Source organism: Leucobacter massiliensis, assembly GCF_002982315.1.
Taxonomy (GTDB): domain Bacteria; phylum Actinomycetota; class Actinomycetes; order Actinomycetales; family Microbacteriaceae; genus Leucobacter; species Leucobacter massiliensis.
Map to the genome: position 1 here is coordinate 1 of NZ_MWZD01000022.1, position 57671 is coordinate 57671.

45 protein-coding genes (1 of these 45 running past the window's edge) are annotated in these 57671 nt (G+C 71.0%); 34 read left to right on the plus strand and 11 right to left on the minus strand.

Annotated elements, in window-relative coordinates; genetic code table 11:
- Nucleotides 1-133 precede the first annotated feature (133 nt).
- The 9 genes from B4915_RS12285 (at nt 134) to B4915_RS12325 (ending at nt 9607) form a co-directional block, all read left to right on the plus strand.
- Nucleotides 134-1132, plus strand: a complete 999-nt coding sequence (locus B4915_RS12285) for an AAA family ATPase (protein ID WP_105806115.1) — start codon at nt 134-136, stop codon at nt 1130-1132.
- On the plus strand, nt 1129-2574 hold the full coding sequence (locus B4915_RS12290; protein WP_105806116.1) for a DUF58 domain-containing protein: 1446 nt from the start codon (nt 1129-1131) through the stop codon (nt 2572-2574). Before B4915_RS12285 ends, B4915_RS12290 begins: the two co-directional genes overlap by 4 nt.
- A complete protein-coding gene (locus B4915_RS12295) occupies nt 2571-5054 on the plus strand; it encodes a transglutaminase domain-containing protein (protein WP_245907494.1) in 2484 nt (827 codons plus the stop codon). The genes B4915_RS12290 and B4915_RS12295 overlap by 4 nt, the downstream gene beginning before the upstream one ends.
- Nucleotides 5051-5899, plus strand: coding sequence for a PP2C family protein-serine/threonine phosphatase (locus B4915_RS12300; RefSeq protein WP_105806117.1), 849 nt, complete (start codon nt 5051-5053; stop codon nt 5897-5899). The genes B4915_RS12295 and B4915_RS12300 overlap by 4 nt, the downstream gene beginning before the upstream one ends.
- A complete protein-coding gene (locus B4915_RS12305; protein ID WP_105806118.1) occupies nt 5896-6600 on the plus strand; it encodes a hypothetical protein in 705 nt (234 codons plus the stop codon). Before B4915_RS12300 ends, B4915_RS12305 begins: the two co-directional genes overlap by 4 nt.
- A 125-nt stretch (nt 6601-6725) precedes the next feature.
- Nucleotides 6726-7352 (plus strand): DUF5684 domain-containing protein, encoded by a 627-nt coding sequence (locus tag B4915_RS12310; RefSeq protein ID WP_105806119.1) that lies wholly within the window; start codon nt 6726-6728, stop codon nt 7350-7352.
- Nucleotides 7353-7415: 63 nt separating this feature from the next.
- Nucleotides 7416-7754, plus strand: a complete 339-nt coding sequence (locus tag B4915_RS12315) for an FHA domain-containing protein (RefSeq protein WP_105806120.1) — start codon at nt 7416-7418, stop codon at nt 7752-7754.
- Nucleotides 7755-7902: 148 nt separating this feature from the next.
- Nucleotides 7903-8700 carry an endonuclease/exonuclease/phosphatase family protein gene (locus B4915_RS12320; protein ID WP_181158584.1) on the plus strand — a complete coding sequence of 266 codons (798 nt, stop codon included), beginning with the start codon at nt 7903-7905 and terminating at the stop codon, nt 8698-8700.
- Between the two features lie 13 nt (nt 8701-8713).
- Nucleotides 8714-9607, plus strand: coding sequence for a dihydrodipicolinate synthase family protein (locus tag B4915_RS12325; protein WP_105806260.1), 894 nt, complete (start codon nt 8714-8716; stop codon nt 9605-9607).
- A 71-nt stretch (nt 9608-9678) separates the two neighbouring features.
- On the opposite strand, the gene B4915_RS12330 is transcribed toward B4915_RS12325, so the two are convergent.
- Nucleotides 9679-10323, minus strand: coding sequence for a MarR family winged helix-turn-helix transcriptional regulator (locus B4915_RS12330; RefSeq protein ID WP_105806121.1), 645 nt, complete (start codon nt 10321-10323; stop codon nt 9679-9681).
- A 10-nt stretch (nt 10324-10333) separates the two neighbouring features.
- The gene (locus B4915_RS12335; RefSeq protein ID WP_105806122.1) at nt 10334-12007 is read right to left on the minus strand and encodes a DHA2 family efflux MFS transporter permease subunit; all 1674 of its coding nucleotides are present in this window, start codon (nt 12005-12007) and stop codon (nt 10334-10336) included.
- A 249-nt stretch (nt 12008-12256) separates the two neighbouring features.
- Between B4915_RS12335 and B4915_RS12340 the strand changes: the two genes are divergently transcribed.
- Both B4915_RS12340 and purE read left to right on the plus strand, forming a co-directional pair.
- Complete coding sequence (locus B4915_RS12340; protein ID WP_181158585.1) at nt 12257-13405, plus strand: 5-(carboxyamino)imidazole ribonucleotide synthase; 1149 nt, start codon at nt 12257-12259, stop codon at nt 13403-13405.
- A gap of 58 nt (nt 13406-13463) precedes the next feature.
- Nucleotides 13464-13976 carry a 5-(carboxyamino)imidazole ribonucleotide mutase gene (gene purE / locus B4915_RS12345; RefSeq protein WP_105806123.1) on the plus strand — a complete coding sequence of 171 codons (513 nt, stop codon included), beginning with the start codon at nt 13464-13466 and terminating at the stop codon, nt 13974-13976.
- Between the two features lie 61 nt (nt 13977-14037).
- On the opposite strand, the gene B4915_RS12350 is transcribed toward purE, so the two are convergent.
- On the minus strand, nt 14038-15162 hold the full coding sequence (locus B4915_RS12350) for a glycosyltransferase (protein ID WP_105806124.1): 1125 nt from the start codon (nt 15160-15162) through the stop codon (nt 14038-14040).
- 211 nt (nt 15163-15373) lie between these two features.
- Between B4915_RS12350 and galE the strand changes: the two genes are divergently transcribed.
- From galE to B4915_RS12385, 7 genes are all read left to right on the plus strand, one after another.
- Nucleotides 15374-16387, plus strand: coding sequence for a UDP-glucose 4-epimerase GalE (galE, locus tag B4915_RS12355; RefSeq protein WP_105806125.1), 1014 nt, complete (start codon nt 15374-15376; stop codon nt 16385-16387).
- Nucleotides 16384-17817: an LCP family protein gene (locus tag B4915_RS12360; RefSeq protein ID WP_181158586.1), complete on the plus strand. Its 1434-nt coding sequence runs from the start codon at nt 16384-16386 to the stop codon at nt 17815-17817. The genes galE and B4915_RS12360 overlap by 4 nt, the downstream gene beginning before the upstream one ends.
- 104 nt (nt 17818-17921) lie before the next feature.
- Entirely contained in the window at nt 17922-19745 is a 1824-nt protein-coding gene (locus B4915_RS12365) for an LTA synthase family protein (protein ID WP_105806126.1), read from the plus strand.
- 19 nt (nt 19746-19764) lie between these two features.
- Nucleotides 19765-20745 (plus strand): glycosyltransferase, encoded by a 981-nt coding sequence (locus B4915_RS12370; protein WP_105806127.1) that lies wholly within the window; start codon nt 19765-19767, stop codon nt 20743-20745.
- Between the two features lie 69 nt (nt 20746-20814).
- Nucleotides 20815-21708, plus strand: coding sequence for a glycosyltransferase (locus B4915_RS12375; RefSeq protein ID WP_105806128.1), 894 nt, complete (start codon nt 20815-20817; stop codon nt 21706-21708).
- Between the two features lie 65 nt (nt 21709-21773).
- On the plus strand, nt 21774-25232 hold the full coding sequence (locus B4915_RS12380) for an FG-GAP-like repeat-containing protein (RefSeq protein ID WP_105806129.1): 3459 nt from the start codon (nt 21774-21776) through the stop codon (nt 25230-25232).
- Nucleotides 25233-25392: 160 nt separating this feature from the next.
- Entirely contained in the window at nt 25393-27147 is a 1755-nt protein-coding gene (locus B4915_RS12385; RefSeq protein WP_146120107.1) for an S-layer homology domain-containing protein, read from the plus strand.
- Between the two features lie 34 nt (nt 27148-27181).
- Here the strand turns inward: B4915_RS12385 and B4915_RS12390 are convergent, their stop codons facing one another.
- Together B4915_RS12390 and B4915_RS12395 are read right to left on the minus strand one after the other, a co-directional pair.
- Nucleotides 27182-27439: a hypothetical protein gene (locus B4915_RS12390; protein ID WP_146120108.1), complete on the minus strand. Its 258-nt coding sequence runs from the start codon at nt 27437-27439 to the stop codon at nt 27182-27184.
- Nucleotides 27432-28976 carry a hypothetical protein gene (locus B4915_RS12395; protein WP_146120109.1) on the minus strand — a complete coding sequence of 515 codons (1545 nt, stop codon included), beginning with the start codon at nt 28974-28976 and terminating at the stop codon, nt 27432-27434. The genes B4915_RS12390 and B4915_RS12395 overlap by 8 nt, the downstream gene beginning before the upstream one ends.
- 129 nt (nt 28977-29105) lie before the next feature.
- On the opposite strand from B4915_RS12395, the gene B4915_RS12400 reads away from it, so the two are divergent.
- The 9 genes from B4915_RS12400 (at nt 29106) to B4915_RS12435 (ending at nt 42597) form a co-directional block, all read left to right on the plus strand.
- A complete protein-coding gene (locus tag B4915_RS12400; RefSeq protein WP_105806133.1) occupies nt 29106-29360 on the plus strand; it encodes an acyltransferase family protein in 255 nt (84 codons plus the stop codon).
- 123 nt (nt 29361-29483) lie between these two features.
- Complete coding sequence (locus tag B4915_RS14560) at nt 29484-29852, plus strand: hypothetical protein (RefSeq protein WP_146120110.1); 369 nt, start codon at nt 29484-29486, stop codon at nt 29850-29852.
- A complete protein-coding gene (locus tag B4915_RS12405) occupies nt 29785-30225 on the plus strand; it encodes an acyltransferase family protein (RefSeq protein WP_146120111.1) in 441 nt (146 codons plus the stop codon). The genes B4915_RS14560 and B4915_RS12405 overlap by 68 nt, the downstream gene beginning before the upstream one ends.
- 88 nt (nt 30226-30313) lie before the next feature.
- Nucleotides 30314-31675: a bifunctional cytidylyltransferase/SDR family oxidoreductase gene (locus B4915_RS12410; protein WP_105806263.1), complete on the plus strand. Its 1362-nt coding sequence runs from the start codon at nt 30314-30316 to the stop codon at nt 31673-31675.
- A 23-nt stretch (nt 31676-31698) separates the two neighbouring features.
- Nucleotides 31699-35373, plus strand: a complete 3675-nt coding sequence (locus tag B4915_RS12415; protein WP_181158587.1) for a bifunctional glycosyltransferase/CDP-glycerol:glycerophosphate glycerophosphotransferase — start codon at nt 31699-31701, stop codon at nt 35371-35373.
- On the plus strand, nt 35370-38912 hold the full coding sequence (locus B4915_RS12420) for a bifunctional glycosyltransferase/CDP-glycerol:glycerophosphate glycerophosphotransferase (RefSeq protein WP_105806136.1): 3543 nt from the start codon (nt 35370-35372) through the stop codon (nt 38910-38912). Before B4915_RS12415 ends, B4915_RS12420 begins: the two co-directional genes overlap by 4 nt.
- A 67-nt stretch (nt 38913-38979) precedes the next feature.
- Nucleotides 38980-40539: a polysaccharide pyruvyl transferase family protein gene (locus B4915_RS12425; RefSeq protein WP_181158588.1), complete on the plus strand. Its 1560-nt coding sequence runs from the start codon at nt 38980-38982 to the stop codon at nt 40537-40539.
- A gap of 83 nt (nt 40540-40622) precedes the next feature.
- Entirely contained in the window at nt 40623-41489 is an 867-nt protein-coding gene (locus B4915_RS12430; protein ID WP_245907495.1) for an ABC transporter permease, read from the plus strand.
- 34 nt (nt 41490-41523) lie between these two features.
- On the plus strand, nt 41524-42597 hold the full coding sequence (locus tag B4915_RS12435) for an ATP-binding cassette domain-containing protein (protein WP_342747308.1): 1074 nt from the start codon (nt 41524-41526) through the stop codon (nt 42595-42597).
- Between the two features lie 57 nt (nt 42598-42654).
- Here B4915_RS12435 and B4915_RS12440 read toward each other — a convergent pair whose 3' ends face one another.
- The 4 genes from B4915_RS12440 to B4915_RS12455 form a co-directional block, all read right to left on the minus strand.
- On the minus strand, nt 42655-44979 hold the full coding sequence (locus B4915_RS12440; protein ID WP_105806139.1) for an S-layer homology domain-containing protein: 2325 nt from the start codon (nt 44977-44979) through the stop codon (nt 42655-42657).
- A gap of 78 nt (nt 44980-45057) precedes the next feature.
- Nucleotides 45058-45498 carry a DUF2304 domain-containing protein gene (locus B4915_RS12445; protein WP_105806140.1) on the minus strand — a complete coding sequence of 147 codons (441 nt, stop codon included), beginning with the start codon at nt 45496-45498 and terminating at the stop codon, nt 45058-45060.
- Between the two features lie 8 nt (nt 45499-45506).
- Nucleotides 45507-46190 (minus strand): glycosyltransferase family 2 protein, encoded by a 684-nt coding sequence (locus tag B4915_RS12450; protein WP_105806141.1) that lies wholly within the window; start codon nt 46188-46190, stop codon nt 45507-45509.
- Nucleotides 46191-46300: 110 nt separating this feature from the next.
- Entirely contained in the window at nt 46301-47440 is a 1140-nt protein-coding gene (locus B4915_RS12455; protein ID WP_105806142.1) for a glycosyltransferase family 4 protein, read from the minus strand.
- A gap of 183 nt (nt 47441-47623) precedes the next feature.
- Here B4915_RS12455 and B4915_RS12460 point away from each other — a divergent pair, with 183 nt between their 5' ends.
- The 4 genes from B4915_RS12460 to B4915_RS12475 all read left to right on the plus strand — a co-directional run bounded on the left by B4915_RS12460 (nt 47624) and on the right by B4915_RS12475 (nt 53249).
- Nucleotides 47624-48733 carry a glycosyltransferase gene (locus tag B4915_RS12460; RefSeq protein ID WP_105806143.1) on the plus strand — a complete coding sequence of 370 codons (1110 nt, stop codon included), beginning with the start codon at nt 47624-47626 and terminating at the stop codon, nt 48731-48733.
- Nucleotides 48730-49974 (plus strand): lipopolysaccharide biosynthesis protein, encoded by a 1245-nt coding sequence (locus B4915_RS12465; RefSeq protein WP_105806144.1) that lies wholly within the window; start codon nt 48730-48732, stop codon nt 49972-49974. Before B4915_RS12460 ends, B4915_RS12465 begins: the two co-directional genes overlap by 4 nt.
- 132 nt (nt 49975-50106) lie before the next feature.
- A complete protein-coding gene (locus B4915_RS12470) occupies nt 50107-51648 on the plus strand; it encodes a DUF2142 domain-containing protein (RefSeq protein WP_105806145.1) in 1542 nt (513 codons plus the stop codon).
- Entirely contained in the window at nt 51645-53249 is a 1605-nt protein-coding gene (locus tag B4915_RS12475) for a DUF2142 domain-containing protein (RefSeq protein ID WP_105806146.1), read from the plus strand. Before B4915_RS12470 ends, B4915_RS12475 begins: the two co-directional genes overlap by 4 nt.
- An 86-nt stretch (nt 53250-53335) precedes the next feature.
- Here B4915_RS12475 and B4915_RS12480 read toward each other — a convergent pair whose 3' ends face one another.
- On the minus strand, nt 53336-54571 hold the full coding sequence (locus B4915_RS12480; protein ID WP_105806147.1) for a polysaccharide biosynthesis protein: 1236 nt from the start codon (nt 54569-54571) through the stop codon (nt 53336-53338).
- Nucleotides 54572-54695: 124 nt separating this feature from the next.
- Between B4915_RS12480 and B4915_RS12485 the strand changes: the two genes are divergently transcribed.
- The 3 genes from B4915_RS12485 to B4915_RS12495 are packed head-to-tail and all read left to right on the plus strand — an operon-like array spanning nt 54696 to nt 56794.
- Nucleotides 54696-55583 (plus strand): glycosyltransferase family 2 protein, encoded by an 888-nt coding sequence (locus tag B4915_RS12485; protein ID WP_105806148.1) that lies wholly within the window; start codon nt 54696-54698, stop codon nt 55581-55583.
- Between the two features lie 21 nt (nt 55584-55604).
- Nucleotides 55605-56366 carry a glycosyltransferase family 2 protein gene (locus B4915_RS12490; RefSeq protein WP_105806149.1) on the plus strand — a complete coding sequence of 254 codons (762 nt, stop codon included), beginning with the start codon at nt 55605-55607 and terminating at the stop codon, nt 56364-56366.
- Nucleotides 56363-56794: a DUF2304 domain-containing protein gene (locus B4915_RS12495; RefSeq protein ID WP_105806150.1), complete on the plus strand. Its 432-nt coding sequence runs from the start codon at nt 56363-56365 to the stop codon at nt 56792-56794. The genes B4915_RS12490 and B4915_RS12495 overlap by 4 nt, the downstream gene beginning before the upstream one ends.
- Before the next feature lie 94 nt (nt 56795-56888).
- On the opposite strand, the gene rfbD is transcribed toward B4915_RS12495, so the two are convergent.
- Nucleotides 56889-57671: the 3' portion of a dTDP-4-dehydrorhamnose reductase gene (gene rfbD, locus B4915_RS12500; protein ID WP_105806151.1), read on the minus strand. Its footprint extends 618 nt past the window's final position; the window shows 783 of its 1401 coding nt (coding positions 619-1401); the start codon falls outside the window, past its right edge; it ends in the stop codon at nt 56889-56891.

The window sequence follows — 57671 nt, forward strand, 5'->3', positions numbered from 1 at the left end:
AAAAAAAAAAAAAAAAAAAAAAAATTTTTTTTTTTTTTTTTTTAAATGACCCGGCGAGTATGTCTGCGTTGTACTTAACTTTCTTGTCAGAGGGGTATAGGAGCCAGGTCCCCACCCGAACGAAGGACCCCAGATGACACCCGAGCCGCAGCTGACCGTCGGGCCGACCGGCCCCCTCACCGAGGAGCAGGCGCGCTGGGCGAGCGACGCGATCCGCACGGCCGCCGACGCGATCGAGCACGCGATCCAGGGGAAGCGCCGCGTGATCGAGCTGGTGCTCGCCACCGCCGTCGCCGGCGGGCACGTCCTGCTCGAAGACGTCCCGGGAACGGGCAAGACCGCGCTCGCCCGCGCGCTCGCGAAGGCGATGCAGGGCACCTCCTCCCGCATCCAGTTCACGCCCGACCTGCTGCCGGGCGACGTCACCGGCATCACGGTGTACGACCAGAAGCAGGGCATCTTCGAGTTCCACGCCGGACCGGTCTTCGCGAACGTGGTGCTCGCCGACGAGATCAACCGCGCGAGCCCCAAGACGCAGTCCGCGCTGCTCGAGGTGATGGAGGAGCGGCAGGTGACGGTCGACGGCACCACGCACGCCGTCGGCGAGCCGTTCCTCGTGATCGCCACCCAGAACCCGGTCGAGCAGGCGGGCACCTACCGCCTGCCCGAGGCGCAGCTCGACCGCTTCGCCGTGAAGACCTCGATCGGCTACCCCGATGACGCGGCGATGATGCGGATCCTGCAGCAGCGCTCGCGAGTGCCCGAGGTGCCGACGGTGATGAACGTCGGGACCCTCATCCAGTTGCAGGCCTTCGGCCGCGGAGTCCACCTCAGCCCGCTGCTCGCCGAATACGTGTCGCGGCTCGTCGAGGCCAGCCGTCGCGCCGGCGAGGTGCGGCTGGGTGCGAGCGTGCGCGGCGCCCTCGCCCTCGTGCGCATGGCCTCGGCCTGGGCGCTCGTGGCCGGCCGCCCCTACGTCACCCCCGACGATGTGCGCGAGCTCGCGATCCCCGTCCTGGCGCACCGGCTCGTGCTGGAACCCGAGGCCGAGTTCGACGGGGTCACGGCCGAGGCGGTCATCGGGCAGATCCTCGTCGACACCCCGATTCCGCAGGAGAACGGCGCGGCGTGAGCGGCGAAGACACGCGCAGCCGGCTGTTCCGCACGGGAACGCGCGGAACGCGCGGCACGCGCGGCACGGCGGGCAGCCGGGGGAGCCGCACCCGGGGCACCACGCGCACCAGCACCCGGCTGGGCGAGACGCGCACCGGCACCCGGCTGGGCGAGACGCGCACCGGCACCCGGCTGGGCGAGACGCGCCGCCGTCGCGTGCAGGCCCTGCGGTGGTGGCGGCTCACCCGCCGCCGGATCGCGCGCGGCTGGCGCGGGGTGACGCAGGCGGTCACGCCGCTGGGCTGGTTCGTGCTGGCGCTGAGCCTCGGCTGCGCGGCGCTCGGCGCGAGCCTCTCGTGGGTCGAGGCCTGGTACGTGGCCGCGGTCGGAGCGCTGCTGCTCGTCACCGCCCTGCCCTTCCTTCTCGGCAACCGGGCCTACCGGGTGCAGATCGAGATCGACCGGGCGCGCGTCGTCGCCGGCGGGCAGGTGCAGCTGCGCCTGCGCGTCGAGAACGCGGGGGGACGCCCCGCACTGCCGGCCGTCGCAGAGCTCCCCGTGGGGGAGGCGCTGCGCGAGCTCACCATCCCGGCCATCGGCGCGCACTCGGGCGCCGAACTGCCTCTCGCGATTCCGGCGCCGCACCGCGGCGTGATCCGCGTCGGGCCGCTCACGGTCGCGCGCCGCGACCCGCTCGGGCTGCTGCGCCGCGAGGTGACCTGGCCCGACCGCCACCTCGTCCACGTGCACCCCGCCACGGCGCAGCTGCCGCCGAACTCGGCCGGCCTCGTGCGCGACCTCGAGGGGACCGCGAGCCGCCGCCTCACCGACTCCGATCTCTCCTTCTACGCCGTGCGCGAGTACGCGCCGGGGGACGCGATGCGGCACGTCCACTGGAAGTCGACGGCGAAGACGGGCACGCTCATGGTGCGGCAGTACGAGGAGTCGCAGACGGCGCGCGTCGCCGTGCTCTTCGACGCCCGGCCAGAGGAGTACCAGAACGCGGAGGAGTTCGAGCTCGCCGTCAGCGTCGCGGCCTCGGTGTCGGTGCAGGCGGTGCGGGAGGGCCGCGAGCGCTTCATCGCCTCCGCCTGGGCGCCGGGCCGCGTGCGGCCCAGCATCGACGGACTGGAGGAGCTGCCGGCCCGGGATCCCGTCCAGCTGCTCGACTCCTGGTCCGAGCTCGAAGCCGCGCCCGAGGGGTTCCCCTTCGAGGAGCTCGCCTCGGGACTCGCCCACTCCCGTCGCCCGCTGTCGATCGTCGTGATCGTGACGGGTTCGCTGCCCGGGCCCGCGCGGCTCCGGCGCGCCGCCGCCGCCTTCAGCCCGGATGTGCACGTGCTCGCCGCGCGCTGCGAGCTGTTCGCGGAACCGCGGGCGCAGCGCGCCGAGGCCCTGACGATGTTCACGGTGGGGGCACTCGGGGATCTGCCGCAGCTGATGTTCCGGAGTGCGCGGTGAGCGGCGCGGCCGAGCCGGCGGCCTTCGGGGTCGCGGCCACGACGGGCCCCGTCGGCGTGGCGCGGCGGAGCGCCGGGCCGGTTCGGCTCCTCGCGGGCCTCCTCGCGGCAGCGCTCGCCGTGACGCTCGGCGTCGCCGCGGCCTGGCCCATCTACCAGACGCCCCGGGTGTGGGCGGTGGCGGGGGTCGCGCTCGTGCTCGGCTCCGTCGTGGCGTGGGTGCGCGAGCGCTGGCGCCTGCGGCCGCTCGTCGTCGTCGCCGTGCTGCTCGCGCTGTTCGCGCTGAGCGTGGTGCCGGTGGCGGTGCCGCAGTCGTTTCCGGCCGGCTTCGCCCGCGGGCTCCTCGACGGACTCGCCGCTGTCGCCCTCGGCTGGAAGCAGCTGCTCACCCTCAGCCTGCCCGTCGGCGGCTACCGCACCGTGCTGGTGCCGCTCTACGTGGTGATGCTCGTGGCCGTGCTGCTCATCGTGGTCCTCGCGCAGCGCCCCGGCAGGCGTGCCGCGTTCGCGGCGATCCCGATGCTCGCCCCCGTCGCCTTCGGCACGGTGTTCGGCGCCTCGCAGCTCAGCGAGCCGCTGCGCCTCGGCCCGCTCACGGTCGTGGCACCCCGCGAGCTCGGCGTCTGGCTCGCGGCCGCGGGGCTCGCGGCGGTGTGGGTCGCGTGGGTCTCCGGGGCGGATCGCCGGGCCGCGCTGCGCCTCGGCCGCGCCGGGGGCGGCCGCAGGGGAAGCCGGTGGCTGCGCGGCTTCGCGGGTGCGGCGATCCTCGCGATCTCACTGCTCGCGGGCCTCGTCATCGCCCCGGCACTGGACGCCGGTGCGCGGACCGTGCCCCGCGACAGCGTGGACCCGGAGCTCGTGATCCTGGACCGTCCGAGCCCGCTCGCAGCGTATCGCGGCGCGAAGCGGGACGACACGCTCGACCGCCCCCTCTTCGCCGTCTCGGGGGATCGCGGCCTGCCGCCCCGACTCCGGATCGCCGTACTCGACGAGTACGACGGGGTCGACTTCCACGTGAGCGGCGCCGAGGCGGGCCGCTTCACCCGCTTCCCGAGCGGTGAGGCGCTCGCGCGGCCGAGCCGCGTCACCGTCGAGGTGGATGCGGGCTACGCGGGCATCTGGGCGCCCACGGCCCGGCTCGGTTCGCCGCCGGACTTCTCGGGACCGCGGGCGGAGGCGCTCTCCGACGGCTTCTACGTGAATCGCGAGACGGGAGCGGCGATCGCGGTGCCGCGCGGCGACGCGGACGGCGGGCTGCGGGACGGAGACGTCTACGCGGCCGAGATGGAGACGGCCGAGGCGGAGGCCGAGATCGGCGAACCGCGCAGCGCGGCGCCCCTGATCGACCTCGAGGCCGCGCCGGAACTCGCCCGGTGGATCGAACGCCAGCAGCAGGGCGACGACGCGTCGGGCCTGCTCACGCTCGTCGAGCGGCTGCGCGAGCGCGGATACCTCAGTCATTCCCTGAGCGAGGCAGATGGGGGACGCGCCTGGCTCGACCGGCTCTCGGCCGAGTACGGCACCCGCTTCGAACCGAGCGCGGGCGGGCACTCGCTCGTGCGCGTCGAGGAGCTGTTCGAGCAGCTCAACACGCAGCAGGCGGCCGCCGGGGAACGACCCAGGCCGGGGATGCTCGTGGCGGCCGTCGGCGACGACGAGCAGTTCGCGACGGCCGCGGCCCTCGTGGCGCGGGCGCTCGGCTACGACTCCCGGGTGGTGCTCGGCGTTCGCACCGATGGCGCGGGAGTGCCCGGGGTCCCCGCCTGCTCGGAGGTCTGCACCGGGGAACACTTGGCGGCCTGGGTCGAGGTGCGCGGGGATCTGGGCGCGTGGGTGCCGCTGGACGTCACCCCGCAGGTGGAGCAGCCGCCTCAGCGGCTGGAAGAGGGTGAGCAGCTGCCCGAGTTCCCGACGACCCCGGAAGAGCGCGACGCGCAGGAGGTGGATCCGCCCGCCGGGCTCGGTGAGCAGGGCGGCTCGGAGAGCGGCGACGCCGAAGACCTGGCGCTGTCCTGGCTGTGGCCGCTGCTGCGTGCGGCAGGCCTGGTCGCGGCGACGGTCGCTCTGCTGCTGATCCCCGCGCTCTTCCTGCCGCTCGCGAAGCGGCGGCGCGCACGGAGGCGGCACGCCCTGCCGGATCCCGAGCTGCGCGCGCTCGGCGCGTGGGAGGAGATGCTGGATCGGGCCCGCGACGCCGGCGTGCGGCTTCCCGCCGGGACGACCCGTCGGGAGACGGCCGAGGTGCTGGGCACGCCGCCGGCGGTGTGGGCCGCGCACGCGGTGGATCGGGCGGTGTTCTCGCCGGACTCGATCGGCGAGGAGGACGCCGAGATGGTGTGGCGCGCGGCGCGCGAGGACGCGGCGCAGCGGCGTGCGGCGCTGGGCCGCTGGGCACGGCTGCGTGCGGCCTACTCGCTGCGGTCCTATGGAATCGGAAGGGGCCGGCGGGAGGCGCCGCGCCCGGAGAGCGAGACGATATGAGAACGGGACACGCGGGCGAGCCGGGCCGGTACCCGGGGCCGGTCGCCGCGCCGGTGGTGGAGGCCGCCTCGCGCAGCGACGTCGGGGTGCGACGCGCCGTCAATGAGGACGCGGTGATCGCGCAGTGGCCGGTCTACCTCGTGGCCGACGGGATGGGAGGCCACGAGGCGGGTGAGCTGGCGAGCGCCGCCGCGGTGCGGGCGTTCGCGGAGCTGGCGGGGGCGTCGCGCCTCCCCACGATCGCGGAGGTGTCCTCGGCGATCGAGCGTGCGCGCGCGGCGGTCGACGACGTCGCCTATGGTACGCAGCGCGGCGCGGGATGCACGCTCACGGGAGCGGTGCTCGTCGCGCACGAGGGGCGGGCGCAGTGGTACGTGCTCAACATCGGCGACTCCCGCGTGTACCAGCACCGTGGCTCGACGCTGCAGCAGATCACGCTCGACCACTCCCTGCAGGCGGAGCTCGCGGCCGCGGGCGATGCGGCCGCGGAGCGCACTCCCCGCAACGTCATCACCCGTGCCCTGGGCTCCGACGACGCGCGTCACGACGCGTGGCTGCTGCCGGTGAGCGCCGGGACCCGCCTGCTGATCTGCTCGGACGGCCTCACGACCGAGCTCAGCGATGAGGAGCTCCGCGCGGTGCTCGCCGTCGGCGGACGGCCCGAAGCGGTCGCGGAGGAGCTCGTGCGGCGGGCGTGCGAGGCGGGCGGCCGCGACAATGTGACGGTGATCGTCGTCGACACGGTGTCCGGTCCGGCCGCCTGGGCGGTCCCCGCGGTACAGGGTGCCGCGGCGGCCGAGGAGACCGGTGACGAGACGCTCGAGGTGACGAGGCCGGTGCGATGAGCGGGGAGCGGGAGCGCGAGACGGGTGGCAGCGCCGCGGAGCCGGGGGCCGGGACCCCGCAGCGCGACGGGACCCCGGCGCGCGACGACGAGGATCGCACGCGCGCGGTCGCAGCGTCCGGGGAAGCGGATCGCACGGAAGCGGACCGCACCGAACAGGATGTCACGGTGCTCCGCTCTCCGGCCCCCGCCCCGGAGGGCGAGGACACGGTCGTGCGTCCGCGCCGGCAGCTCCACCGCTCCGACGACGACGCCGAGGCGACGGTGATCCGCTCCGCCCCCGCGGCCCGTGATCGCGCAGCGCGGCGGGCGGGATGGGCGGCACCGGCCGGTCCGGCCCGGCCGGAGGCCTCGGGTGCGGCTGCCCGGGTGGCCGGGCGACCGCCAGCCGACCCCGCTCCGCCGCTCAGCGATCACGGGCAGGGCGCCGCCTCCCGCGTCGATCCCCGCCTGCGCGGCGGGCCCGCGCGGGTGTACGGACCTCGCGCCCGCTCGGTGGCGGCGAGCGGCGCCGACGAGGTGCTGCGACGGGTCGGCCCCCCGCCCTCCGCCGGTGGGCGGACGGCACGGGAGCGGCCGCCGCTGCCCGCGCTGCGACGCCGATTCCGTCGCGAGCGCGTCGTGACGCTCACGTGCTACGCCGTGGCGCTCGCGATCTCCGCTGCCGGTCTCGTCGTCGTTGCGCGGATCGCCTTCGGCTGAGCTGGCGGCCCGCTGTCTCCACGCGAAATGGTGCACCGGCGGCGAGATTCATGGCAGAGTAATACCGGTGCGCGGGCAGGACGCGCCGCGGCGTGTCGCCGCCGAGTGAACGGAACAGAGGAACCATGGACTACAGCTCGAGCGTGGACCCGACCGCGATCCTCATGGTCGCGGGCCTGTGGTCGGTGGTGGGGCTCGCGTTCTACCTGTGGTACCTGTGGGCGCTGTCGCGGCTCTTCCCGCTGCTCGGGCTGCCCTCCTGGGCCGGCTGGGTGCCCCTGTGGAACCAGTGGCAGCTCGTCCAGCGCGGCGGGCTTCCCGGCTGGCTGGTACTGCTCTTCCTGATCCCCGGTGTGGGGATCGTCGCGCTCGTCGTGACCATCATCGCGATCAACCGGCTGAACGCCGAGCACGGCAAGGGGCCCGGCTTCACGGTGCTGGGCGTCTTCATCCCGCCGCTGTGGGCGATGCTGCTCGCCGCGCACATCAGGGACGCACGCTTCGCGGGCGGATCCGGCGCCACGGGGTACGGCGTCGCCGGTGGCAGCCGCGACGCCTTCGGCGCCGTGCCGCCTGCGCCGCGGCCCGCGAACGACGGCTGGCAGGGCGTCCCGGCCGTCCCGCAGCCCGGAACCCCCGCCCCGCAGCCGATGCCGCCGGCCCCGCAGCCGCCGTTCCACCCCGGGGGGCAGCCCCCCTTCCCCTCTCCTCTACACACCTGCCGCAGGCGACGACATGCCGATGGAACGTAAGAGGCGGGCGGGGCCCCCGCCCCGGCGCCGCTCGCCGCCGCAGACGACGCCGAGGACCGCACCGTGGTGGTGCCGCGTCGCGGCACGTGGGGGCTGGAGCTGCCCGACGGCGAGGTACTCGAGCTCCTGGGCGACGACGTGGTCCTCGGCAGGAAGCCCGAACCGCAGGAGGGGGCGACGACGTTGCAGATCGTGGACCCGACGCGCACGATGTCGAAGACGCACGCGCGCCTGCGTCGCCGGGGTGAGGACTGGACGATCGAGGATCTGCGCTCCACCAACGGGGTCGCGCTCGTCGACGAGGGCGGCGAGACGATCCCGCTCGAAGCGGGACGCGAGTACGAGGCGGTCGAGCAGCTCATCATCGGCACCCTCCCGGTGCGCCTGCGCCGCATCTCCTGATCCGCGACCGCCCGGCGCCGGGTCGGCAGGTGCCCGGGCGGCGTTCCTGTGGGCTTCGGCAGAGTGCACTGAGCGTCGGCTGACCCCCAGGGGTGCGAGGGTAGAGTGGTGCCGTCGGCAGCCCGGCGGAACCCGAGGAGGATGTTCGATGAAGGTCGTCAGCTACAATCTGCGCAAGAACCGTGCGGTCACCGAGATCGGCGCCCTCGCCGAGGATCACGGGGCCGACGTGCTCTGCCTGCAGGAGGCTGAGGCCGTCGCGCTTCCCGCGCGGCTCGGGCACATGGCGCTCGTCCACGCGACCGCGCGCAACCGGCTGGGTCTCGCCATGTACGTGCGCGAGGAGCGTTTCCGCACCCGGACCGCCAGCACCTTCCAGCTCAAGAAGTCGCTGCACGACCGCCTGCTCGCCCCCGCGCACGAGCGCCTGCTCGGTGCCCGCCTGCACGACCTCGAGACCGAGCGCGACTTCGTGGTCGCTTCCTTCCACGCGGCCCCGCTGACGGCCCTCAACTCCCTGCGGCGGCACCAGATCCACGCCGCGCTCGGCGAGCTGCGCCTGCTCGGGCCGGGGCTTCCGGCGCTCATGGTGGGGGACTACAACTACCCCGTGTTCAAGGGGCGCCTCGACACCGAGATGCGGGATCACGGCTACGAGCTGAGCCTCAGCGACAAGCGCACCTACACCCGCTACAAGATGTTCCGCGGGCACTTCGACTTCGCGACCTCGGTCGGGCTGGACATCGGCGGCGTGCAGACCCTGGGGCGTGGCCTGTCGGATCACCTGCCGATCCTGGTCTCCGCCTCGCTGCGCCCGGAAGCGCTCGAAGTGGCCCCGGCGAGCGGGGTCCCGGTCCTGGCGGGCGAAGCGCCCGGCGTCCCGCTCGGGGTGAACGCCGCCGCCGAGGGCGTGTCCGGCCCCGGTCGTGCGATCGTCGCGGCATGATGGTTGCGTGTCGATCTTCGCGGGCCTGAGCGCCTTCCCTCTGACGCCCCTCGTGGATGATCAGCTCGATGAGCGTGCGTTCTCCGCGTTGGTGAAGCGCCTGGCCGACGCCGGTGTGGACTCTGTCACTGCGCTCGGCTCGACGGGGTCGTATGCGTATCTGTCACGGAGCGAGCGTGCCCGTGTCGCGCAACGGGCTGTGCAGGCGGCCGGAGACGTTCCGGTGTTCGTGGGCGTCGGGGCATTGCGCACCAGTCACGTACTCCACCACGCCGACGATGCACAGGCTGCTGGAGCGCAGGGCCTGCTCCTTGCGCCGGTCAGCTACCAGACGCTGACGCGTGACGAGGTGTATGGGCTGTTCGAAACCGTCGTGCAGCGAAGCGATGTGCCGGTGATCGTCTACGACAATCCGGCGACGACGCGCTTCACCTTCGACGACGAGCTCTACGCGGCGATCGCGCGGCTGGACGGGGTCGCGTCGATCAAGATCCCTGGCGTACCGCTGGACGAGACTGCGGCACGGCAGAGAGTGGCCGAACTTCGCGGGCTGCTCCCGAGGCATGTGACCATCGGGGTGTCCGGCGATCCATACGCTGCGGCGGGCCTCAACGCCGGCTGCGACGCCTGGTACTCCGTCGTCGGCGGCACGCTCCCGGCGGCCGCGCTCGGCTTGGCGCGCGCGGCTCTCGAGGGTGACGCGCCGGAAGCCCTGCGCCGTTCCGAGGAGCTGCAGCCCGTGTGGGACTGTTTCGCTGAGCACGGCAGTCTTCGTGTGGTCGCGGCGATCGCCGAGCACCTTGGCCTGGTCGCCCAGCCCAGTCTGCCGCTCCCGATCCTCGGCTTGGACCGTGCGCAGCGAGCACGGCTCGAGGCCGCGATCTCCCGCCTGAAGCTGACTGAATGACCCCGAGCGTCGCGGCGATGACGGCGTCGCGTGAGACGGGCCGGCGTCCCGGCTCACCGCCGGATCGGCTGTCAGACACGTTCTCTGCCGCGCTCGCTTGAGTCGGCGGCGCCGCCCGGCAGCCCGCCCCCGTGGCCGCGGGCGCATCGCGTGGCCGGCCCGTCGACCAGAGGCGGTGCCTCGCTCGAGGCGTTGAAGCGGTGGAGGCCCTCCCGCAGCTGCTCGAGCTCTTCCACGCTCCAGTTCGCGAAGCGCTCGTGATAGGAGTGCGCCCAGCGCTCGCGGATGCGTCCGAGCACCTCTTCCGCCGTCGCGCTGACGGTCAGCAGGATCACGCGCCGGTCCTCCGGTGCGGGTTCCGTGTCCACGAGTCCGAGTTCGCGGAGCTTGGCGATGTGCCGGCTCACCATCGCCTTGTCCATGCCGAGCACCTGGCTGAGACCGGTGGCGGTGACGGGTCCGCGCCGGAGCACCGTCTGCAGCACCATGAGGCTTCCCCCGCGCAGCTCGGGGTGGACTTCCTCTGCGTAGCGCACCCAGCGGACGCGCGCCGCGGCGAAGGTCTGGGAGAACTCGGAGATGATCTCGGCGATGGGTGCCTCGCGGGAGCGGTCGCCCGCGGACGGTGCCGCAACGTCCTCACCGGGTCCGGCGCCGGGGGGTGCGGCGGCCGGCGGTACTGCGCCCGGCCGCGCGACGGTGTCGTGATCCTGCATGACTTCGAAGCTACCGTGTCGCGGCGGCGCCGTGCTCCGCGCTCGAGGCCTCCCGGGCCAGCTCCGCGCGCTGCTGCGAGGCGCTCTTCGTGCCGAGCGGGATGTTCGGGATCAGCATGATCGCGATGATGGCGACGAGCGCGACGGGGGAGGCCACGAGGAAGACGTTGCCGATGCCATGCCCGTATGCGGATTCGACGACCTCCCGGATCGGCGCGGTCAGCTCCGCGATCTTGGGGATCGCGCCGCCCTTCAGTGCCTCGGCCCCGGCGAGTGCCGCGGGGTCGCTCTTGGCGAGCGCGCTGAGCCCGTCGCTGATGTAGTTCACGATCTGGTGCGAGAGCACGGCGCCCATGGCGGACATGCCGGCCGTGCCGCCGATCGTGCGGAAGAAGGTGACCGAGGAGCTTGCGACGCCGATCTGATGCGGCGAGACGGTGTTCTGTACGACGAGCACGAGGTTCTGCATGCACATGCCGACGCCGGCGCCGAGCACGAACATGGAGACGCCCACGTACCAGAGGCTCGTGTCGTAGCGCAGCTGGCCCATCATCACGAGGCCGGCGAGCAGGATGAAGGATCCCGCGACCATGTAGCGCTTCCACTTGCCGAAGCGGGAGATGAGCTGCCCGACGAGGGTTGACGTGAGCAGCAGGCCCGCCATCATCGGGATCGTGAGCAGGCCCGACTCGGTGGGCGTCTTGCCCCGCGCCAGCTGCATGTACTGGCCGAGGAAGACGGAGGTGCCGAACATGGCGAGGCCCACCGCGATGCTCGCGATCACCGCCATCGTGAACGTCCGGTTGGCGAAGAGGTGCATCGGCAGCAGCGGCTCCTCGACGCGCAGCTCCACGAACACGGCGATCGCGAGCAGCACGGCGCCGCCCCCGGCCATGAGCAGCGTCTGCCACGACCACCAGTCGAACTGGGTGCCGCCGAGCGTCACCCAGATCAGCAGGCTCGCGAAGCCCGTGGAGATGAGCGCCGCGCCCAGGTAGTCGATCTTCACCTTGCGCTTCTCGGTGACGAGGTGCAGGGTCTGCTGCAGCACGACGATCGCGATGAGCGCGATGGGGGCGGCGACGTAGAAGTTCCAGCGCCAGCCGATCGAGTCGGTGATGGCGCCGCCGAGCAGCGGCCCGCCGACCGTCGACACGGCCATGATGGCGCCCATGATGCCCATGTACTTGCCGCGTTCGCGGGGGCTGATGATCTCGGCGAGCACGATCTGCCCGAGCGCGCCGAGGCCGCCGGCGCCGATGCCCTGCAGCACGCGGAAGGCGATGAGCATGCCGGGATCCTGCGCCATGCCGGCGAGGGCGGAGCCGAGGGTGAAGACGATGAGCGAGAGCTGGAGCAGCACCTTCTTGCTGGTGAGGTCCGCCAGCTTGCCCCAGATGGGGGTGGAGATCGCGCTCGCGAGCATGGTGGCCGTGATCACCCAGGTGAAGGCAGCCTGGTCGCCTCGGAGATCCGCGATGATGATCGGCATCGAGGTGCCGACCACGGTCATGGACAGCATCGAGACGGCCATGCTCAGGAACAGCCCGGTGAGGGCGAGGCGCTTCGCGCGTCCCGTGAGGATGCCGTCGCCGGGGGCGCGCGCTGCGCTCGGCCGGCGGTCGGCGGGCGGGGTGTTCGGAGCCGAGGTGTCGTCTGCGGTGCCGGCTGCGGTCTGTGCCATGCGCGTGCGGGATCCTTCTGTCGTTCGGGCGGTGGTGCGGTCGCCGTGCCGGCGTCGCTGAGGGTGACGTGGAGTGAGGATGCTCGAACGGGACCCGGGGCAATGCCGGAGCCGCGGCGACGCGACTGGTTGATAGATGACAACTATATGCAGTTCGTTGACGCATGTCAACTATCGGCGGAAGTCTCCGGTTCCCGGAAGCGGCCGTCGGAAGCGGGGTCCGGCGCGCGGTAGGGCAGAATGGAGTTCATGGGTCTTGAGAGCGGCAGCATTCGGATCGGCGTGATCGGCGGCGGGCAGCTCGCCCGCATGATGGTGCCGCCCGCGATCCACCTCGGCCTGCGCATCAGCGTCCTCGCCGAGGCCGAGGAGTCCAGCGCCGAGCGCGCCGCCGACGCGATCGGCGACTACCGCGACCCCGAGACCGTCCATGCCTTCGCCGAGACCGTGGACGTCGTCACCTTCGACCACGAGCACGTGCCCGGCGAGATCCTTCGCGAGCTCGAACGTCGCGGCGTCGCCGTGCACCCGAGGCCCGAGGCGCTGCAGTACGCGCAGGACAAGATCCTCATGCGCGAGAAGCTGAGCGGGCTCGGGATCCCCGTCCCCGCCTGGGCCGCGGTCGCCGACGAGGGCGCTCTGCAGGCCTTCATCGACGAGCACGGCGGGCGCGCCGTGGTCAAGACCGCGCGGGGCGGCTACGACGGCAAGGGCGTGCGCGTCGTCGCGGACGCCGGCGAGGCACGCGACTGGTTCACCGCCCTCGCCGAGGACGGCCGAGGCGGGCATCTCCTCGTCGAGGAGCTCGTCGACTTCACCCGGGAGCTGTCGCAGCTGGTGGCGCGCCGCCCGAGCGGAGAGACGCGCACCTGGCCGGTGGTGGAGACGATTCAGCGTGACGGCGTCTGCGCCGAGGTGCTCGCCCCGGCGCCCGTGCAGAACCCGGCCACGCTCGACGAGGCCGCGCGCATCGGCGCCCGCGTCGCGGAGGGACTGGACGTGACCGGCGTGCTCGCCGTCGAGATGTTCGAGACCCGTGACGGACGCGTCCTCGTGAACGAGCTCGCCATGCGCCCGCACAATTCGGGTCACTTCTCGATCGAGGGCTCGGTCACCAGTCAGTTCGAGCAGCACCTGCGGGCCGTGGCGGATCTGCCGCTCGGCGACACCTCGATGACGGCGCCTGCCGCCGTGATGGTGAACGTGCTCGGCGGTCCGGCCGAGGGACCCATGCCGGTGCGCTACGCCCGGGTGCTGGCGGAGCACCCGCGCGCGAAGGTGCACAGCTACGGCAAGCAGCCGCGCCCAGGCCGCAAGGTGGGCCACGTGACCGTCACCGGCGACGAGCTCGATGCGGCGCTGGCCGAGGCGCGCGCCGCCGCCGCCGCCTTCGCCTGAGCGTCGCCAGGCATCGGGGCGCCGGCCCCGGCAGGGCTCGCGCCGCTAGCATGGGAGCATGACAGAGACTGCCTCCCCGCTCGTCGGGGTCATCATGGGATCCGACTCCGACTTCGCCGTGATGGGTGACGCGGTGCAGGCCCTGCGCGAGCTCGGGATCCCCCACGAGGTGGAGGTGGTGAGCGCCCACCGCACGCCCGATCGGATGGTGGACTACGCACGCGAGGCGGCAGGCAGGGGCCTGCGCGTCATCATCGCGGGAGCCGGTGGCGCCGCGCATCTGCCCGGCATGGTGGCCTCCATGACCACGCTCCCGGTCGTCGGCGTGCCGGTTCCGCTCGCGCGTCTCGACGGCCTCGACTCGCTGCTGTCGATCGTGCAGATGCCCGCGGGGATCCCCGTCGCGACGGTGTCGATCGGCGGCGCGAAGAACGCCGGCCTGCTCGCGGCGCGGATCCTCGGCGCTGCCGATCCCGAGGTCGCCGGGCGGCTCGACGCCTACGCGCGCCAGCTCACCGACATGGTCGCCGAGAAGAACGCCGCACTGCAGGCGAGGCTCGCGGCCGACTGAGCGCCGGGCGGCTCGCCGGCACGAGTCACCGGGACTGAGTCGCCGGTCTCGCGCGCCGCGCCTAGAGGTTCGCGTGGGTCTCCCACAGCTGCCACGCGGCCCCGTTCCAGCTGAAGCCGCGACTGCGATCGCAGGCGAGCACGGAGAGCTGCGTCAGCGCTCCGTCCTCGCGCAGCAGGCGCGAGTACTCCGCGACGAAGGCCTCGCGGCTGTCCGCGGCGACCCCGGCATCGAGCGCGAGCTCCGCGGTCGCGGGGTGCCCGCCGTGCAGTACCGGCACCGCGGAACGGAGCGCGCCCAGCGTGAGGTAGCCGGTGCCCGCGTAGTCCTGGGGCTGGGCGAGCAGTGCCGCGCCCGAGATCACCGCGCCGACGTCCGCCAGCTCGCGGGGCCGGGCGACGATCACGCGAGCGCGCAGATCTTCGGGAATCTCGGGGCCGCTGCGCTCGGCTGCGTCGCGGTCGCGGTCGCGGTGCGGGACGCTCGGATCGAAGCCGTCGAGCAGCACGAGCGGAGCCGCGCCGGGGTCGGCCCGCAGAGCGTCGAACAGCCACTCGAGCCGGCCGTGCTCGCCGCTGATCGCCGTGCTCAGCGCGTATCGCTCGGGAAGGCCGAGCTCGGCGCGGCGCTCTGGGGCATCCGGTCCTGGCACGAACTCGGCGGGGGGAGCGAGCGGGATCACCTGCACGGGCAGGTGATCGCCGTAGTGCTGCTGCAGTGCCCGGGCGGTGGCGTGCGTGGGGGCGAGGATCGCGTCGGCGAGCTTCACCGCCCGGCGGGTGTAGGCCCGGAAGAGCCGAGCCTGCTGTCCGCCGAGGACGGCCGGGCTCTCCCAGGCGATGGCGTGCGGGATCGTCACCGAGGACTGCGAGCCGTCGTCGTCGCCGCGAGAGCGCAGCGGCATCATGGGCGTGAGCGCGTGCACGAACTCGCCGTCGAGCGGGCGGGCCGTCGTGCCGCTCTGCCAGACGAGGGGGAGCAGGCTCGCGCGCATCGGGAGGCGCTCGATCCGCACGAGCGGCGACTCGAACTCGGGCGCTGCGCTGCCGCGACCGACGAGGAACCGTGCCGCGCACCCGCGCGGCGCGGTCGCGGCGACCGCCCGGGCCAGATCGCGGGCCGCTGCGCGCTGGATCTCCGACTCCCAGTCCGGAAACGGTTCAGCGATCAGGGTGAGCGTCGCCATACGATCGATCCCCTTTCCCGCAGTGTCGAACCGAATCCCAGCGCCGGCGAGCCGGCGTTCCCGCGTTCATTGTATGGACACGGGAGGGCCGAAGCCTGAGTGCCGCTCCGGGAGCCCCGCCCGCGCGCCTCCCCGTGATGCAACTGTGACCTTTTGCGCGCCTCCGGCTCGTCGTCGTCTCCCCACAAGAACGGCAAGTACCCTAGTCCGCATGCGTGTTTTGCTGACAGGCGGCGCCGGCTACATCGGCTCGCACACCGCACTGGTGCTCCTCGAACGCGGCCACGAGGTGATCGTGCTCGACGACTACTCCAACAGCAGCCCCGAGGCGGTGCGGCGCGTCGAGGAGCTGAGCGGTGCTCGCATCCCCGTCGTCGAGGCCGATCTCGCCGACCGCGCGGCCGCGGGCGCCGCGCTCGCCGACGTCGGCTTCGACGCCGTCATCCACTTCGCCGGCCTCAAGGCCGTGGGGGAGTCGGTGGCGCAGCCCACCCGCTACTATCGCGTCAACCTCGACTCCACGCTGGTGCTGCTCGACCTCATGCGCGAGCGGGGGGTGGACCGCCTGGTCTTCAGCTCCTCGGCCACCGTCTACGGCGATCCCGTGTACACGCCCATCGACGAGGAGCACCGCGTGGGCGTCGGCGTGACCAACCCCTACGGCTGGTCCAAGTTCATGAACGAGCAGATCATCCGTGACGCGCAGCGCGCCCGGCCCGAGCTGGGCGCCGTGCTGCTGCGCTACTTCAACCCGGTCGGCGCGCACCCCTCCGGGCGCATCGGCGAGGATCCTGCCGGGATCCCGAACAACCTGATGCCCTTCATCGCGCAGGTCGCCGTGGGCAAGCGCGAGCGGCTAAGCGTCTTCGGCGACGGCTACCCCACGGTGGATGGCACCGGCGTGCGCGACTACATCCACGTGATGGACCTCGCCGAGGGCCACGTTGCGGCGCTGGAGCGCCTCGCGCCCGGGGTGGAGAGCTACAACCTGGGCTCGGGCACCGGCTCGAGCGTGCTCGAAGTCGTGCGCGCCTTCGAGGCGGCCTCCGGCCGCGAGATCCCCTACACGGTGGCACCGCCCCGCGACGGCGATGTGGCGACCGTCACCGCCGATCCCGCGCGCGCCAATGAGCGCCTGGGATGGCGCACCACGCGCACGCTCGCCGAGGCCTGCCGCGACGCGTGGAACTGGCAGTCCGCGAACCCGGACGGGTACGGCGCATGACGCTGGAGCTCGAGCGGCCCATCCGCCATCCGGACACGGAATCGGGCCCGCTCATGAGCAAGCGAGCCCGCTGGCTCGTCGTGCTCGGCTTCGTGCTGCCCGGCAGCGCGCAGCTGCTCGCCGGGAACCGCCGGCTCGGGCGGCTCGGGCTCGCCGCGACGATCGTGCTGCTCATCGGCGGCGTGGCCGCGCTGCTCGGGCTGCTGCTCGCGCGGGTGGCGACGCTCTCCTTCTTCACGAACGACCTGGTGCTGCTCGCCCTGCAGATCCTGCTCATCGCCTACGCCGTGCTCTGGCTGGTGCTCGGCTTCGACACGCTCCGGCTCACCCGGCTGGTGCGGGTGCAGCGCGGATGGCGGGTGCCCGTGGCAGTGCTCTCGGTGCTGCTGACGGTGGTGCCCGCCGCGACCGCCGGCTGGGCGGCGAGCACGGTCGGCGCGGGCCGCAGCCTGCTCGGCGACCTCTTCCAGGGAGCCCCGGCGGTCGCGCCGGTCGACGGCCGCTACAACATCCTCCTGCTCGGCACCGACGCCGGCGCCGACCGTGAGGGTCTCCGACCGGACAGCATCTCGCTGGTGAGCGTCGACGCCGAAACGGGCCAGTCGGTCATCATCGGCCTGCCGCGTGAACTCAAGGAGGCGCCGTTCCCCGCCGATTCCCCGCTCGCGGAGGTCTACCCCGAGGGGTACTGCGACGAGGTCAACAACTACGAGGTGGTCGACGGCGGCGGCTACTACTGCTTCACGATGGGCAACCTCAACTCGCTCGTCACCGAGCTGGAGGACTCCGGCTCGCCCTCATACGAGGGGATGTACGCCGACGCCGTGTCGCGCGGCTCCTCGCCCGGGATCGAGGCCACGAAGGACGCCGTGACCGGGATCACGGGTCTCGAAGTGCAGTTCTACGTGCTCGTCAACATGGACTCCTTCACGAACCTCATCGACGCACTCGGCGGCGTCACGGTCACCGTGACCGAGCCCCTGCCGGTCGGCGGCCAGATCGACGAGGCGACGGGCGAGCTCGTCGGCGTGGACTGGTGGATCGAGCCGGGTGAGCATCACCTCGACGGCTACGCCGCGCAGTGGTTCGCCCGTTCGCGCTACGGATCCGCGAACGGCGACTACGATCGCATGGCGCGGCAGCGGGAGCTGCAGGCCGCGATCCTGGCCCAGATGAACCCGGCGAACGTGCTCACGAAGTTCCAGGACGTCGCCTCCGCGGGCGGTCAGCTCGTCGACACCGACATCCCGCAGTCGATGCTGGGGCGCTTCGTCGACCTCGCCGACAAGGCTCGCGGCTTCGATCCGGTGAACGTGGAGCTCGTCCCGCCCGCGGTCGACCCGGACAACCCCGACTACGCGACGATCCGCCAGCTCGTGGCGGACGGGGTGGCCGCGGCCTCGCCCCCGCGGGCGGAGGACGCCGGCTAGCCGGCTCGCCGCGGGAAGCGGGGCGCGGTGAGCGGGGCGCGGGGCGGGGTGAGCCTCGCCGCCCAGGCGGGCGACATGTCCGGAGGGTAAACTCTTCGCCCATCATGGGTGAAGAGATCCGCGCCGGAGAGCGGCCGGCGCGTCCCGAGGGTCCGGAGCGCGTCGGCTGGTTCCGGCGTGCCGCCCGGCCGGGCGCTGCCGATCGCCTCGCCGGGTCCGGATCCGCGTCCGGGCTCGGCACCGACACCGGTACCAGCTCCGGCACCGGCACCGGGCCCGCCCGCTCGCGGCTCCTGTGGGGCGGGGCGATCGTGCTGTTCTGGGTGCTGGTGCTCGCGGGCGCCGTGCTCGCCAGCGTCGGCGCCTGGGTGCGGCGCACCTTCGGCGTCATCTCCATGGATCAGCTGCTCAGCAACCTGGCCGGCGCGGGCGGAGAGGGCGCGGGCGGCGATCGGATCGTGGCGAGCGGCATCGTCTCCGGTGTGCTGGTGCCGGCGATGGTGGTGCTCGCGGTCGCGCTGCTGTGCGAGTTCGGGCGCCGCGATCTCCGCAGGCGCGAACTGCTGCGCGGGCGGGGGAGGACCGCGCTGCGCGGGATCGCCGCGGTGCTCACCGTCGCGGTGCCGGTGAGCGGGGCGATGGCGCTCGGCTCCACGATCGGGGTGCGCGAGTACGTGCAGGCGGTGGTGCGCGAGACCACCACGGGCCTGGGCCTCGCGAACTACTACGTCGACCCGAAGCCCGAGCTGGGGATCCGGCTGGGCGGTGGCGGCGGCCGCACGAGCGCCGAGCTGGGCGCCGGCGGGGACGGCGCCGAACCCCGGAACCTCGTGCTCATCTATCTCGAATCGGTCGAGGACGCTTTCGCCGACGACACGCGCTTCGCGCGCAACATGCTGGCGCCCGTGCAGGAGTCGACCGCGGGCTGGGGGTCGATCCCGAAGCTGCGGCAGTACGAGGGCGGTGGCTGGACCATGTCGGGCATCGTGGCCACGCAGTGCGGGATCCCGCTGCGCACCGCGGACGCGCTGAGCGGCAACACCGAGCTGAACCGGATCGGGGAACAGGGCAAGGAGGTCGAGCGGTACCTTCCCGGCGCCACCTGCCTGGGGGACGTGCTGGCCGGCGAGGGCTATCGCAACGTCTTCATGGGCGGCGCCGACGCGCGATTCGCCGGCAAGGGAGCGTTCCTCCGCACGCACGGCTACGAGGAGGTGCACGACCTCAGCGACTGGCGCGAACTGGGCGAGACGGAGCTGCGCGAGGACTGGGGGCTGTCGGACCGCCGCCTGATGGACCGCGCCAAGGAGGAGGTGACCCGCCTCCACCAGGCGGGTGAGCCCTTCAACCTGACGATGCTGACCCTCGACACGCACGAGGCACCGTGGCTCTACGACTACTGCAGCTACGACCCCGAGTCGGAGGAGGCGCTGAGCGGGATCACCGACTGCTCCATGCGCGAGGTCGCGGGCTTCGTCGACTACCTGGACGACCAGGGGTACCTCGACGACACGACGGTCGTGCTGATGGGCGACCACCTGAAGATGATCAGCGAGGACGCCAGCTTCTGGGACGAGCTGCGCGACGACGAGGACCGGAGCATCTTCAACCGCGTGTGGAGCCCCGACGGCGTGAGCTTCGCCCGCGACGAGATCGACCAGTTCAGCATGTATCCGACCCTGCTCGAACTGAGCGGGGTCGAGCTGCGGGATCATCGGGCGGGCATCGGGGTCTCGGCGCTGGTGCCGGAGCGCGAGGTGCCCGAGGGGACGATCCTCGAGCTGAGCGAGCAGGAGTACCTCGACCTCGTGCGATCCCGCTCCGTCGACTTCTATCGCGAGCTCTGGAGCGACGCGGGCGCCGGATCGGCGGCGGCCGCCTCCGCGAGCACCGCGTCGGGCGGGACACTAGACTTGCCCAGAAGATGAGCCGAGGGAGAGGGTGCGCATGCGCGTGACCGCCGTGCTGGTGGCCTACAACCGGCGGGAGCTGCTGCGCGAGGCGCTGGGGGCGCTCGCCGCCCAGACACGCCCCGTCGACCGCCTGGTGGTGGTCGACAACGCCTCCGACGACGGCTCGGGCGAGCTCGCCGCGGAGATGCTCGAGCGCTGGGGCGAGCGCGCCCGCCTGCTCCGCCTCACCCGCAACACGGGCGGCGCCGGGGGCTTCGCGGCGGGGATCGCCGCGGCCGTCGCCGAGGACGACACCGACTGGGTGTGGGTGATGGACGACGACACGGTGCCGCACCCCGAGGCGCTCGCCGAGGCGCTCGCCGCGCACGAGCGCTATCGCGGCACGGGGCAGGACGATCTGGCCGTGATGGGCTCGCGGGTCGTGTGGACCGACGGATCGGACCACCCCATGAACACGCCGAAGCCGAAGATCCGCGCTTCCGCGGAGGAGCGAGCCAGGGCGGCGGAGGCCGGGGGCATGGAGATCCGCACGATCTCCTTCGTGTCGGCGTTCCTGCGCGCGGCGCGGGTGCGGGAGCTGGGCCTGCCGATCGCCGACTACTTCCTCTGGAACGACGACTTCGAGTACTCGGCGCGGCTGCTGCGCGGCGCCCGCGGGCTCTCCGTTCCCGGATCCGTGGTGACGCACAAGACGGCGGCGCGCGGTTCGAGCGACCAGGATCCCGGTCCGCGCTTCTACTACGAGGTGCGCAACAAGCTGTGGGTGTTCCGCCACAGCCGCGGGCTGCTGCCGTGGGAGAAGCTGCTCTACTCGGGGGCGACTGTCAGGCGCTGGCTGCGCACCTTCCGCGCCTCCGCCGATCGCGCCCAGCTGCGCGACTGCCTGCGCCGCGGCTGGCGCGACGGGATCCTGCGCGGCCCGCGTCCGACGCGGGCGGTGCTGCGCGACACGGGGGTCCCGGTGGACGTGATGGTGGAGATCGACCGGCTGTCGAAGCTCGGCGAGCGGCGCTGAACGGGGCTGAGTCCCGCTGAGGGCGCTGAACGGGGCTGAGGGCCGCCCGGCCGAGTAGGGTGGGGGATCATGGACCGACCGGATCCCGCGCATCCCCTCGCCGCATCGACCGCCCCGTTCTCCCTGCTGCTGCCGGTGTATGCGGGCGATGATCCCGGCTTCCTGCGGCTCGCCTTCGAGAGCTCGGTGCAGGAACAGGCGTTGCGGCCATCCGAGGCCGTGATCGTGCAGGACGGGCCCGTGCCGGAGGCGCTGGTCGCCGAGCTGGAGCGGCTCGAAGCCGAGAGCCCCATCCCGGTCAGGATGGTCCGGCTGCCCGAGAACCTGGGCCTCACCGCCGCGCTGAATCGCGGCCTCGAAGCGTGCTCCCAGCCCGTCGTTGCGCGGATGGACGCCGACGACGTGTCCCGCCCGGAGCGTTTCGCGCGGCAGTGGGCGCTGATCGAAGCGGGGTACGAGCTCGTGGGAACCGGCATGGCCGAATTCGACTCCGACCCGTCGCGCCCGAGCGGGTTGCGGGTGCCTCCGGTGGGCGCGGAACGCATCCGGGAGCACGCGCGCACCCACAACCCCTTCAACCACCCCACCATGATGTACCGGGTGGCCGCGCTCGACCGCGTCGGCCGCTATGAGCCCTTCGGCCGGATGGAGGACTACTGGCTGGGCGTGCGCCTCATCGACTCGGGTGCACGGGTGGAGAATCTCGCGGAGCCGCTCGTCGCCTATCGCGTCGGCGCGGGCGCCTTCGCCCGCCGCGGCGGGTGGGCGGAGGCGCGCACCGAGTGGCGGCTGCAGCGTGAGCTGCTGCGCATGGGCTTCGTGAACCGCGGTCAGTACCTGCGCAACGTCGTGATGAAGGGCGCATACCGGCTGCTCCCGGCCGGGCTGAAGCGGGTCCTCTTCCGGCGCCTGATCGGCGGCGGCCTCCCCGGCGACCGGAGCCCGCGGTCCGAGCGCGGCTGAGGCCCGCTGTCTGAATCGTGATCTCGGTGCTACCCTGAGTCGGCACGGCCCGGGGGGAGAACACGATGCAGAGGCGGCGCGGATCAGTGCGCGCGTGGACGATGATCCTCGCGGTGGCGCTCCTCGTGTCGCTGCCCACGAGCCTTCCCGGAGCGCCCGCGATCGCCGTCGAGCAGCCAGGCGGGACCGGGGACGGGTCCGGTTCCGGAGGGCCTGCGCCCGCCGATGAGACGGTCACCCCTCCGGAGGGGGCCGATCCCTCCGCGCCGGAGCCCGCGCCCGAAGAGGGGACCCCGTCTCCCGCGCCGGACGGGGAGCAGCCCGGAGCGGAGCCCCGCGACCCGGCAGACCCCGGCGCGCCCGGTGACGCGGACGCGCCGCGCGGCCCCGACGGCGGTCTCGCCTCCGACTCGCCGGGACCCGCGACCGCCCGCCCCTGGGACGGATCCGGCCTCGAGGCGCTTCCCTACGCTGCGGGTCGCGGCGCGCGGATCGGCGACGACTATCCGGCGCGCTATCGATCGCTTCCGTTCCCGTATCCCGCGGGGCAGTACATCTGGGACGAGTGGAACTTCGCCTACCGCCAGTGCACCTCCTTCGTCTCGTGGCGCTTGAACAGCGCCAACGGTGTGCCGTTCTCGAACCAGTACGGGGGAGTGACCCGCTGGGGCGATGCGGGCCAGTGGGCGGCGACCGCCCGCGGTCTCGGGATCACGGTCGACACCCGGCCCGAGGTGGGTGCCGTGGCCTGGAGCGGACCCAACTACCGCGGGGCGTCCGAGTTCGGCCACGTCGCCTGGGTCGCGGAGGTCCGCGACGACGGGAATATCGTGATCGAGGAGTACAACAACGGCTGGCTGGGTGCCTACGGTTACCGGCTGGTGCATCCGAGCGCCTTCCAGGGCTACATCCACGTGAAGGACCTGACCCGGCCGTTCTCGAAGATCGGCTCGGCGACGGTGTCGGGCGCCCCGATGGTCGGCGGCACCCTCACCGCGCAGAGTTCCGGCTGGTCGCCCGAGCCGGGCGGGCTCCGCTACCGCTGGATGCGCGACGGCGCCACGATCTCCGGCGCCACGGGCAAGAGCTACCAGCCGGTCATGGCCGATCTGGGGGCCCGGATCTCCGTGGAGGTCACGGCTGAGCGTCCCGGCTATCGCGCCGCCTCCGTGAGCTCGGGTGCCTCCGCGCGGGTGACGATGACGGACGCGGACGGCGACGGGCTCGAGGACACCCAGTCGATCCTCCCGTGGAACTCCGACGTCAACGGCGACGGGCTCCCGGACGCCGTCGGCATGGGCGACGGCGGCGTGTACGTCGCGCTCAACTCCGCGAAGGGCCTGGGCGCCCAGCGGCTCTGGCTCGCGGATTTCGGCTCCGCCGCGGGCTGGACCGTGCGCGGCCACCCCCGCACGCTCGTCGACGTCAACGGCGACGGGCGCGCCGACGTGGTGGGGTTCGGGGACACCGGGGTGTACGTCGCGACGAGCACGGGATCCGGATTCGGGAAGGCGTCCCGCTGGGTGGCCGGCTTCGGGGCGGCCGGCACCTGGTCGGTCGAGCACCACCCGCGCACCCTTGCGGACGTGACCGGCGACGGGCTGCCGGACGTCGTGGGCTTCGCCTCCGACGGCGTGCTCGTCGCCGAGGGAACGGGGAAGGGGTTCGGGACGCCCCGGTTGTGGAGCAGTGACTTCGGCGCGGCGAAGGGGTGGCGCGTGGACCGCCACCCCCGTCTGCTGGTGGACATGAACAACGACGGCCGCGACGACATCGTCGGTTTCTCGGAGGCGGGCGTCTCGGTCGCGCTGAGCACCGGTACGGGCTTCGCCCCCGCCAAGCTGTGGGCGGCCGATTTCGGATACGGCACGGGCTGGCGGGTGCAGAGCCACGTGCGGGCGATCGCGGATGTCGACGGCGACGGGCGCCCGGACGTCGTGGGATTCGGGAGCGGCGGTGTATACGTGGCACGGAATACGGGCTCGGGGCTCCGCGCCACGAGCCTGTGGCGCGCCGAGTTCGGCACGGCCACCGGGTGGCGGGTCGGGCAGCATCCGAGGGTGCTCGCCGACGTCAACGGGGACGGACGCGCCGATGTGGTCGGCTTCGGCGCCGCGGGCACGGCGGTCGCGCTGAGCACCGGCACCTCGTTCGCGGCGCCGAGCGACTGGACGAAGGAGTTCTCCGGGGCGCAGTGGGGTGCTCACCGGCAGCCGCGTGTCGTCACCGACGCGAACGGTGACGGACGGGCGGACATCGTCGGCTTCTCCGACGCCGGGATACGCATCGCCCTGAGCTCGGGCCGTTCCTTCGCCGCATCGCAGCTCGCCCTCCCGCAGATGGGACGCAACGCGGGCTGGCAGGTCGGATCGCACCCGCGCGCGCTCGCGATTCGCAGCCTCGGTGCGCGTCCCACCCCGACGGTCGCGGGGGAGGCCAGGCTGGGGCAGTCGCTGCGGGCGGATGCGGGACGCTGGGGCCCTTCGCCGGTCGCGCTCAGCTACCAGTGGCGGCGCGATGGCCAGGCCATCGCCGGGGCGACCGGAGCGAGCTACCGGCTCGTCGCCTCGGACGTCGGTGCCTCGATCTCGGTGCGCGTCACCGGGAGGAAGCTCGGACACGCGGCGTCGGCGCGCGACTCCGCGGCGCAGCCCGTGCAGCCCGGCCGTCTCAGCTCCGCCGAGCCGACGGTGAGCGGCGTGGCGAAGCCCGGTGCCCGGCTCGAGGCGAGCGCCGGCAGCTGGGGCCCGGCGCCGGTGACGCTCGCGTACCAGTGGCACCGCAACGGATCCGCCATCCCGGGCGCGACGTCGCGCAGCTACACGCTCAGCTCCGAGGACGTCGGCCGCCGGATCACCGTGACCGTGACCGGCAGCAAGGCCGCCCATGAGACGACGAGCCGTGCCTCCCGGACCGTCAAGGTGCTGGGCGTGCCGGAGCTGCCGGCGAGCTCCCCCTTCGCCGACGTGACGCCCCGCCACAAGTTCTACCGGGAGATCGCGTGGATGTACGGGTCCGGGATGTCGACGGGGATCCGCCAGCCGAGCGGCGCCCCCCGCTACGGCCCGGGCGATCCCGTCTCCCGCGAGGCCATGGCGGCGTTCCTGTTCCGCCTCGCCGCGCCGAAGGATGGCCCCGCGCCGGCGAGCTCCCCGTTCGTCGACGTCTCGACGCGCCACAAGTTCTTCCGGGAGATCGCGTGGATGTCGTCGTCCGGGCTCTCGAACGGCAACGCGTCACCCGCCGGCCGGGCGTACGCCCCGGGCAGCGCCGTGTCCCGTGAGGCGATGGCCGCGTTCCTGTACCGTCTCGAACGGCCGGAGGGGTATCGCCCGCCTGCGGTGTCCCCCTTCGCGGACGTGCCCACCTCGCACAAGTTCTACCGTGAGATCGCCTGGATGCACGATTCCGGGCTCTCGACGGGCATCCGGCAGCCCAGCGGGCTGCCGCGCTACGGCCCGAAGGACGCCGTGTCCCGCGAGGCGATGGCGGCGTTCCTGTACCGGCTGGAGGTCTCGGGCTAGTCGCGGTGGCGGATGCGCCGAGACGGGGGCGGATGCGCCGGGGTCGTTCTCGCCTTAAGCTGTACGGCATTGCACATGGCGGGGAGGACTCCGCGAGGAGGCGGAGCAGCGCAGACGCGAACGGCTCCGCTCCCTCCGGGAGGCAGCGAGGGTGGAGAGCATGGCAGCACGGACCGGCAGACTGACGACGGCCATTCTGACCTTGGGGATCATCGGGGCGCTCCTGGTGCCTGCGACGGTCGCCCACGCACAGGAGGATCCGCGCGTGAGCCAGGAGGCGAATGCCGACGCCGACGCGGGAGCCGGGGGAGCGGAGACCGGGGCGGACGGCGCGGGAGAGGAACCCGCCGAGACGCCCGCCCCTGCCCCCTCGCCGGAGCCGCAGCCCGAGGATCCGAGCCCGGCACCGTCCCCCGAGTCCCCGGCTCCCGCGGATCCCGAGGGGGATGCCGGCGACGAGCCGGAGCGCACGCCCTTCGACGACGTCCGCGCCCTGGGCGCGGAGGTCGACCGTCCCGGTGACGACGAGGCGCCGCTGAAGCCGCTCGAAGGGGTCGCGCTCTCGGAGCTCGCGGCGCAGTCGCTGGCCGGGGGCTTCCAGGCGGGCAACATCATCTCCGACGCGAACTTCTACAACGGCTCGGCGATGACGAGCGCGCAGGTGCAGAGCTTCCTGAACCAGCAGGTGCCGCGGTGCACCATCGGCGATCCGGGACGTATCGCGGGCGGACCGGCGATCGTGAACGGCCGGAATGTCGGAACCGTCGACAGCAACTGCCTCAAGGACAAGCGCTTCAGCAGCCCGAACCGGACCGCCGACCAGTACTGCGGCGCCTACTCGGGAGGGTCCGGCGACAGCGCGGCCACGGTGATCGTGAAGGTGTCCCGGGCCTGCGGCATCAGTCCGCGCGTGCTGCTCGTGATGCTGCAGAAGGAGCAGAGCCTCGTCACGGACACCTGGCCCACGACCCGCCAGTTCGACTTCGCGATGGGTGCCTACTGCCCCGACACCGGCCCCGGCGGCTCCGCGAACTGCGACGCCCAGCGCAAGGGCTTCGCGAACCAGGTGTACTACGCCGCCTGGCTCATGAAGTACTACCAGGCGCACAACGGATTGAACTACAACCCGGGCCGGAACAACACCATCCAGTGGCACCCCAACACGGCTTGCGGCACCTCGCAGGTCTACATCTCCAACATGGCCACCGCGAGTCTCTACACCTACACCCCGTACCGGCCCAACCAGGCCGCTCTGAACGCGGGGTTCGGCACCGGCGACGGCTGCTCCAGCTACGGGAACCGCAACTTCTTCCTGTACTACCAGATGTGGTTCGGCTCCCCGACCACGACCTTCCCCGATGTGCCGGAGTCCCATAAGTTCTACAAGGAAATCGAGTGGATGTACCAGAAGGGGTATACGACGGGGTGGAAGTCCTCGGACGGACGCGTGCTCTACCGGCCTGGATCGAATGTGACGCGCGAGGCGATGGCAGCCTTCCTGTACCGGCTCAAAGGCGCAAACGCCCCCGCGCCGAGCAGCTCGCCCTTCGCCGATGTGAAGCCGGGTGACCCGTTCTACAAGGAGATCGCCTGGATGCACCAGCAAGGGCTCGCGACCGGCTACGCCCAGGGGGACGGGAAGAAGCCTCGGTATGCGCCGAAGGAGCCGGTGTCGCGTGAGGCGATGGCTGCTTTCATCTTCCGCTTCAAACAGCCGAGCTTCGCCGCGCCGAGCAGTTCGCCCTTCTCAGATGTGCGCAAGAGCGATAAGTTCTACCGGGAGATCGCATGGATGCATGCTGCGGGGCTGTCCACTGGCTTTGATCAGGGAGCGGGAAACAAGCCCAGATATGCCCCACGTGAATCCATGTCGCGTGAGGCGATGGCGGCTTTCATCTATCGCCTCGCGAAGTAGCGGGGGAATGCCGGGAAGCTGCGCCGCGCTTGCCTTACTCCGGTCTCGGAGTCTGCAGGGGCGTTGCCGCTGACCGGCTCAGCCGCTCTTCGACCAGGATGCGCAGCTCGGCCACCCGCCGGCTGTCGGCACGAATCTCGGAGAGCTCGGCTTCGAGCTCGTCGAGCCGGCTCTTGAGCGTTTCGTTGCCCTGCAGCAGTTCTTCGAGCTGACCGGCTCGGAGGCGTCGCTTGAGACGCCTGGAGCGCAGGCTCAGTCGCGCGTCGTGCAGCAGTGTTCTCAACCTATGCAAGCGTGCTGCTCCTTTCATCGTCGGTTCGCGAGTCGTCGAGCACCAGTGCAGAGACGTGGACTGGCCGGCGCACCCCGTCCCGATCGACGTGGTGCGCCATCTGCAGCGTCGTCGCAGAGAGGCCGAGGGGACTCAGCTCGCGTAGCAGTGTGGTTTCGTCGAGGTGCCACGTCCGCGGGTCTTCGAACCGGTAATCGCCGAGTTCTGCGTAGTCGCTGACGAGCACCTGGGCGCCGCCGCGGAGTGCGAGGCGCAGCAGTTCATATGCGGTGCGACGCGTCGGCCCGTCGAGGGTGGCAAGCACGTGGTTCGCGGAGACGACACACCCGGATGCCCCGCCGACCACGTCGAAGGCCGAGAGGAGATAGCTTGCGGTATCCGTGTAGTTCGCGAGGTTGATGTGTTCGACGCCGGCGTTCACCGGTGCGGCACTGTTGTGCGGCTTGACGGCGTAGTCGGAAGCGAAGCACGCGAGTCCGGCATCCCGGTAGAAGACGGCGTCTGCGCCCAATCCGGCGCCGAGGTCGATCACCGCGCGCGTGCCTTCGGCGGCAACGATGACGTGATCCCTGATCAGAGTCGTCTCCTGACCGGAACCGGTACCCTGCAGAGTGCTCTCCCAGAACTCCCGCCGCATGTCGAACGAAGAGAACCACCCGTCGAACCGTCGCCGGGTCGGCAGCGGCGTGTCGAAACGAAAAGCCGGGTCGGGAGTGCGCCATCCGGGGCCGTAGCACGCCACCAGCCAGGCGTCGGGGTTTCGCGGGGCGGGAACGTCCACGCCGTGGAGCGTCAAGCGGGACACCGGCACGATCTTCTTGTCGAGCCCGCGGGCGCGGACGTGGATGGGTTCGTGGAAGTAGCCGTTCTTGTAGAAGGCGGTGAAGATATCGACGTAGTACTCCTCCCCGGAAGGGTCTCCGAAGAAGACTTGCAGATGCGACCAGCTGTGACGGAGCAGCGTGTAACCGCGCGCACGCAGGCGCTGTTCGATCGCATGAGCCTCCGTCACGAGATCGGAGGGGTGCTCGTGGGCGCTCAGATAAGCGACATCGGCGTCGTCGTCGTGAGTGAGAAGCCGTCCGTCGCGGCGCGCCCCCAGGAGGGTGCCCCCGACCACGAAAGCAGGAAGGCCCATGCTCTCGAGCTCACGGATGAGCTCCGCCGCTGAACGCACCACCTGCTCGCGGATTCCCGGGTCGCGAAATCCTGTGAACGAGGGACGCAGCACACCCCACTTGCTGACCACGAGAGGGCGACCTTCGCGGTCGGTGAAATCCGGCCGTGAGTCGCTGGACCCCCTGTCCCAGACCACGCGTCCTTTCCACAACCGATCGCCATTCTCAGACTCGATCTGGCACTCGGAACTCCCGGTCAGCCGCTCGCGGACTCCGTAGGGCCAGGTAACCGTTCTCGTGCCGTCCCGCCCCTCCAGTGCGAGGGTCCACAACCGGTGATCGTCAACCACCACCTGGACAGTACGGCCCGCATGGCGCCGGTCGAAGTGCACGCCGTCGCGTGTAACGCGCACGCCCACGGGCTCCCTCCTCTCGAGCGGTCCCAGCCTCTTCTGTCAAGTCAACTCTAGATGAACGATGCGACGTTCCCGTTCCGAAAGAGAGGCAACGCCGCCGGGCTGGCCTCCAGAGCACCATAGACTGTCGGGGTGACGAGCATCCCCCTTGCCGCCGTCGCCGCGCGCCCTCGCTTCCTGATCCTCGATCTGTTCCGGCTGATGGCCGCGGTCGCGGTGCTCTTCTATCACTACACGGCGCGGATAGCGCCGACCTGGGGCGAGCCTCCCTCGGAGATTTTCCAGTTCCTCTCTGGCTTCACCGTCTACGGGATGCTCGGCGTCCACCTGTTCTTCATCATCAGCGGCTTCGTCATTTTCCTCTCCGCCGAGGGGCGTACCGTGTGACAGTTCGTCGCCGCGCGCGTCTCTCGCCTCTATCCCGCCTACTGGGTTGCCGTCATCCTCACCGCCGGACTTATCGCTCTGTCACCGCAGCTCGGGCGCGAGCTCACTCTTCCGCAGGTGCTCGTGAATCTGACGATGGTGCAGACGGCCTTCGGCGTCGCCCACGTGGACGGTGCTTACTGGACGCTGTGGATCGAGCTTCTGTTCTACATCCTGATCGCCATGCTGATGAGCATCGGCCTCACGGAACGACGGGTCTATGCGTTTGTCGTGCTGTGGCCGATCGTCGGGGCACTCGCACAGCACACCGGCTTCCCGTTCCTCGCCGACGTGCTCGCGAGTGATTACGCTCCGTTTCTTCGCCGGCGGAATGGTGCTGTACCTCATTCACTCGCGGGGCCACAGTCTCCTGCGATGGCTTCTGGTGCTGTTCAACGTCTTCCTCGCGGTAGAGCGCGCCGTCTCGAACGAGGTGCTGGGCTCGATTCGTGAGAGCACCGGAATCGAGACCTCAGCGCTGGTCGGAACGGTGCTGATCGTCCTGCTCTTCGCCCTCGTGGCGCTGGTGACCGTCACACCGCTCAAGCACGCGGGGTGGGCTTGGTTGACGTATGCCGGTTCGCTGACCTTCCCGCTCTATCTCATGCACGAGTACTGGGGCTGGTGGGCCATCGGCCTCGTCGATCCCGTCGCCGGGAAGTGGCTCGCGCTGCTCGCAGCTTTTGGGATCAGTTTCGCCTGTGCTGTGGCGATCGAACGATGGGTGGAGCGGCCTCTCCGACCGCGGATTCGGAGATCTCTGCAGTGGTCGCTCGACGACCGCGGACTTCGGAGTGGCCGTCCTTCTGGCGTGGCCTCGCAGTGATGGTGGTCTAGAATCTGTGAGGAACTCGGCGGCGGGCAGGCAATTCCGTGTGCCCGCGCGCGAATCGAAGATGCAAGGACAGGTGCAGATGACCTCGGATAAGACGATCATGGTCCTGCTGGCGGGCGGCGTCGGCGCCCGAGTCGGGATGGGAATCCCGAAGCAGCTGCTGAAGATCGCCGGGAAGCCGATCATCGAGCACACCCTTGAGGCGTGTGAGGCCAGCCCGCTGATCGACGAGATCCTCATCATGATGAATCCCGGAACGATCGCCGAGCTCGACTACCTCAAGGACAGGCCCGGTTCGAAGCTGAGTCGTATCCTTCCCGGCGGCGCGACCCGCAATGAGACCACGCGTCTCGCGCTCGCGGAGATCGAGGGCAATCCGAAGGTGCTCTTCCACGACGCGGTGCGGCCCTTCGTCGACGCCCGGATCATCGCAGACTGCGTCGACGCGCTCGACGAGTACGATGCCGTCGACACCGCGACCCCCTCCGCCGACACGATCATCCAGGTCGACGACTCCGACTGCATCACGGGGATCCCGCGTCGTTCGTTGCTGCGCCGCGGACAGACGCCGCAGGGCTTCCGCGCAGAGGTGCTTCGCAGGGCCTACGAGATCGCGTCCGGCGATCCCGATTTCTCGGCCACGGACGATTGTGGCGTCGTGTTCAGCTACCTTCCGGAGGTGCCGATCAAGGTGGTCGCCGGTAGCGGCGCGAACATGAAGGTAACCGAGCAGATCGATCTGCACATCGCCGACAAGATCTTCCAGTTGCAGTCCGCCTCCGCGGATCAGCTCGACCACGAGCTGGGTGCGCTCGAGGGCAGCGTAGTCATCGTCTTCGGCGCAAGCTACGGGATCGGCGAGAGCATTGTGACGCTGGCCCGGGCGGCTGGTGCCCGGGTTCACGCTTTCAGCCGCTCTGAGACGGGAACCGACGTGACCGATCAAGTGGCCGTTCAGGCAGCGCTGGAGCGCGTGCTCCGGCGTGAGAAGCGCATCGACCACGTCATCGTCACGGCGGGCGTGCTCCGCATCTCCGACCTGGTCGAAGCGCCGGACGAGGACATCAGGAAGACGGTCGACACCAATCTGATCGCCCCCGCGCTCATCGCCCAGATGAGTTTCGATGCGCTCTCTCAGAGCAAGGGTTCGCTGACCTTCTTCACCTCGAGTTCCTACACCCGGGGACGCGCCGGCTACAGCATGTACTCTGCGACGAAGGCGGGTGTGGTCAACCTGACCCAGGCGCTGGCGGAAGAGTGGGCGTCGGCGGGCGTGCGGGTCAACGCGATCAACCCCCAGCGCACGGCGACCCCGATGCGCACGCAGGCGTTCGGAGAGGAGCCGGAGGGCTCGTTGCTCACCGCGGAGGAGGTCGCCGAGGCCACCCTTCGCACGATCTGCTCTCCTGCAACCGGGCAGACGATCAACGTCCGCCTGTAGCGGCGACCGGGAGGACCTGCTCCGTGCGCTTGAAGACCAAGATCATCGATCGGATCGCCAGCCCCGAGTTGCTGCCCGCCCGCGAAGCCGTTCGCGCCGCCTCCGGCGTCGCGTTCGGCGTCTTCACACGGGCGCGGAGGGGTCTGTCGCGGGGCCTCATCCCCGGGCTCCTCAGCGTTGTCGTACCGGTCTATAACGTGGAACGGCACCTCGCCCAGTGCCTGAACTCGCTGCTGCGGCAGAATTACCGGCGCCTTGAGATCGTCGTCGTCGACGACGGCTCGCCCGACGGCAGCTATGAGGTGGCGCGCGGGATCGCGCGACGGGACCCGCGGGTGCGTATCGTGCGTCAGGCGAACGGGGGTCTGAGTGCCGCGCGCAACACCGGTGTACGGCACGCCAGGGGCGAGTACCTCGCCTTCCTCGACAGCGACGACTTCGTCGACCGTCACCCGTATGCCGAGGCGATCGCCTCGCTGCGCCGCTCGGGTTCCGACTTCGCGGTCCTCCCGTACCGGCGCGAGAAGAACGGCGATTTCCCGCCGGCCGCACCGTGGATCCGCGAGGCGCACCGGCAGGACCGCACGGCGACCACCCTGGCCGAGTTTCCGGACATCATGGTCAACGCGGTCGCGTGGAGCAAGGTGTACCGGCGTGCTTTCTGGGACGAGCACGGCTTCGTCTTCCCGGTCGGCATGCTCTACGAGGACCAGGCCGTATCCATGGCGGCCTTCGCTGCTGCCGGGGCATTCGACGTGATGTCGCACATCGGCATCAATTGGCGGATGCGCAGCGACCAGTCGTCCATCACGCAGCAGGTGACCACGCCCCGCAACATCGAGCACCACCGGATCGCCGTCCGGGACTCGCTCGACCGCCTCCGGGAGTACGGTGCTGATGCCGCTGCCCGGCAACGTGCGCTCCAGATATTCAACAACAACATGGGTGAGTTCCTGCCGAACATCCGGCAGATGACCGGGGAGGCCCGGGAACAGTTGAGACGCTTTCTCGAACTGCTCAGTGGTGAGATGGCCGGGTCGATGTGGGACGAGGTCGAGTCCCGCATGAAGGTGCTGACCGCTCTCTGCGTGCAGCAGGAGTGGGATCTGGCCCTGCGCTTCCTGGCCGAGGGCGGATGGAACCGCGACCACTTCGGTGGCGAGGTTGCGGGCTCGCGCATCCGCGCAGAACTGCCGCTCGCCGGCGAGCTCAGCGCCGTGGTCCCCGAGCACGCGTTCTGGTTCTCATCGGGCGAGACCGCACTCAGCTGCGTCTGGCGGCGGATCCGCCGTAGCGCGCAGGCGTGGGAGATCGACCTGTTCGCTCACGTGAATCACATGCGGATGGACGTCGAAGAATACGAACTTGATGCTGCGCTCGTCGAGCCGGGGGGCACCGAGGTGCCGATCGCCGTCGAGCGCCGTCGGAGCCATCTTGACGCGCTCGGACACACCCGCAGGTACGCCGATATGTCCGTTGCCGCGTTGACGGTGATCGTTCCCGCCGGATTGCTGGCAACCCCGGGTGAGTATCGGCTGCGACTCGGCATCTCCGCGGGCGAACTCCGTCGCAGTGGCATCGCGAAGCTCGACGCGCACAGCGAGTTCGCACTGCCGGAGGACGCGGAGGACGGGGCGTGCAGCGTCGCCTGCGAGGGGATTGTGGACGACGAGGCCCGGATCTCGGTCCGGTCGATCGACGTCCGAGTGGAGGAGGCCTCATTCAGCGGTCGAGCGATCGAGCTGTCGTTCGTGTCGGGCCTCTCGCCCGAACGGGTGCGGCTGGTGCGCGCCGACGACCGCTTCTCGGTCTCGCGCGCCGAGGCCAGGGTGATTCCGGGTTCCGGTCCAAGGGCCTCCGCGAGGCTCGAGCTGCCTCCGCTTCCTGCCGGCGAGCGCGGACCCGTCGAGTACGAGCTGGAGTTCGCGGCAGGCGACGGAGCCCGGCTGCACGCCGCCCTCGACGCTCCGCGAACTGAGGCCCCGGACGGCAGCATCGTCCTCGCCACGCGGCTGCACACGACGCCCGCCGAGCAGCTCGCACTCCGCAGGCAGCTGATCGCCAAGAAGGGCATCGCCGCGCGTCCGCATCCGCGGTCCGGACGTCTGCTCGTAGCGGATGTCGCCGACGCCGTCCTGATCACGGACGTCGAGTTCGCGGAGCGGGAGATACGGATCACCGCGCGCGATGAGGGTGGAGATCCACTCGATCGGCTGCAGGCTCGCGCGGGATCGACGGACTACGACGCGACCGTCACCCGCACCGAAGAAGCCGGCGGTGCCGTGCTGCAGCTGCGCATCTCTCTCATGCAGCCGCGCTGGGGACTCGGGCCCCTGGGCCTCGCCTCGGGCCTCTACCGTCTCAGGGGGTGGCGCCGATCCGGACGCGCGTGCCGCTTCTACCTCTCCGAGGCCGTGGTGCGGAAGCTGGGAGAGATCGTCGCGCTCGAGTCAGGCCGATTCAGCCTGGAACGCTCCCCGCGTAACCTGCTCCGTTTCCGCGTCGCTCCGGCCCTGCGGGACGACGAGATCGGCCTGGGTGACCGTCTCCGCCTGCGCGATCGTGCGGCTGCGCTCGCTCCGGCCGGCCCGCGGCGATCGATTCTGTTCCGAAACCTCTACGGCGAAGCGGCGAACGACTCGGCACTGGCGGTACACCGCGAACTCCAGCGCCGCGGCGCCGACGTCGAGCTCGTCTGGGCGGCCAAGGATGCTTCGGTGCCCGTGCCGGAGGGCGCGCGCGTCGTCATCGAGGAGAGCGAGGAGTTCTACCGAGCCTTCGCGACCGCCGACGTCGTGATGGTCAACGTCCACCAGCCCATCTGGTATCGCAAGTCCGAGGGACAGCTGCTGATCCAGACATTCCACGGCTACCCCTTCAAACTGGCGGGTCGTCGCTGGTGGGAGCGGCGCGGCGTCGGGGCAGAGCACGTCGAGAGCTACTTCCGCCGCGCGGAGGAGTGGGACTATCTCGTTTCACCGGCGCGGTACGCGACGCCGCTCCTCGCGGAGTTCTTCCGCGACGACCGCCAGATCGAGAGCCGGGTGCTCGAAATCGGCTACCCCAGGAACGACGTGCTCCAGAGCGCTGAAGCCGGGGCCTTGCGCGCGGATACCCGGGCGCGGCTCGGGATCCCAGACGGCGCGAAGGCGATCCTGTACGCGCCGACGTTCCGCGACTATCTCTCCGCGGACGACATGACCGCCGAGCTCGTCGACCACCTCGACTTCGATGCCTTCCTGCGCGAGCTGGGGCCCGGGTACGTGCTGCTCCTGCGCGGCCACCCCTTCAACGCCCGCGTGGGAACGAGCGCCTCGTCCGCGATCGTCAACGTCACGGACTATCCGGACATCAATCACCTGATCCTGGCGTCGGACATGGCGATCCTCGACTACTCCTCGCTTCGATTCGACTATGCGCTGACCGCCAAGCCCATGTTCTTCCTGGTGCCCGACATGGAACGGTACTTCGAGGCACGCGAGAGCTTCATCCCGTATGCCGAGACGTCTCCGGGTCCGAAACTGCGCTCGCAGGCCGAGCTGATCGGCGGCATCCGCCGGGCGGAATCGATCCGCGCTGAGCACGAACCCGAGCGTCGCGAGTTCATCGCGCGCTATATGGAACTCGACGACGGGCACGCAGCCGCGCGTCTCGTCGACGTCATCCTCGATGAACTGAAGGAAAGGGGGCAGGCGTGAGCCGTGCGCTCGAGAAGACGTCCGCGAATCCTGCGCTCACCGCGCGCATGAAGACCGAGCTGCGACGGGCGGTGCGGCGGGTCCGTCACGCGGCGGCGCGCCCGTATCGGGCGGGCATGCTGAGCATCGTCGTGCCCGTCTACAACGTCGAGGCCTACCTTGAGCAGTGCCTGCGCTCACTCATGCACCAGCGCTATCACAATGTGCAGATCATCGTGGTCGACGACGGATCGCCTGATGGGAGTCTGGCGATCGCGCGCCGCCTGGCGCGCGAGGACGCGCGCATCGAGATCGTCCGGCAGCCGAACGGGGGCCTGAGCGCCGCACGGAACACCGGGGTGCGGCACGCGAGGGGCGAGTTCCTGACCTTCATCGACAGCGACGACTTCATCGAGCCCGACGCCTATGCCCGGGCCGTGGCGTCGCTGCAGAGCAGCGGGTCGGATTTCGCCGTGATGTCCTACCGGCGCGAGAAGAACGGCAGGTTCTTCCCGGCGGGGAGGTGGATCCGGGATGCGCACCGGCGCGAGCTGATCGGCACGACGCTGGAGGAGCATCCGGAGATCATGGTGAACACCATAGCCACGAGCAAGGTCTACCGCCGGCAGTTCTGGGACGCGCAGCGATTCTCCTTTCCCGAGGGTTACCTCTATGAGGACCAGATCATGACGATGGAGGCCTACGCGGCGGCGCGCGCGATTGATTTCCTGGAGACTGTGGGCCTGAACTGGCGCGTGCGGACCGACAACTCCTCCATCACGCAGAACGCGGTGTCGGCCAGGAACCTTCGAGACTTCGAGTTCGCGATCAAGCGTGCGGTCGGCGTGCTCGAAGAGCGTGGCGCGCATGTCGCGCGAGACCGCCGGGTCCTGCAGATTCTCAGCAACAACTACGGTGATCTCCTCCCGTATCTGCGGGCGATTGACAGCGAGGGCTGGCCCCACTTCATCGAGCTGACGCGCTTCCTATGGGATCGTCTCACCGACGACACCAGGGCCGAACTCGAGGCACGTCGGAAGATCCTGCTCGCGCTGTGCCTCGCCGGGGAGAAGGAGCTCGCACTCGAGTTCCTGGCAGCAGGCGGCTGGAACCGGGACCACTTCGGAGGGCTGCCGCTCGGGGATCGCATCGTCGGCGAGTTCCCGCTTTCCGATCGGCTGCGCGAGGTGCTCCCCGCCGACGTCTTCGAGTTCGGTCTGCCCGAAACGGGGCTGCACGCGACGCTTCGCCGTGTCGGTGCGGGCGACGCCGGTGTGATCCGGCTGGACTTCTTTGCGCATATCAACCACCTGCGGATGGACGAGGCGGAGTTCACCACGCGTGCGTGGCTGCTCGGGGAGGACGGACTCCGGACCGAGCTCGCGACGAGCCGCCGCCGCGACGACGCTGATGCGGTGGGGCATACGCGCCGCTACGCCGATATGTCCTTCGGCGCGGCGAGCGCCGAGATTCCGTATGCGCTGCTCGGCCGCGATGCGGTCTTCACCATCGAGGTGGAGATCGAATCGGGCGAACTGACGCGCCGGGGAGAGCTGACGGCGGATGCGCAGTCGGTACTCGCGCTGCCGCTCGACATCGGGGACGGAGAGCGTTTTGCGGCATTCGCGGCGGAGGCTGACCACGCCCCCGTCCGGCTGCACGCCTTCGCCCCGCAGCCGCGGGTCGAAGCGGCCCGGGTCGAGCAGGGGCGATTCGTGCTCACGCTCTCCCACCCCTCGGATCTCGACGAGGTGACGATCGGCGAGGGAGCAGGATCGGCCGCGGCCTCGCTGACCCGCGCGGAGCCGGGCCGGTACGAGGCGTCCTTCGCGCTGGAGTCAGTGCGGGAGGCGAGTCGGCGACACGGCGAGGCGCGCCTGCGCGCGCGGTCCGGGCAGATCGAGTCGTACCCGCTGCTCGACCGGCCGATCCTCGCCGGAGAGCTGTATGCGACGCCGCTCTTCCCTCGGCGTGGCGACGCGCCGGGGATCTGCGCCGTCGTCGACCTGTCCGGTGCGGTCCTCGTCGAGGAGCTGGAGATCGCCAACGACCGGGCGGTCGTCACCGGCCGGGCCTTCGGGCCGCTGTCCTCGGAGCTGGTGGCGGATGGCCCAGGCGGCGCCGTTCCCGCGGAGACCCGCCGAGACGGTGATGGGATCGTCATCACCGTGCCTCTCGTGCAGGGCCGGTGGGGGCTGCCGCCTGCGGGGATCAAACCGGGCCGCTATACCTTCCGCGCCGAAGAGCCCTCTGAATCGACGCGCCTCTACCTCGGTCACGGGGTGGTCTCCCGTTTCCCGCTGCGGCGGACGGGCGGGCGATTCCAGCTCACCGCGATGCGCAACGGACGCGGGGATTTCGTGATGAGCGTCGCCCCGCCGATCCCCGCTGATCAGCAGGGCTACGGCAATCGCTGGCGCTGGCGTGACTGGTCGCACCGGCTCTCCCCGGACGGGCGGCGCCGGGCCGTGCTGTTCCGCAACCTCTACGGCGAGCACGCAAACGACTCCGCGCTCGCGGTCCACGAGGAGCTTCGCCGCCGCGGCAGCGAGCTGGAACTCCTCTGGGCGGTCAAGGACGCCTCGATCCGGCTTCCCGAGGGAGCCGTCCCCGTCCTCGAGGAGACGAAAGCGTACGCGGAGGCGTTCGCCACCGCGGACTACGTGATGGTCAATGTCCACCAGCCCGACTGGTACAGCAAACGGCCGGGGCAGGTGCTCGTCGAGACCTTCCACGGCTACCCGTTCAAGCTTGCGGGACGGCCGTGGTGGAAGAAACTGGGCTTCGGGCCCGAGCGGATCGAGTCCTTCATGCGGAGAGCCGAGGAGTGGGACTACCTCGTCTCTCCCGCTCCCTACGCAACCGGGTTCTTGCGAGAGTTCTGGCGCCCCGACACGCCCTTGCCCGGCGAGATCCTCGAGATCGGATACCCGAGGAACGACGCGCTGCTGAACACGGACAGCGTCGCCCTGCGGGAGGACACCCGCAGCCGGCTCGGTATCGCACCGGGAACGCGCGCGGTGCTCTACGCGCCGACGTTCCGCGACTATCTCTCGGCCGACGACACGACGGCGAAGCTCGTGGAGCTGTTCGACGCCGAGCAGCTGTCGGCAGCGCTCGGACCCGGATACGCGGTGCTGCTGCGCGGCCACCCCTTCAATGCTCGCGCGGGCGGCCGCCGGGGACCCGGCGGGGTGATCGACGTGACCGACTACCCCGACATCAATCACCTGATCCTCGCGTCCGATATCGGCGTGCTGGATTACTCATCGCTGCGCTTCGACTACGCTCTGACCGGTAAGCCCACGCTCTTCTTCGTGCCTGACGAAGAGCGCTACTTCGCGGGCAGGGAAGGCTTCCTGCCGTACGGCGAGACGGTGTTCGGGCCGCGGATCGAGTCGGCGAGCGAGCTGCTCGATGCGATCCGGGATGCGGATGCCCTGCGGGCGAAATTCGAGCCGCAGCGACAGGAATTCGTCGCCCGCTTTCTGCCCCTCGAGGACGGTAAGGCCACGCAGCGCCTCGTCGACGCGGTGTTCGCGCCGCGCGGGGACGCGTGACCGGCATGCGGGGCCGGTGCGCGGGGAGCGGCCGTCACGGCTTGCAGCGAGAGACACGGAGGCCGTTGTGAAGATCGTAGTGCTCGGAGACGTCAGCGGAGCCGGACAGTACCACCTCGGCGACGAAGCCATGACCGAGGTGGCCATCGAGCAACTTCGTCGTCGCGGCGCGGAAGTCACCTTGATCGCCGGGGAGGTTGACATCTCGGGACCTTTCTACGACGTCACTGCCGTCCCGCGATTCGGCTTCTGGCGTCCTGAGAGCAGGCGCGGGAAGCAGGACCTTCTCGATCGCATTCTCGCCGAGGTCCGGAACGGATCGCCGTCGACCGCGGAGCTGGCTGCTACGGTTGGGGCGGTGCGCGAAGCGCGGGCCGTGGTGATCGCGGGCGGCGGCAATCTGAACTCGCGAAATACGCCGAATCACATCTTCGACCGGCTCGCGCTGAAGCGAATCGCTGAGCATTTTGAAGTTCCGCTCTACGTGAGCAGCCAGACCGTCGGGCCGGAACTGGCATGGGCAGACCGCGTGATGATCGCCGAAATCATGAGCTACGCCCGTGTGGTCGGTGCGCGGGAGTCCTACACCGCCGAGCTCATCGCGGAGATCACCGGAGGCCGTGCGCGCGTGGTGAGAACCCTCGACGATGCGGTGCTGCTCGAGCCCTCCGAGGACGCGATGGAGCTCTCGGCGCGCCTCGGGCTCCCGGATCGCTACGCGGTCGGCAGCTTCACCTATCACGCCTGGTCGACGGGGCTGCCGCGCTATCAGCTGTACCGCGAGATCGCGCGGGCGCTCGATGAGGTCTGCGAGCGGCGGGACCTTGACATCGTGCTGCTGCCGCACATGGGCGTGCTCGGCGAGAGTGAGCAGCGTGGCGATCGCAACGACGTCTACTGCCACGACGCCATCGTCGCCGCCTCACGGAGCGGCCGCATCCGCTCCCTGCCGATGATTTCGGCGCGAGAAGTGCTGGCGGTGACTGCGGACGCGGAGTTCTCGATCTCAACCCGCTACCACCCGCTCGTTTTCGGCGCGGCGCTGGGCGTTCCCGCCATCGGTCTCGTGACCAGCTTCTACTCCTCCGTGCGCATGCGCGGCGCGCTCGACAACTTCGGGCTTTCGGCCTTCGCGATTCCGTTCGAGTCGTGGCGTTCGGTCTTCGCAGCCCGCGTGCTCGACGCGCTGAGCCGTGACGCGCCGGTGCTCCGGCGACACGCGACTCGCGTCTCGGAGTTCGTGCGCGAGTATCAGTCGTCGTGGTGGGACGGTGTCGTGGCGGACATCTCGGGCCACGGCGAGCTCATGACCAGCGACGCCGTGTTCAGCGGGGGCTACTCCTGGGCCGCGAGCGAAGCGGACGCCGATCTCCTGCTCACGCACAGGCTTGCGCACGACGCCACGAACATCGATCGGCTGAACGTCGATTTCTCCGTGGAGCAACTTCGTGAGCAGCTTGTGGAATCCGAGAAGCGGATTGACGAGCTCGAGCGAGAACTGCACGCATTGCGGGATGAGACGCAGCGCGAGGCGGCTCAGCTGCGCCACCGCACCCGGCCACCGGGAGCTGCGCTGCGCGACCGCATCAACGCATGGCGTCGGTCCAGGCTCGGATCCGGCAAGTAGCACACCGTCGGCTCCGGAGGAGTGCCACCCGGGACGGACTCGCTTGCGCAGCCCACAGACTCCGAAAGGTACACTGGCAAATTGTGATTCAGGCATCTGTGCGGAACGACCCGGAGTTCGATACTCCGGGCGCGACGAGGGGTCTCCTCGACGTCGTGAGACACCGCTATCTGCTCTCCCTGCTGCTGAAGAAGGGCATCAGGACCCGCTATTACGGCTCGACGCTCGGGTGGATCTGGTCCTACGTCCGGCCCGCCGCCCAGTTCCTCATGTACTACCTCGTGATCGGGGTGATCATGGGGGCCAACCGCGGAATCGACTATTTCCCGATCTATCTGTTCTCGGGGATCGTCGCGGTGAATCTCTTCAGTGAAGCGCTGCGCAATACCACCTCGGCCATTACCGACAATGGCTCGCTGATCAAGAAGATCTATCTTCCGCGCGAGCTGTTCCCGGTCGCCGCGTTGGGTGTCGCGCTCGTACACTTCCTGCCGCAGGCCGTCCTGCTGCTTCTCGTCGCATTGCTGAACGGGTGGACCATCGGTTGGCTGGCACTCGCAGGCTTCGCGGGGGGCGTGCTGCTGATCCTCGGTTTCGCGCTCGGGCTGGGCCTCTTCTTCGGGGCGATCAACGTCGCATACCGAGACGCGAAGAACGTGGTCGACCTCATCCTCATGTTCGCCACCTGGGCTTCGCCCGTGCTCTACTCGTGGCAGATGGTTCACGACCGGGCGCCGTCCTGGCTGTATCACCTCTATATGGCGAACCCGATGACGACAGCGGTGGAGCTCTTCCACGACGCGTTCTGGCTGCCTCTGGCCCCCGATACGCCGCGGCCTCCCGATCTGCTCATGAACGTGGGGATCGGCGCAGGGCTCGTCCTGGTCACTCTCCTCATCGGTCAGCTCGTGTTCCGCCGCCGGGAGGTGACTTTTGCCCAGTATCTCTGAGCCACGGCCGGATGAAACGGCCAAGCCCGCCATCGTGCTCCATGATGTGCGCAAGACGTTCAAGATCAAGCACACCCAGTCGTTCAAGGAGACTTTCATCGCTGCGCTCAAGCGCAAGTCGCTCTCGACCGACTTCAACGCGGTCGACGGCGTGAGCCTTGAGGTGCCTCAGGGACAGTCGGTCGCGCTGATGGGCCGGAACGGCTCCGGCAAGTCCACGACACTGAAGATGCTGTCGGGTGTGCTGCGCCCCGATGCCGGTTGGATCCGCACCCGGGGGAGAATCGCCGGGCTCCTGGAGGTCGGGGCGGGTTTCCATCCTGATCTCACCGGGCGCGAGAATGTGTACCTCAACGCGGCGATCCTGGGCATGTCGAGGGAGGAGGTCGACGAGCGCTTCGATGACATCCTCGCCTTCTCAGAGATCGGTGAGTTCATCGACACCGAGGTCAAGCGCTACTCCTCGGGCATGTACTCCCGCCTGGGCTTCTCCGTCGCGGTGCACACTGAGCTCGACGTGCTTCTCGTCGACGAGATCCTGTCGGTCGGTGACGCGCAATTCCGTGAGAAGTGCAATTTGCGCATGCTGGAGCTGCGGGAGCAGGGCAAGACGATCTTCGTGGTGAGCCATGCGGCGGGACAGGTGAAGCAGCTCTGCGAGCGCGGTGTCGTGCTGCAGAACGGCAGGATCGCCTTCGACGGGCCCATCGATGAGGCGATCGAGTTCATGAAGCCGAACTACGGCGCTCCCGCAGGGGGCTGGCCGATCGTCGACGCCATCCGGAAGGTGTACGACCGGAGCCCCAGCCGCTACGGCAGGGCGGTGCAGGAGCGGGTGAGGATCGAAGAGAACGGCGGAGGCTACCAGCAGGAGTTCGAGAGCGGTCTCATCACCTTCTCGGAGGCGCTGGGCGAGGGTTTCGGCGTCGCCAAGGGCTCCTTCACCACTGAGTACCTCGCCAGGGGAGGGGCAGCCGGGCCGTGGGGTTTCATCGCCGGGGAGGTCACCGGCACCGTGAAGGGCGGGGACCGGGCGCTGCGGTTCCAGCACGGCACCGCAGGCTACGATCCTGTCGTCGGGGTCCACTTCACCGAGCGGTCCGCCTGAGAGAACAGGCGGGCCCGGGCCGCGCTGCCAGCGCGCCCGGGCCTGTGCCGAAGGGGCCTAGAGCAGGATCTCCGCACGCAACATGACGTGATCCGAAGGCGCGGCTCCCTGCACCGTACCGCTGTTGTCGATGTTCAGCATGGTCTCCCACACCGGAACCCGAGACACGCCTTTGACGAGGATGTAGTCGAGATTGTTGCCGACGTTCGTCACCTGTCGGAACGAGTCGTTCCAGCATTTCGCGATGTTCGACGAGCCGCTCGAGGCGAGGGCGTACTGCTTCGCGAAGCCGTTGAAGCTGTTGCAGTTCGCCCGGCCGACGTAGGCGGTACGCAGGCCCGTGTCCTGGCGTGTGTACGACGCCGGGCGTGTGCCCATCACGTTCTTGTACCCGTTGTTCGTGAAAGACCCGACGATCCGCGTGTAGTCGTTGCCGCCGCTCGTCCAGTGGTTGGTGTTGAAGTCGCCCGTGAGGACCACCGGCAGCTTCGCGGTGTTCAGCTCGTCGATCAGTGTGCGGGCCGCCTTCGCGTGGGCCTCCCGCTTGGCCGTGTCGCTCGGGTGCAGGTGGAGCGTCGCGAAGAAGAATCGCTTGCCCGTGGCCTTCTGCTCGAACACCGCGTAGGCCAGGTAGCGCTCCATCTCCTTGTCGAACGCCCAGCCGCTCGGGTTCTCCCCGCCGAGGATCCGGCTGCCCTGCGACACCATGGTCACGGTGTCGGGGTTGTAGGCGATGCGGACGTCGAGCGAGGCGCCGTTGTTCACGTACTGGCAGCGCTTCGTGCCGCCGGAGGAGGGGTCGGCTGGGTTCCAGGCGTTCGCGCAGTTCCAGGGGTACTCGTTCGTCAGCTTGTAGCTCGTGCCGCCCGCGCTCTTGAAGCCGCGCACCACGTCGCCGTAGAAGCGGGTGTTGACACCGACCGGGTGCCCGGTTCCCGGGTCGCCGCTCGCGGTGACGGGGTTGAAGCTCGCCTCCTGCAGTGCGATCACGTCGGGGTGCCGCGAGTTCACGCGTTCCCACACCGCCTGACGGCGCTCCTTCCACAGGACCCACGGGCTGGTCGCCGGCTTCGAAGCGGCGACGTTGAAGGTGGCGACGCTCACCGGCGCCAGGGCCGTCGTGTGCGCGGTGAGTTTCGCCGCCGTCCCGATCGCCTTCCCCGAACCGTTAAGCGCCGTCAGCGTGACGAAGTAGTCGAGATCGGGGCGGAGCCCCGAGACGAGCTGGGCCGTGCCGGTGGTCTCGACGGTGCTTGCAAGCTCCCCGCCACGAGCACGCGACCAGGCGAGGCGATACTTCGCAGCGCCGCTCACCGCGGGCCAGGCGAGGGTGAGCGAGGAGGTCGTGCGAGAACTGACGCTGAGCGCGCCCGGGCTGGGAGCCGTCGCGGCGGAGGCCTTGCCGCCGTAGTACTTCCGTTCGAAGCGGGAGAGGAACGCGGCCATCGCCTGCCGCTCGACGGAGGCGTTCGGCTTGAAGGTGCCGTCCTTGTAGCCGGTGGTGACGCCCGTGCTGGCGAGCCACTCGACTTCGCGGTAGAACTGGTGGCTGCGCGGCACATCCGTGAAACTGGGGGTCGCCGGCGCGGTGAACGCGGGCTTGCCCGCCGCGCGGTAGAGGAACGCGGCCATGGCCTGCCGCTCGACGGCGCCGCCCGGGCTGAAGCGCCCGTCCGCATAGCCGGTCGTGATGCCGTTGGCACTCAACCAGATGATCTCCGAGAAGAACTTGTGTCCGGTGCCCACGTCCGTGAACGGCGAGAAGGTCTGCGGCGGAAGCGGGACGCCGGTGTCGAAGCGCTCGAGAAACGCGGCCATGGCCTCCCGCGTGACCGCGCTCTTCGGGCGGAACGTTCCGTCCGCGTAGCCGGTGGTGACCCGCGTTCCCGCGAGCCAGGCGATCTCAGCCGCGAACTGGTGGTTCGCGGGCACATCGGCGAAGGGCCCGGCGCCGCTCGCGGCGGCCTGCAGGGATTGCGCGGCGGTGTCCTCGCCGAGGGGCTCGGCGCCTTCGGGGGCTTCAGAGTCGGATTCCTCGGGCGCTTCGGGTGCGGATTCCCCGGGCTCCGCGGGCACGGACTCCTCGGGAAGGGGAGCCTCGGGATCGCTGCTCGGCGCGGGCGCGCCGGGGTCCGCCCCGTCAGGCTCTGAGCCCTCCGCCGAAGGCTGCTCGCCGTCTCCTCCGGGATCGTCCGCGCCGGGGCTCTCGGGAGCGTCGGCCGGCGGCTCGCCGGGCTCGCTGAGCGGCCAGTGCTCGGGCTCCTCGACTGCTGAGGCGGGGAGGGCCCCGCCGAGCAGCAGCGCGGCAACGATCGGTACGAGCGCCAGGGCGCGCAGCGGACGGCGCGCCGAACGGTTGTCGGGGGGAAGGACGCTGGGCACAGGATCTCCTCATCGAGGCTGCATGGATTGCGACGCGCATTCGCGTCGGGGTGGAGGCTATGCTATCGCTATCCTCCGCTACAGGCGATCCTTCCCGCCGTCCTGGCGCGAGGGTCGACTCGTCCCGCTCTGGGCCGGACCGGCGTCCAGCGCCGGGCCCGCGCCCTGCAAACGCTCGTCCTCCGGCCAGAGCGGCCGCTGGAGGGCGATGGTGCGGGCGAGTTCCGTGATCCGGGCGTCCTGCGTGCTGCGCTTGCGGGCGGAGGTGAGCGCGTTGCCGATGAACGCGATGAGCAGCGCGTAGAGCAGCAGGTCGGCGCCCCGGCCCACGCCCACGCTGACGGCGAGGTCGTTGACGATCGCCGGGAAGAGCACGGCGACGATCGCGGCGACGAGGAAGACGAGCAGCGCGATGGTGCGGATCGCCTGGGCGCGGGCCGAGCCGCCCGAACGCATCAGCGCCGCCGCGAAGAGGACGAAGGCGATCACGAGGATCGACTTGATGATGATCTGGTCCATCCCGCCTCCTACTTCACGAACAGTTCGCTGAGGATGTTCACCGAGTTCCACAGCGACTGGCCCTTCGCGCGGGAGTAGTCGGTGTAGATGATGTGCACCGGCTCCTCCGCGTATCGCAGTCGCTGCTTGCCGATCTGGGCGACGATCTCGCTCGCGTGCGCCATGCGGTTCTGGCGGATCCGGATCCGGCTCGCGGCGTCTCGGTTCAGGGCGCGCAGCCCGTTGTGGGCATCGGTGAGCTTGACGCCGGTGCTCAGGCGCTCGAAGGCGACCGCGAGGCGCAGCACGATTCGCTTCAGAGTGCCCGCCTGGGTGCGGCCGTCGAGGAAGCGCGAGCCGATCACGATGTCGAGGGGCTCTTCGCGGAGGCGCTGCACCATGTGCTCGGCGTCCTCGGTGCGGTGCTGGCCGTCGGAGTCGAAGGTGACGAAGTACTCGGCCCCGGGCTGCGCGAGCGCGAAGTCGAGGCCCGTCTGCAGGGCCGCGCCCTGCCCCAGGTTGATGGGGTGGCGCACCACGACCGCGCCTCCGGCGAGCGCTTCCGCCACGGAGCCGTCGCTGCTGCCGTCGTCGACGCAGACGATGTTCGGAAAGACCTCGCGTGCTGCGGACACGACCTCGCGCACCACCTGCCCCTCGTTGTAGAGCGGCACGACGAGCCAGGTGTCCGCGTTGCGCGGTGCATCAGACATGCGTGAGCCCTTCGGACTGGGAGGGTGGGGTCGGAACGGCGGATCGCCGCACTCCAGTGTAGTTGCCGCCCGCGTCGCCGAGAACCCTGGGCCGTGGCCGCGGCGGGAGGCTAGCGCGAGCCCGCGGGGGGCTCCGGTGTCGCCGCGGACGGCAGGGCCGCGCACTCCCGTTCGAACTGGACGGCGCGGGCCGCCCAGGACCAGGCGTCGATGAAGCCTCGCGGAGCCGGATCGCCCGGCGCGCCGAGCAGGCGCAGGGTGGCTGCGGCCAGCTCGGCGGGATCTCGCCCGCTCGTGATCACCACGTTCGCGCCCTCCGCGCGCAAGGTCTCGGCCCCCGGCACCGGATAGGTGACGACCCTGCCGCTCTCGGCGATCGCTTCGAGCAGCGTCGTCTGAAAGCCCTCGGAGAGGGTGGTCGGGTTGATCAGCGTCGCACCCCGCAGCGCTCGCCGCACCTCGGACTGGGGCACCCGGCCGCGCACGGCGACCGCACCGCCCAGTCCCAGTGCGGCGAGGCGCTCGCGCAGCCGGGGCATGTCGGCGCCGTCGCCGAGCACCTCGCCCGTCGTGTCGCGGCCCGCGGCCCGGCATGCCGCCACCACCTCGAGGAAGGCCTCCCAGCCCTTTCCTGGCACCAGGCGGCCCACGAAGACGAGATGCCCGGGCCGGTCCGTGATCTGCTCGTCGGGGTCCTCTGCCGCGCGCACCTCGATCGCGTTCGGGAAGACCGTCGCCTCCACCCCCGCGAGCCGCCTCACGAACTCCGTGACCTCGCGCGACACCCCGAGCACCCGGTCCGCTCCGCGCAGCACGGCCCGCCCCAGTGTGACGTCGACGGCCCGGCTGGCGAGGCCGATGATCCGCGAGTCGCTCGCCACGTGGTCGCTGCCGTGCTCGGTGTGGATCACCGGGATCCCGGCGCGCCTGGCCGCCCGCCAGCCCACGAAGCTCATCGGGAAGAACCGCGTGTGCACCGACACCGCCTCGACGCCGCGCTCCCGCAGCAGCCGCGTGAGGCGCCGGCGGGTGCCCGGGCCGGGGAACCCCAGGATGTTCGCGATGCGGAAGTGCTCCGGCAGCGTCAGCACCTCGACCCGGTCGTCGCGCGACCATCCCGGCGTCTCGCCGAGCGTCACCACGAGCACCCGGTGCCCGCGCAGCGCCAGTTCTGCGGCGAGCGAGCGCACGTGCAGCTCGACCCCGCCCGTGCGCGGCGGGTAGTTGTTCACGACGAATGCGATGCGCACCTCGGCTCCCTCCGCCGTGGTCCTTCCCGGCCTTTCGATAGTAGTGTCCCGGCTCGCCGCCCCCTCCCGGCGCACGCACCCTGCGCGCGATCCCGGCGACGAAGCTCTAGGGTGTGTGAGAGAGAACATCGCGGGCCGCACGGTTCCCGGCCGACTGGTCGGCAGGGCGGCGGAGGAGGATCCTTGCGCATTCTGTACGTCTGCACCGACGCCGACATCGGCGGCGCCGAACGGCTGCTCGCGATGCTCGGCCGGCACCGCGACCCGCGCGACCGCACCCGCCTGGTCGTGCTCATGGGCCGGGGGACGCTCAGCGAGGAGCTCGACGCGGCCTTCGACGAGCTCGCCTATCTCGACACGCCGCCGAGCTCCCGCGACCTCCCGGGCATGGTCCGCGCGCTGAACGCGCAGATCCGCGACTTCGCGCCCGACATCGTCTCCTCCCACCTCTTCCACGCCGATCTCGTGACCGCGCTGGCCCGCACCTCCGCTCCGCGCACCACGACCGTGCACACGCACGGCTTCGGCCCCGCGGATCACCCGCTCACCCGGCTCATCGCGCGCGCCGTCGGCCTGCTCTCCTGGCGTTTCGCCGCGGTGATCCCGTCGAGCGACAGCCCCGAGATGGCCCGATTCATCCGCTCCCTGCGCATGCGGAAGGTGGTCGCTCCGATCCTGAACGGCGCGGAGATCCCGGAGCGGCCCAGCTTCGACCCGGCGTCGCGCACCTTCGTCTCCATCGCCCGCAACCACCCCGTGAAAGGCCACGACGTGCTCTTCGGTGCCTTCGCGGACGTCGCCGAGCGGATTCCCGGCTGGCGCCTGCGCGCCTACGGGCCGGGGGTCGAACCCGGGGACGAGCGGATGCGGCAGCTCCTGCGCGAGACCGGGGCCGTGGAGCTCGCAGCGGAGGGGCGGATCGCGCTCGCCGGGCCCACCGCGCACCCCGAGCAGGCGCTCGCCGCAGCCTCGGCCCTGGTGATCTCGAGCCGCTACGGCGAAACCTCGCCGCTCGTGGGCGCCGAGGCCGCGGGGAGCGGGGTGCCCGTCATCACGAGCGACATCGGCAACTGCCGGCAGTTCGCCGACGACCCTCGCTTCGCGGTTCCGGCGGGGGACCGAGCAGCCCTCGCCGAGGCGCTGCTCGGCTACGCGCGCCTCTCCGACGAGGAGCGGGGCGCGCTGAGCGCCGCCGCCCGGCGCCGCGCCGAGGAGCGGTACAGCCCGCAGCGGGTGGCCAACGACTACCGGGCCGTGTTCGCCACGCTGGTCGAGGGGTCGCGGAAGCGGTGAACGGCGGGGGAGTGCTCTCGCGCGCGGTTCTCTCGACCGTGGGCATGGGCGTGCAGGGCGTCGCCCGCTTCGCCTACACGATCGTGATCGGACGGCTCGCGGGGCCCGAGAGCCTGGGCGAGGTCAGCGCCCTGCTCTCGCTCGCGGTGTACGCCTCGCTGTTCTGGCCGGCCGCCGCCGGGGTCGCGGCCTCGCGTTTCCTGCCCGACCCGCTGCTGGCGGGCCCCGCGATGCGCGTGCTCAAGCGCAGTTTCGCCGTCTCGGTGGCGCTGCTCGCGATCGCCTCCGCGCTCGCCGCGGTGCTGCTCGGCAGCGGGGCGGCAGAGGTGCTGGGCGCGGTGGCACTGGTCGTCGGCTATTCGGGGTATGTGTTCGCGCGCGGTGCGCTGCTGGGTGAGGACCGGGTGGGCCGCGCCGCCGTCGTCGACACGCTCACCTCCCTCGTCGCGATCACGGCGCTCGTGCTGGTGCTCATCTCCGGATGGGACTGGGCGCTGCTCCTGCCGCTCGCCGCGGGCTACGCGCTGTTCGCGCTTGCCGGGTGGCCGCGCGCCGGGAGCTCGGCCGGCCCGGCGGAGCGTCGGGAGGTGCTCGGCTTCACGCGGGACTCGGCCATCGCGCTGCTGGCGACGGGCGGCCTGCTTCCCGCAACGATGGTGTTCGTGCGAGCCTTCGAGTCGCCGCAGCTCGCGGGCCTCTTCGCGGCGGGCCTGTCGCTCGCGACGCCCGCCAATCTCGTCGCCCAGTCCGTCAACCAGGTGCTCGTCCCGCACTTCGCGCGCATGCTCGGCGGGCCGGCGGAGGCGATCCGGCGTTCGCACCGGCGGGTGTTCGTCGTCACCCTGCTCGGATTCGCGGCCGTGTTCGGCGCGCTCATCGCGCTCGCGCCCTGGATCCTCACCCTCTTCTACGGCGACCGCTACCGCGACGGCACCCTCAGCATGCAGCTCATGCTGCTCGCGGTGGCCGCCATGTCGGTCATGTCGGCACCCGCGGCCTACCTCACGGCCGTGGGCAGGCAGGGCCTGTACGCGAGGATCTGGCTCCTCGCAACGATCGCCGGCACCGCCGTGATGCTCGCGGCATCGCCGGCGTGGGGGCAGTGGGGCGCCCTCGCCGGGTTCCTGCTCGGCGCGGTGGGCGGATCGACGGCGGTGGTCGTCTGCGGGCTGCGGCTCGCCCCGCGTCCCGCCGCCGCCCCAGAGACGGGCGGAACCGGAGCAGCGGCGGAAAGCGCCTAGAATCGACTGCGGGCGCGAAGCTTGCGGGGTCCCTTCACGCGTGGATTCCGGGCAGCGGGTGGCAACTCCCGCGCGAGCCGAGCGCACATCCCGACCGCATCTCCCGCACCGACACCCGGAGCCGCCCGCAGCATGACCTCGCCCAAGCGCATCCTCGCCGTCCTCGGCATCGTGCTCGCAGCGCTCGTCGCCTTCGGGGCGTGGGCGCTCTCCTCGCCCGTCGGCGCGACCCCCGACGAAGACTTCCACCTCGCCAGCATCTGGTGCGGCAGCGGCGAGCGGGAGGGGCTGTGCGGTGCGGGTTCGGTGCCGGAGAACCGGGCCATCCCCGACAAGATCGCCGAGTCGATCTGCTACGCCCACGAGGGGGACCGGAGCGCCGCGTGCCAGGGGGAGGGTTTCCTCGACAGCGGCTTCGGCCTCGAGGACTCCCGTCGCGTGAACTCGAACGGGCAATACCCCACCGGCTACTACTTCTGGACCTCCTTCCTCGCGAGTGACAACCTCGCGGTGTCGACGCTCGTGATGCGCTTCGCGCACGCGCTGCTGTTCACGGTGCTCGCCGTCGCCACCTGGCTGCTGCTGCCGCGTGCGAACCGGGTTGCGCTGCTCGGCGCCGTCGCCATCACCTTCGTGCCGCTGGGCATGTTCCTCATCCCCTCCGTCAATCCGAGCGGCTGGTCGATCGCCTCGGGGGCGCTGCTGCTGCCCGCGCTCCTCGGATATCTCACCACCACGGGGCGGCGCAGCTGGGCGCTCGGCGGGCTCGCGATCGTCGCCGCGCTGCTCGGCCTCGGGGCCAGGGGCGACAGCGCCGCCTACGCGGTGGTGGCCGTGCTCGCCGCACTCGTACTCGCATTCCGCCCCACGATCGAGTTCCTGCTGCGGGCGATCCTGCCCCTCGCGATCATCCTCGCCTCGGCGTTCACCTTCCTCACCGCCGGGCAGACGGGGCTCGCGCTCGACGGCATGACGCAGAACGGCTTCGAGTTCCTGAGCCCGCGCATCCTGCTCTTCGAGAATGTGCTCGACCTCCCCGAGCTCTACGCCGGGGTGTTCGGCCAGAACTTCGATTCGAGCGACTACACGGGGCTGGGCTGGCTCGACACCCCGCTGCCCGCCGCCGTCTGGGCTCCGACCACCTTCGTCTTCGCGGCGGTGATCCTCACCGCGATCGCGCGCTTCGACTGGCGCCGCGCCGTCGCGCTCCTCGGGGTGGGCCTCGCGGCCGCGGCCATCCCGCTCTACATCCACTTCCAGAGCCACGTGCCCATCGGCTTCCAGGTGCAGCCGCGATACGTGATGCCGCTGCTCATCGTCTTCGCCGCCGTGGCGCTCTCGCCCAGTCCCGACGGTCACGTGCGGCTACTGCGGCTGCCCCGGCTCACCCGCGTGCAGTGGTGGATCGTGGCCGGGCTGCTGAGCCTCGCGAACTCGGTCGCGCTCTTCAGCAATATGCGCCGCTACGTCTCGCCCGGCAACTTCAACCTGAACGACGGCGACTGGTGGTGGCGCTCGGCGCCCCCGCCGATGCTCGTGTGGCTGATCGGCTCGCTCGCCTTCGCGGCGCTCACGGTCGTGCTGGTGGGCCTGCTGCGACGCAACGGTGAGACCGAACGTGCGGCGGAGTCCGTGACGGTGCCGCAGTCCGTGCGATCGGGGGCCGTGGCATGAGCGCGGGGAATGCCCCGATGGGCGGGGGCGAGGACGTGAAGGAGACCGTGGTGCGGGACACGGCCAGGGCCGCGGCGGAGCCCGGTGTGTCCGGGCGGCGCACCGCGCTGTTCGCGGTGCTCGCCGGCCTGCTGCTGATGCTCACCTTCGGCGCCTGGGCGCTCTCCTCCCCGGTCGGCGCGAGCCCCGATGAGGACTTCCACATCGCGAGCATCTGGTGCGGCAGCGGGGAGCGAGAGGGCCTGTGCGGCGCGGGATCGAGCGCCGACACCCGCATGGTCCCCGACACGATCGAACGCGCCATCTGCTACGCGCATGAGCCGAGCCGCAGCGCCGCCTGCCAGGGCGGCGACTTCCTCGACGGGCGCTTCGGCCTGACCGAGAGCGACCGGGTGAACGGTGACGGTCTCTACCCCTCGGGCTACTACTTCTGGACCTCGCTGCTCGCGAGCGACAATCTGGTGCTGTCGGTGCTCGCGATGCGCTTCGCGCAGGCACTGCTGTTCTCGGTGCTGGCGGTGGGGCTGTGGCTGCTGCTGCCGCGCGCGAACCGGCTCGCCTACGCGGGCGGGATCGTGGCCACCTTCGTACCCTTCGGGCTCTTCCTGATTCCCTCGATCAACCCGAGCGGCTGGGCGATCGCCTCGGCAGCGCTGCTGCTGCCCGCGCTGCTCGGCTTCTTCGCGTCCGAGGGCCGCCGGGCCTGGGCACTCGGTGGCTACGCGGCGCTCGCTGCGCTGCTCGGGCTCGGTGCCCGGGGCGACAGCGCCGCCTACACGGTGATCGCGGTGCTCGCTGCGCTGGCACTGAGCTGGGAGCACTCGCGGCGCTTCTGGCTGCGCGCGATCATCCCGTTCGGCGTGATCGTGGCGGCGGCGGTCGCGTTCCTCAGTGCGAACCAGACCGGCTCCGCGCTCGGCGGCGGCATGGCGATCGACGGAGCCGCCGAGGTGCCCAAGCGCGCGCTGCTCGTGGGCAACCTCTTCGACCTGCCGGAGCTGTTCTTCGGCGTGCTCGGCCAGAACTTCGACGACAGCCCCTACACCGGTCTCGGCTGGCTCGACACCCCGCTGCCGGCGCTCGTCTGGCTGCCCACCACCTTCGTCTTCTCGGCCGTGCTGTTCACCGCGCTCGCCCATTTCGACTGGCGCAAGACGGTCGCGGTGCTCGGCGTGGCTTCCGCCACGGTGGCGATCCCGCTGCTGCTGCTCGTGCAGAACGGGGTGCGCGTGGGCTGGCAGGTGCAGCCACGCTACATCATGCCGCTCATCATCATGCTCGTGATCGTGGCGCTCGCCCCGAGCCGCGGACCGGGCGGGGAGTGGCGGCGCCCGGGATTCAGCCCGGCGCAGTGCTGGACGGCGGCGGCCCTGCTGACGGTCGCGAACTCGGTGGCGCTCTATACGAATCTGCGCCGCTACGTCGCCCCTGCGGAGCCCCGCCTGGGCGCGTCGGTCGACTGGTGGTGGCGGTCCGCGCCGCCGCCCGAGTTCGTCTGGTTCGCGGGCTCCGTGGCCTTCGCAGCCCTGGCCGTGCTGCTCGTGCTGCTCGCGCACCCGGGGCTGCGGCTCCGCCGGACCGGCACGCACCACCTGAGCTGAGCGGATCCACGCCGCCGGCCGTGCGGGCCCGGCGGGAACGTGCGGATCCGGCGGAGGAGACGTGTTCCGCCGGGCGGACGCCGCGGTCAACGATCGCGGGTGACGGCGAGGTGCACGACCGCACCGAGCAGCGGGCCCGCGAGCAGCGCGATCACCACGCGTGCCTCGAGTGGGAGCGGCAGCAGGGCGAGCAGCGCGAGCGCGAGGACCGCGGCGGCCAGCCAGCCCGCCGCGAACGCGGTGTGGCGTTCGCGGGCGAGCGCTGCGGCGCCGGTCGCGGTGAGTACGCCCAGCGCGCCGGCAGCGGCGACGAGCCCCGCGAGCGTCGCCGAGGACAGCACGAAGCCCTCACCGAAGAAGCGGGCGAGCAGCGGCCCGCCCCACAGCCACACGAATGCGGCGACGAGGCCGGTGAGCGCGGCGACGATGCCGAGCACCGCGGCGAGCAGCCTGCCGCGCCCCTCGCGCACCGCGCTGAGCCGGGCGATGAGCATGCTCTGCAGTGCGGTGAGGGGGACCAGGATCGGAGCCCGGGTGAGCGTGACGGCGAGGATCACTGCCCCGAGCGTCGCCGCGTCCGTGCGCCCGAACAGCGAGAGGAACACCGGGAAGCCGTTGATCAGGATCGCGGTGGCGACGGAGGCGGCGAGCGTGCGCGCCGTGTTGGCGGCGAGCCTGCCCGGGGTTCCGGCCACGATGGCGCGGGCGCGGATCACCCGGCGGTTGCCGAGCACGACGATCGCGAGCGATACGGGGAAGGGGATCGCCACCGCCCAGGCGAGCGCGGTGCCGTCGAGCCCGAGGGCGAGCGCGAGCGCGACGAGGGCGAGGCGGAGCGCCCCGTCGATCACGGCGAGCAGCGAGAACGGCCCCCAGCGCCCGGAACCGGCGAGGATCCCGTTCGTGGCGGCGACGAGCGCGTAGCTCGCGACCGCGAGGGCGAGCGGGAAGCCCCAGCCGCCGGCGCCGGGTCCGAACAGGGCTTCGCTCCAGACGGGGCTGCTGGCGCCGACCGCCACGAGCAGGGTCGCGGCGACCACGAGCGCGAAGGCGAGCACGGAGGTGAGCGGCCCGCGCGCGGGGTCGTCCTCGTCGGTGGCGGGAGCGGCCGCGACGGCGCGAGTCGACTCCTGCTGCACGCCGAAGAGCACGGCGACGACCATGAACAGCGCCGCCCAGTAGACCGAGAACTGCGCGTAGCCGGCGGGGCCCAGCGCGGGGGCGACGATCAGCAGCACGATGAAGCTGCTTGCGGCCGACACCACGGTGCCGGCGAGCACGAGGATCAGTCCCGAGCGCGTGCGCGCGGCGGAGTCGGTCACGTCGGGGTCCCCCTGCTTCGATCACGGCCGCGAGCGGAGTGCGGCGCCTCTGCGGTCGCGCCGGGATAGGATTGGAGTTCGCGCGACCAGGCATCATTATCTCAGGGGACGGAGCGGCAGCGGCGTGACCATCGACATCCTCATGCCCTACTATGGCGACCCCGGGCAGCTGCAGGAGGCCGTGAAGAGCGTGCTCGCGCAGCGCGATCCCGACTGGCGACTCGTGGTGCTCGATGATTGCTACCCGCACTGGGAAGCCGAGCCGTGGGTGACGGGCATCGACGATCCGCGGGTCGTCTTCGAGCGCAACCCCCGGAACCTGGGGGTGAGCGGCTCCTTCGACCGCTCCATCGACCTTGCCGCGGCCGACTACCTCGTGATCATGGGCTGCGACGACCGCATGCTGCCCGACTACATCGGCACGGTGCGGCGGGCGATCGAGCGTTTCGACCGGCCCGAGTTCGTCCAGCCCGGCGTGCGGATCATCGACGAGCACGGGGCCGCGAGCCATCCGCTCGTGGACCGCGTGAAGGGCTGGGTGCGCCCGCGCGTGCCTGCCGGCGGCGCGCTGCTCGGCGGCGAGCCGGTGATGACCACCCTGCTGCGGGGCGACTGGTCCTACTTCCCGTCGATCTGCTGGCGCCGCGACGTGCTCGCGAAGCACCGCTTCTCGCCCGAGTACGAGATCACCCTCGACCTGGTGCTGAAGACGGACATCCTGCTGGAGGGCGGGCGCCTCGCACTGCTGCCCGAGGTCGTGTTCGAGTATCGCCGGCACGCGGCCAGTGCCTCCTCGTACACGGCGAAGGACGGCAGCCGCTTCGACGAGGAGCGCGCCTTCTACCGCTCGGCGGAGCCGCGCCTGCGCGCGAAGGGCTGGCCCCGCGCCGCACGGGCGGCGCGCATCCGGCTCACCTCCCGGCTCAACGCGCTGTCGAAGCTGCCCGGGGCGCTGCTGTCGCGCGACGGCTCGGCGATCCGCACCCTCGCCCGCTACGCCTTCGCGCGGTGAGAGCCGGATAGACTGAGCGCCATGGGATTCCCGCTCGATCGCGTGCTCGTCGTGATGCCCGCGTACAACGAGGAGGAGGTCATCGGCAGCGTCGTGCGCGAGGTGCGCGGCGCGCTGCCGGGAGCCTCGGTGCTCGTCGTGAACGACGGCTCGGTCGATCGCACGACGGAGCGGGCGCGTGCGGCGGGAGCGCGTGTGCTGGAGCTCCCCTTCAACCTGGGCGTGGGGGGCGCGATGCGCCTCGGCTTCCGTTACGCGCTCGACCACGGATTCCCGGTCGCGGTGCAGCTCGATTCCGACGGTCAGCACAACCCGGCCGACGTCCCCGCGCTGGTCGCCCTGCTCGACGCCGGTGATGGCGAAGGGGCCGACGTCGCCGTCGGGGCGCGTTTCGCCGGGAGCGGCAGCTACGAGGTGCGCGGCCCTCGCAAGTGGGCGATGCGCTTCCTCTCCGGCGTGCTCAGCGCCGCGATCGGCACGCGGCTCAGCGACACCACCTCGGGCTTCAAGGCGCACGGCCCCCGTGCGATCCGGCAGTTCGCGCGCGACTACCCGGCCGAGTACCTGGGCGACACGATCGAGGCGCTGGTGATCGGCCACCGTGCGGGCCTGCGCTTCGCCCAGCTGGGGGTCACGATGCGGGAGCGCGCGGGTGGCACGCCCTCGCACAACCCGCTCAAGTCCGCCGTCTACCTCGCTCGCGCCTTCTTCGCGCTGACGATCGCCTTCCTGCGCCCGAGGGAGCGGCCGAACCGCGAGCCGGAGATGGGGGTCACCGCATGAGCGCCGCAAGCTATGTCCTCGGCATCGTCTCGGCGTTGCTGGTGCTCGTGGTCGTCATCGAGCTGCTGCGTCGCGGGCGCCTGCGCGAGCGGCACACCCTGTGGTGGCTGCTCGCGGGCACGCTGGGCTTGATCGTCGCGGTCTTCCCGAGGGTGCTGGAGGGCGCCGCGAGCGCGCTCGGCATCGAGGTGCCGCTCAATCTCGTGTTCTTCGTGAGCATCCTGGTGCTCTTCCTGGTGCTCGTGCAGCAGTCGGGGGAGCTCACGCGGCTGGAGGAGCGCACCCGCACCCTCGCCGAGCACACGGCAGCACTCGAGGACCGCATTCGCGAGCTCGAGCAGGGCCCCCGCGGTGCCGGGGCCCGGGGTAGCAGCCCGGCAGGCGGCCTCTCGGGCACGGCCGAGCCCGGGGCCGACGAACTGCCATAGGAGCAGCCTCAGACGGTTCCCCCTGGACGCCGCCGACGGCCCCGGCACTGCGACCGCGTGCGGATCGGGGAGACTGCGTCCCTGAGCGACCGGGCTACGTGAGGCTCGCCAGGTACTCGGCGAGCGACTCGCGCGCGTCGCGCGGGGCGAAGCCGCTCGCCACGATGCGGTCGAGCGAGAGCGTGCTGCGCAGCGGGCGCGGCGCGGCCTGCTTGCCCGCGAAGTACTCGGCGGTGCTGACGCCCGTCACCCGCTCCGGGTCGTGGCCGGTGCCCGCGAACACGGCCCGCGCCACCTCGGCCCACGACATCTCGGGCCCCGCGCCGGTGAGGTGGTAGACGCCGTAGGCGGGGCGCGCGGCGAGCAGGTGGCGGATCCCGGCCGCGATGTCCGCCGTGAAGCTCAGCCGTCCCCGCTGGTCGTCCACCACCCGCGGATCGACGCCGCGCGCCGCGAGCGAGGCCATGGTGCGCACGAAGTTGCCGCCGTCGCCGATCACCCAGCTGGTGCGCACCACGTAGTGCTGGGGCACGGTGGCGGCGAGGGCGTCGCCCGCGGCCTTCGTCTGCCCGTAGACGCCGAGCGGCGCGACCGGGTCGTCTTCGGCGTAGGGCCGGTCCGATGCGCCGTCGAAGACGTAGTCGCTCGACACGTGGACGAGGGTGAGCCGGTGCCGTGTCGCGATCCGTGCGAGGCGCCCCACCCCCGTCGCGTTCGCCGCCCAGCACTCTGCTCGCCCCTCGGGCGTCTCGGCCTCGTCGACGCGGGTGTAGGCCGCCGCGTTGATCACGGTGTCGTAGTCGCTCCACCGCACCGCCTCGAGGGTCTCGGGCCGGGTGAGGTCGATCCGAGAGCGGTCCGCCAGATCCGCCTCCGG

Coding starts and splice junctions, on each gene's coding strand:
- B4915_RS12285 (WP_105806115.1), top strand. CDS start 134: ATGACACCCGAGCCGCAGCTGACCGTCGGGCCGACCGGCCCCCTCACC.
- B4915_RS12300 (WP_105806117.1), top strand. CDS start 5,051: ATGAGAACGGGACACGCGGGCGAGCCGGGCCGGTACCCGGGGCCGGTC.
- B4915_RS12305 (WP_105806118.1), top strand. CDS start 5,896: ATGAGCGGGGAGCGGGAGCGCGAGACGGGTGGCAGCGCCGCGGAGCCG.
- B4915_RS12310 (WP_105806119.1), top strand. CDS start 6,726: ATGGACTACAGCTCGAGCGTGGACCCGACCGCGATCCTCATGGTCGCG.
- B4915_RS12320 (WP_181158584.1), top strand. CDS start 7,903: ATGAAGGTCGTCAGCTACAATCTGCGCAAGAACCGTGCGGTCACCGAG.
- B4915_RS12330 (WP_105806121.1), bottom strand. CDS start 10,323: ATGCAGGATCACGACACCGTCGCGCGGCCGGGCGCAGTACCGCCGGCC.
- B4915_RS12335 (WP_105806122.1), bottom strand. CDS start 12,007: ATGGCACAGACCGCAGCCGGCACCGCAGACGACACCTCGGCTCCGAAC.
- B4915_RS12340 (WP_181158585.1), top strand. CDS start 12,257: ATGGGTCTTGAGAGCGGCAGCATTCGGATCGGCGTGATCGGCGGCGGG.
- purE (WP_105806123.1), top strand. CDS start 13,464: ATGACAGAGACTGCCTCCCCGCTCGTCGGGGTCATCATGGGATCCGAC.
- B4915_RS12350 (WP_105806124.1), bottom strand. CDS start 15,162: ATGGCGACGCTCACCCTGATCGCTGAACCGTTTCCGGACTGGGAGTCG.
- galE (WP_105806125.1), top strand. CDS start 15,374: ATGCGTGTTTTGCTGACAGGCGGCGCCGGCTACATCGGCTCGCACACC.
- B4915_RS12360 (WP_181158586.1), top strand. CDS start 16,384: ATGACGCTGGAGCTCGAGCGGCCCATCCGCCATCCGGACACGGAATCG.
- B4915_RS12365 (WP_105806126.1), top strand. CDS start 17,922: ATGGGTGAAGAGATCCGCGCCGGAGAGCGGCCGGCGCGTCCCGAGGGT.
- B4915_RS12370 (WP_105806127.1), top strand. CDS start 19,765: ATGCGCGTGACCGCCGTGCTGGTGGCCTACAACCGGCGGGAGCTGCTG.
- B4915_RS12375 (WP_105806128.1), top strand. CDS start 20,815: ATGGACCGACCGGATCCCGCGCATCCCCTCGCCGCATCGACCGCCCCG.
- B4915_RS12380 (WP_105806129.1), top strand. CDS start 21,774: ATGCAGAGGCGGCGCGGATCAGTGCGCGCGTGGACGATGATCCTCGCG.
- B4915_RS12385 (WP_146120107.1), top strand. CDS start 25,393: ATGGCAGCACGGACCGGCAGACTGACGACGGCCATTCTGACCTTGGGG.
- B4915_RS12410 (WP_105806263.1), top strand. CDS start 30,314: ATGACCTCGGATAAGACGATCATGGTCCTGCTGGCGGGCGGCGTCGGC.
- B4915_RS12445 (WP_105806140.1), bottom strand. CDS start 45,498: ATGGACCAGATCATCATCAAGTCGATCCTCGTGATCGCCTTCGTCCTC.
- B4915_RS12450 (WP_105806141.1), bottom strand. CDS start 46,190: ATGTCTGATGCACCGCGCAACGCGGACACCTGGCTCGTCGTGCCGCTC.
- B4915_RS12470 (WP_105806145.1), top strand. CDS start 50,107: ATGACCTCGCCCAAGCGCATCCTCGCCGTCCTCGGCATCGTGCTCGCA.
- B4915_RS12475 (WP_105806146.1), top strand. CDS start 51,645: ATGAGCGCGGGGAATGCCCCGATGGGCGGGGGCGAGGACGTGAAGGAG.
- B4915_RS12490 (WP_105806149.1), top strand. CDS start 55,605: ATGGGATTCCCGCTCGATCGCGTGCTCGTCGTGATGCCCGCGTACAAC.
- B4915_RS12495 (WP_105806150.1), top strand. CDS start 56,363: ATGAGCGCCGCAAGCTATGTCCTCGGCATCGTCTCGGCGTTGCTGGTG.